Consider the following 57,671-nt stretch of genomic DNA (forward strand, 5'->3'; position numbering starts at 1 on the left):
GGCCGAGGCCGCCGCGGCGGCCGCCCCCGCGGCCCCGGGCGCGGCCGAGGCGTCCGGCACCGCCGACTCCGAGGAGCACGGGGCCGCCAAGTGAGCGCCGCCGACCGCCTCACCGACGGGCTCTACGGCCTCGGCTGGAGCACCGTCAAGCGGCTCCCCGAGCCGGTCGCCGCCCGCCTCGGACGGACCATCGCCGACCTGGCCTGGAAGAGGCGCGGCAAGGGCGTCCTGCGCCTGGAGAGCAACTACGCGCGCGTGGTGCCGGGCGCGAGCCCCGAACGGCTCGCCGAACTCTCCCGCGCGGGCATGCGCTCCTACCTGCGCTACTGGATGGAGTCCTTCCGCCTCCCGGCGTGGAGCCGCGCGCGCGTGGAGAACGGCTTCGAGGTCAAGGACCTGCACCACCTCACCGACGGCCTCGCGGCGGGCAGAGGCGTCATCCTGGCGCTGCCCCACCTCGCCAACTGGGACCTCGCGGGCGCCTGGGTCACCACCCGGCTGAACACTCCGTTCACCACCGTCGCCGAACGCCTCAAGCCCGAGACGCTCTACGACCGCTTCGTCGCCTACCGCGAGGGCCTCGGCATGGAGGTCCTGCCGCACAGCGGCGGCTCCGCCTTCGGCACCCTGGCCCGGCGGCTGCGCGACGGCGGCCTGGTCTGCCTGGTCGCCGACCGCGACCTGTCCGCGTCCGGTGTCCCCGTCGACTTCTTCGGCGCCGCCGCCCGCATGCCCGCCGGACCGGCCCTCCTCGCCCAGCAGACCGGCGCGCTCCTGCTGCCCGTCACCCTCTGGTACGACGACTCGCCCGTCATGCGGGGCCGCGTCCACCCCCCGATCGAGGTGCCGGAGTCAGGCACGCGCGCCGAGAAGGCGTCCGTCATGACACAGGCGCTGGCCGACGCCTTCGCCTCGGGCATCGCCGAGCACCCGGAGGACTGGCACATGCTGCAACGGCTGTGGACCGACGACCTCGACCCCGCGAAGGGGCCCGCGTGAGAATCGGCATCGTCTGCCCCTACTCGTGGGACGTCCCCGGCGGGGTCCAGTTCCACATCCGCGACCTCGCCGAGTACTTCATCCGCCTCGGCCACGACGTCTCCGTCCTCGCCCCCGCCGACGACGACACCCCCCTCCCGCCGTACGTCGTCTCCGCCGGACGCGCCGTCCCCGTGCCGTACAACGGCTCGGTGGCCCGGCTCAACTTCGGCTTCCTGAGCGCCGCGCGCGTCCGCCGCTGGCTGCACGACGGCGCCTTCGACGTGGTCCACATCCACGAGCCGACCTCGCCCTCGCTCGGCCTGCTGACCTGCTGGGCGGCGCAGGGCCCGATCGTGGCGACCTTCCACACGTCCAACCCGCGCTCGCGCGCGATGATCGCCGCGTACTCGATCCTCCAGGCCGCCCTGGAGAAGATCAGCGCGCGCATCGCCGTCAGCGAGTACGCGCGGCGCACCCTCGTCGAGCACCTCGGCGGTGACGCCGTGGTCATCCCCAACGGCGTCGACGTCGACTTCTTCGCCCGTGCCGAGCCCGAACCGAACTGGCAGGGCGGCACGATCGGCTTCGTCGGCCGCATCGACGAACCCCGCAAGGGGCTGCCCGTCCTCATGCGCGCGCTGCCGACGATCTTCGCCGCGCACCCGGAGGCCCGGCTGCTGGTCGCCGGGCGCGGCGACGCCGAGGAGGCCGTCGAGAACCTTCCGAAGGAACTGCGCCCGCGCGTCGAGTTCCTCGGCATGGTCAGCGACGAGGACAAGGCCCGCTTCCTGCGCAGCGTCGACCTCTACGTCGCCCCCAACACCGGCGGCGAGAGCTTCGGCATCATCCTCGTCGAGGCCATGTCCGCGGGGGCGCCCGTGCTCGCCTCCGACCTCGACGCCTTCGCCCAGGTCCTCGACCAGGGCGCGGCGGGCGAACTGTTCGCCAACGAGGACGCGGACGCGCTCGCGGAGGCCGCCGTACGGCTGCTGGGGGACCCGGAGCGGCGGGCCGGGCTGCGGGAGCGGGGCAGCGCGCACGTCCGCCGCTTCGACTGGTCGACCGTCGGCGCGGACATCCTGTCCGTGTACGAGACGGTCACCGCGGGGGCGGCGGCGGTGGCCGCGGACGACCGGGGGTCGCCTGGGCTGCGGGCTCGGTTCGGGCTGGCCCGGGACTAGCACAAGCCTGCGGCGCTGCGGCCGCTGGCTGGGTGGGGGTGCGTGGTGGGTGGGTGCGGGTTGTGGGGGGCTGGTCGCGCAGTTCCCCGCGCCCCTGAGGTGGGTGTGGTGGGGTGGGGTTGTGGGTGTGGACCTTGGGTGGGGCGGAGTGCGCGGTTCCTCGCGCCCCTGGGGGCGGCTGGGCGGCTTGAGGGCGGGGGTGTGGGGGGCCGCGGGTAGCCTTGCCGTCCGTGACCGCAACCCTCATCTGGATTCTTGTCGTCCTCGCCGCGATCGGCCTCTATCTGAGCTGGACGGCGGGGCGGCTGGACCGGCTGCACTCCCGGATCGACGCGGCCCGCGCCGCCCTGGACGCGCAACTCCTGCGCCGTGCCTCCGTGGCCCAGGAACTGGCCACCTCCGGCGTGCTGGACCCGGCCGCCTCGATCGTCCTCTACGAGGCCGCGCACGCCGCCCGGCAGGCCGAGGAGGAGCAGCGCGAGGTCGCCGAGAGCGAGCTGAGCCAGGCGCTGCGCGCGGTCTTCGCCGACCCCCTCCAGGTCGACGCCGTACGCGAGGCCCCCGGCGGTGAGGCGGCCGCCCGCGAGCTGACCGAGGCCGTGCTGCGGGTCCCCATGGCCCGCCGCTTCCACAACGACGCGGTCGGCGCCGCGCGCAGGCTCCGCGAGCACCGCAAGGTCCGCTGGTTCCGGCTCGCCGGGCACGCGCCGTTCCCCATGGCCTTCGAGATGGACGACGAGCCCCCGGCCCCCCTGACGGACCGCTCCCGCACCTGAGCGGCACGGGCACCCGCCCCGCGAAAAGAATCCACGGGCTTGTCATTGGCCCTTGCTGTGGACTGGTCCCCTCGCGTTTCCTCGGGGCTGCACCACCCCCTCTTCCCCTCAGCGAGGTCATCCCGTGTCCAGCACCCAGAACCAGGCTCCCGAGACCGGCACCGCCCGTGTGAAGCGCGGCATGGCCGAGCAGCTGAAGGGCGGCGTCATCATGGATGTCGTCACGCCGGAGCAGGCGAAGATCGCCGAGGACGCGGGCGCCGTCGCCGTCATGGCCCTGGAGCGGGTCCCGGCCGACATCCGCAAGGACGGCGGCGTGGCCCGCATGTCCGACCCGGACATGATCGAGGGCATCATCGAGGCCGTCTCGATCCCCGTCATGGCCAAGTCCCGCATCGGCCACTTCGTCGAGGCCCAGGTCCTCCAGTCCCTGGGCGTCGACTACATCGACGAGTCCGAGGTCCTCACCCCGGCCGACGAGGTCAACCACTCCGACAAGTGGGCCTTCACCACCCCGTTCGTCTGCGGCGCCACCAACCTGGGCGAGGCCCTGCGCCGTATCGCCGAGGGCGCCGCGATGATCCGCTCCAAGGGCGAGGCCGGCACCGGCAACGTCGTCGAGGCGGTCCGCCACCTGCGCCAGATCAAGAACGAGATCGCCCGCCTGCGCGGCTTCGACAACAACGAGCTGTACGCCGCCGCCAAGGACCTGCGCGCCCCGTACGAGCTGGTCAAGGAGGTCGCCGAGCTGGGCAAGCTCCCGGTGGTCCTCTTCTCCGCGGGCGGGGTCGCCACCCCCGCCGACGCCGCCCTGATGCGCCAGCTCGGCGCCGAGGGCGTCTTCGTCGGCTCCGGCATCTTCAAGTCCGGCGACCCGGCCAAGCGCGCCGCCGCCATCGTGAAGGCGACCACCTTCTACGACGACCCGAAGATCATCGCGGACGCGTCCCGCAACCTCGGCGAGGCCATGGTCGGCATCAACTGCGACACCCTCCCCGAGTCCGAGCGCTACGCCAACCGCGGCTGGTAACGCGCCCCATGACCCGTGAAGCCCCTGTCATAGGCGTCCTGGCCCTCCAGGGCGACGTACGGGAGCACCTCATCGCCCTGGCCGCGGCGGACGCCGTGGCCAGGCCGGTGCGGCGCCCAGAGGAACTCGCCGAGGTCGACGGCCTGGTCCTGCCCGGCGGCGAGTCCACCACCATCTCCAAGCTCGCCGTCCTCTTCGGCGTCCTGGAGCCGCTGCGCGCGCGCGTGCGCGACGGCCTCCCCGTCTACGGCACCTGCGCGGGCATGATCCTCCTCGCCGACAAGATCCTCGACCCGCGCTCGGGCCAGGAGACCGTCGGCGGCATCGACATGATCGTGCGCCGCAACGCCTTCGGACGGCAGAACGAGTCCTTCGAGGCGGCCGTCGGCGTCGCGGGCGTCGAGGGCGGCCCCGTAGAGGGCGTCTTCATCCGCGCCCCCTGGGTGGAGTCCGTCGGCGCGCGCGTCGAGGTGCTCGCCGAGCACGAGGGCCACATCGTCGCCGTACGCCAGGGAAACGCGCTGGCCACGTCGTTCCACCCGGAGCTGACCGGCGACCACCGGGTGCACGCGCTCTTCGTCGACATGGTGCACGCCGACCGGGCCGCCCGGTCCTTGTAGGATCTCCGGTGGTCCCCCCGAGTCAGTCACCCCGGGGGCGTTCGTATCGGATGGGTTACGCGAAGGAGACAGGCAGATGTCCGGCCACTCTAAATGGGCCACGACGAAGCACAAGAAGGCCGTGATCGACGCCAAGCGCGGCAAGCTCTTCGCGAAGCTGATCAAGAACATCGAGGTCGCGGCGCGCATGGGCGGCATCGACCTGGACGGCAACCCGACACTGTTCGACGCCGTCCAGAAGGCCAAGAAGCAGTCGGTCCCGAACAAGAACATCGACTCGGCGGTCAAGCGCGGCGGCGGCCTGGAGGCCGGCGGCGCCGACTACGAGACGATCATGTACGAGGGGTACGGCCCCAACGGTGTCGCGGTGCTCATCGAGTGCCTCACCGACAACCGCAACCGCGCCGCCTCCGACGTCCGCGTCGCCATGACCCGCAACGGCGGTTCGATGGCCGACCCCGGCTCGGTGTCGTACCTCTTCCACCGCAAGGGCGTCGTCATCGTGCCCAAGGGCGAGCTGGCCGAGGACGACGTCCTCGGGGCCGTCCTGGACGCGGGCGCCGAGGAGGTCAACGACCTCGGCGAGTCCTTCGAGGTGCTCAGCGAGGCCACCGACCTGGTCGCGGTCCGCACCGCCCTCCAGGAGGCCGGTATCGACTACGACTCCGCCGAGGCCAACTTCGTCCCGACCATGCAGGTCGAGCTGGACGAGGACGGCGCGCGCAAGATCTTCAAGCTGATCGACGCCCTGGAGGACAGCGACGACGTGCAGAACGTCTTCGCCAACTTCGACGTCAGCGACGAGGTCATGGAGAAGGTCGACGCGTAGACCCCGCTCGCGCGGCGCACACACGCGGGCCGACGGGCCGACGGGACACACGCCCCGTCGGCCCGTCGCTTTGTCGGTGGGACCGGATAGCCTGCACGAACTGGCTGTCGAAGAGCCGACGAGCCGACGGACCGCGTACCCGAAGAGGGCCGGCGGGCCGGAGGCCGGGAGGCGAAGGGGGAGAGGCGCGGGTGCGGGTACTCGGGGTGGACCCCGGTCTGACGCGATGCGGTGTCGGGGTGGTCGAGGGCGTCGCTGGACGGCCCCTCACCATGATCGGCGTCGGGGTGGTGCGCACCCCGGCCGACGCGGAGCTGGGCGCGCGCCTGGTCGCGCTGGAGCAGGGCATCGAGGCGTGGCTCGACGAGCACCGGCCCGACTGTGTCGCCGTGGAGCGCGTCTTCAGCCAGCACAACGTCCGCACCGTCATGGGCACCGCCCAGGCCAGCGCCGTCGCCATGCTCTGCGCCGCCCGCCGCGGCCTCCCCGTCGCCCTGCACACGCCCAGTGAGGTCAAGGCCGCCGTCACCGGCTCCGGACGCGCCGACAAGGCCCAGGTCGGCGCGATGGTGACCCGCCTGCTGCGGCTCGCCGCCCCGCCGAAGCCCGCCGACGCGGCCGACGCCCTCGCCCTCGCCATCTGCCACATCTGGCGCGCCCCCGCCCAGAACCGCCTCCAGCGGGCCGTGGCCCAGCACACCTCCCGGGTCACCGCCCGGACCGCCTCCGGGACACCCTCCCCGGCAACGAAAGGCCGTACGGCATGATCGCCTTCGTCAGCGGCACGGTCGCCGCGCTCGCCCCCGACGCCGCCGTGGTCGAGGTGGGCGGCGTCGGCATGGCCGTCCAGTGCAGCCCGGACACCCTGTCCGCGCTCCGGGTCGGACAGGCCGCCAAGCTGCACACCTCGCTGGTCGTCCGCGAGGACTCCCTGACGCTGTACGGCTTCGCCGACGATGACGAGCGGCAGACCTTCGAACTGCTCCAGACCGCCAGCGGCGTCGGGCCCCGCCTCGCCCAGGCCATGCTCGCCGTGCACAGCCCGGACGCGCTGCGCCGGGCCGTCGCCACCGCCGACGAGAAGGCCCTCACCGCCGTCCCCGGCATCGGCAAGAAGGGCGCCCAGAAGCTGCTGCTGGAGCTGAAGGACCGCCTCGGCGCGCCCGTCGGCACCGCCGCGCTCGGCAGCCCCGTCTCCCAGGGCTGGCGCGACCAGCTGCACGCCGCCCTCATCGGCCTCGGGTACGCCACCCGCGAGGCCGACGAGGCCGTCACCGCCGTCACCCCGCAGGCCGAGGCCACCGAGGGCGCCCCGCAGGTCGGCCAGCTCCTCAAGGCCGCCCTCCAGACCCTCAACCGCGCCCGCTGACCCCGAGCGGCCGGACGGACCCGCGCACCGCACCTGTCCGGCCGGAGCGGAGCACCCCCGGCCGCCCGGCCCCGACCCGTACCGCGACGGCCCCGCGACCGGCCCGCCCCGCGAGACGCCCAGGCCCCCGACCCGCAACGCGCAAGCCCCGCACCGCGCAAGCCCCGTACCCCCCGGCCCCCCGACATCCCCGAGGCACACCACATGAACTGGGACGACACCACCGACGAGACCGCGGGCGAGCGGCTGGTGGGCTCCGTCGCCGACCGTGAGGACCAGGCCGTCGAGGCCGCCCTGCGCCCCAAGGACCTGGACGAGTTCATCGGCCAGGAGAAGGTCCGCGAACAGCTCGACCTCGTCCTGCGCGCCGCCCGCGCGCGCGGCGCCACCGCCGACCACGTCCTGCTCTCCGGCGCCCCCGGCCTCGGCAAGACCACCCTCTCGATGATCATCGCCGCCGAGATGGGCGCCCCGATCCGCATCACCTCCGGCCCCGCCATCCAGCACGCGGGCGACCTCGCCGCGATCCTCTCCTCCCTCCAGGAGGGCGAGGTCCTCTTCCTCGACGAGATCCACCGCATGTCGCGGCCCGCCGAGGAGATGCTGTACATGGCGATGGAGGACTTCCGCGTCGACGTCATCGTCGGCAAGGGCCCCGGCGCCACCGCCATCCCCCTCGAACTGCCCCCCTTCACCCTCGTCGGCGCCACCACCCGCGCGGGCCTGCTCCCGCCCCCGCTGCGCGACCGCTTCGGCTTCACCGCCCACATGGAGTTCTACGAGCCCGCCGAACTCCAGCGGGTCATCCACCGCTCCGCCGTCCTCCTCGACGTGGCGATCGACACCGCGGGCGCCGCCGAGATCGCGGGCCGCTCCCGCGGCACCCCCCGCATCGCCAACCGGCTGCTGCGCCGCGTCCGGGACTACGCGCAGGTCAAGGCCGACGGCGCCATCACCCGCGAGATCGCCCACGCGGCCCTCGCCGTCTACGAGGTCGACGGACGCGGACTCGACCGGCTCGACCGCGCCGTGCTGGAGGCGCTGCTCAAGCTGTTCGGCGGCGGCCCTGTCGGCCTGTCCACGCTCGCCGTCGCCGTGGGGGAGGAGCGCGAGACCGTCGAGGAGGTCGCCGAACCGTTCCTGGTCCGTGAGGGCCTTCTCGCCCGCACCCCGCGCGGCCGCGTCGCCACCCCCGCCGCCTGGACCCATCTCGGCCTGACCCCGCCCGGACCGGCCACCGCCGGAAACGGACAACAGGACCTCTTCGGGGCGTGACGGGGCGTCACCCGGCGTGTCCGCGTCGGGGCGGGGAGTGACAGGGGTGGCGGGCCGCGCGTGACCAGGGCCTTTTCCGGGCGGCGGGCGGCGCCCCGGCCGGACGGACGCCGCACGGGTTCGGACCGGACCATGGCCGGACCAGGAACCCTGGTGCCATGCTGAGCGTTGTTCCATGCGCGCGGACTCGCTTAGACTCCGCCGATGCCGCCCCTGTCGGCAGCATCCCTACCCCCAACCATCAGGCCGCTCCCCATCGCGGTCGCGTGAAGGAAGTACCGACCCGTGAGTCTCGTGACCCTCCTCCCGTTCATCGTGCTCATCGGGGCCATGTTCCTGATGACCCGGTCGGCGAAGAAGAAGCAGCAGCAGGCCGTCGACATGCGCAACCAGGTCCAGCCCGGTAGCGGTGTCCGCACCATCGGGGGCATGTACGCGACGGTCAAGGAGGTCAGTGAGGACACCGTCCTCCTCGACGCCGGCCCGGGGGTGGAACTGCTCTTCGCCAAGAACTCGATCGGTGCCGTTCTCACCGACGACGAGTACAACCGCATCGTCCACGGCGTCGAGCACGACCTGAAGTCCGACGCCGACGTCGTCCCCGACGACGCCTCCTCGCTCACCGACGCCCCCGCGGCCGACGGTGCCGCCGCCGACGCCGCCTCCGGCGACCGGCCCGTGGACTTCGGCAAGAAGGACCAGGCCGACCAGGCCGACCAGGCCGACGCGACCGGCGTGGACGGGGAGAAGGCCGCCGGGACCGATGCCGCTCAGGCCGCCGACGCGACCGCCGAGGGGGAGCAGGCCGCCGCGACCGGCGACGCGCCGAAGAAGACCGACGAGGGCGACTCCGACGCGAAGAAGTAGCCACGTCCCCGGTGCGCGCGGCCCGCTACCGCGCGTACGGGGGCGCGCGCGATCTCGCACGTAGGCGATCCCGACACCATGCCATGGCCGTCGCCGCGCTGACCCGGCGCGAGGCGGCCCGAGAGGGAGTACGAGAAGGTGGCAGCACCTAAAAAGGGCCGGAGCGCGAACGCCCAGAGCAAGCCGGGGCGCGCGCTGGCCCTGATCCTGATCGCCATCGTGGCGCTCACCGGAGGCATGTTCCTCTCCGGTCACACGACTCCGCGTCTCGGCATCGACCTTGCCGGCGGTACGAGCATCACGCTCAAGGCGAAGGCCGACCAGGGGTCGGCGATCAACAAGGCCAACATGGACACCGCGGTCGAGATCATGAACCGCCGTGTCAACGGTCTCGGTGTCTCCGAGGCGGAGGTGCAGACCCAGGGCGACAGCAACATCATCGTCAACATCCCCAAGGGCACCAACTCCAAGGAAGCCCGGGACCAGGTCGGCACCACCGCCAAGCTGTACTTCCGTCCGGTCCTGGCCCAGGAGGCCACCGGCGGCCCCGCGGCCGACCCCTCCGCGAGCCCGTCGGCCAGCGGCTCCGGCGCGCCGAGCCCGTCCCCGAGCACGAGCGAGAAGTCTTCGCCGTCGGCGTCCGCCCCCTCCTCGTCCCCGTCGGCGTCCGCCACCTCCCAGGGCCGTCCCGTCACCGACGCCCTGAAGGCGACCACCTCGCCCTCGCCGTCCGCGAAGGCATCCGACGCCCCCACCCCCTCGGCCACCCCGAGCGCCTCCGCCGACGACGCCGCGCTCCAGGCGCAGTACGCCGCCTTGGACTGCACCGACAAGGAGGCGCGGCTCGCCGCCGGTGACGGCGCCAAGCCGGAGAAGTCCACCATCGGCTGCGGCCAGATGCAGGGCGTCTGGTACAAGTACCTGCTCGGCCCCGCGGCCGTGGACGGCACCGAGGTCGACAAGGCCCAGGCCGTCTACGACACGCAGACCGCCGCCGGCTGGCAGGTCACGATGAAGTTCAACAACAAGGGCGCCAAGAAGTTCGCCGACATCACCGGCCAGCTCGCCCAGAACCAGCAGCCGCAGAACGAGTTCGGCATCGTCCTCGACGGCGAGGTCGTCTCCAGCCCCTACGTCAGCTCCGCCATCACCGGCGGCCAGGCGCAGATCTCCGGCAGCTTCACCCAGGACGAGGCCCAGGGCCTCGCCAACATGCTCTCCTACGGCGCCCTGCCCCTCAGCTTCGAGGAGCAGAGCATCACCACCGTCACCGCCGCCCTCGGCGGCGACCAGCTGCACGCCGGTCTGCTCGCCGGTGCCATCGGCCTCGCGCTGGTCATCATCTACCTGGTGGCGTACTACCGCGGTCTGTCGCTCATCGCGATCGCCTCGCTGCTGGTCTCCGCAGCACTGACCTACGTCCTGATGTCGCTGCTCGGCCCGACCATCGGCTTCGCGCTGAACCTCCCGGCCGTCTGCGGCGCCATCGTCGCCATCGGCATCACCGCGGACTCGTTCATCGTGTACTTCGAACGCATCCGGGACGAGATCCGCGAGGGCCGCTCTCTGCGCCCCGCCGTCGAGCGGGCCTGGCCGCGCGCCCGGCGCACCATCCTGGTCTCCGACTTCGTGTCGTTCCTCGCCGCCGCGGTCCTCTTCATCGTCACCGTCGGCAAGGTCCAGGGCTTCGCGTTCACCCTCGGCCTCACCACCGTCCTCGACGTGGTCGTGGTCTTCTTCTTCACCAAGCCGCTGATGACGCTGGCCGCCCGCCGCAAGTTCTTCGCCCAGGGCCACAAGTGGTCCGGCCTCGACCCGAAGAGCCTCGGCGCCCAGCCGCCGCTGCGCCGCACCCGCCGTCCCGCCGGTCCCGCGGGCCCCGTCGAGACCAAGGAGGCGTGAGCGATGTCGAAACTCGGCAACATCGGCGCCCGGCTGCACCGTGGCGAGATCAGCTACGACTTCATCGGTCACCGCAAGCTCTGGTACGGCATCTCGATCCTGATCACCATCACGGCGATCGTGGGCCTCGCGGTGCGCGGCCTGAACATGGGCATCGACTTCCAGGGCGGTGCCGTCTTCACGACCGGCAAGCACATGAGCGTCTCGGTCTCCCAGGCGCAGGAGACCGCCGAGGAGGCGGCCGGTCACGAGGCGCTCGTCCAGAAGCTCGGCGACGGCTCGCTGCGCATCCAGATCGCCGGCATGGACACCAAGCAGTCCGACTCCGTCAAGGAGACCCTGGCCGAGGACTTCAAGGTCAACCCGGAGTCCATCGCCGCCGACCTGGTCGGCCCCAGCTGGGGTGAGCAGATCGCCAACAAGGCCTGGCAGGGCCTGGCGATCTTCATGGTGCTGGTGGTGATCTATCTGGCGATCGCCTTCGAGTGGCGCATGGCCATCGCCGCCCTGATCGCCCTGATCCACGACATCACCATCACCGTCGGCATCTACGCCCTGGTCGGCTTCGAGGTCACACCGGGCACGGTGATCGGTCTGCTGACCATTCTCGGTTACTCGCTGTACGACACGGTCGTCGTCTTCGACTCCCTCAAGGAACAGACGAAGGACCTCACCAAGCAGTCCCGGTTCACCTACAGCGACGTCGCCAACCGGTCGATCAACAGCACCCTGGTGCGGTCGATCAACACCACCGTCGTGGCGCTGCTGCCGGTCGCGGGTCTGCTGTTCATCGGCGGCGGCTTCCTCGGGGCGGGCACGCTCAACGACATCTCGCTGTCGCTGTTCGTCGGTCTCGCGGCCGGTGCGTACTCCTCGATCTTCATCGCCACGCCGCTGGTCGCCGACCTCAAGGAGCTGGAGCCGCAGATGAAGGCCCTGCGCAAGCGGGTCCTCGCCAAGCGCGCCCAGGCCGACGCCGAGGAGGAGAACGCGGCCGCCCGCGGCTACGACCGCCAGGGCGACGCCGACGGGTACGACGGTGACGACGACCCGGACGACGCCGCCGCGGCGGTCGTCGGCCCGCGCAGCCGGTCCGCGTCCCGCAGCCGGGGCCGGGGCCGCCCGTCGGGCAAGCGCCGATGACGGACCGCACCGGCCTCAGGGAGCTGCTGCTCGGCCGTATCCGTGACGTGGCCGACCATCCGGAGCCCGGCGTGACGTTCAAGGACATCACGCCGCTGCTCGCGGACCCGGCGGCGTTCGGCGCGCTCACCGACGCCCTCGCGGAGACGGCGCGGCGCACCGGCGCCACCAAGGTCGTCGGCCTGGAGGCCCGGGGCTTCATCCTGGGCGCCCCGGTCGCCGTCCGCGCGGGCCTCGGCTTCGTCCCCGTACGGAAGGCGGGCAAGCTCCCCGGAGCGACCCTCGCCCAGGCCTACGACCTGGAGTACGGCTCGGCCGAGATCGAGATCCACGCCGAGGACCTCACCGCCGACGACCACGTCCTGGTCGTCGACGACGTCCTCGCCACCGGCGGCACCGCCGAGGCCTCCGTCCAGCTGATCCGGCGGGCGGGCGCCCGCGTCGCGGGCGTCGCCGTCCTGATGGAACTCGGCTTCCTGAACGGCCGCCCCCGTCTGGAGGCGGCCCTCGACGGCGCCCCGCTGGAGGCCCTGCTCACCGTCTGACACCGCCGTCACCGGCACGCGCACGCCCCGGAGGCGGGCACCGGAGGAATCCGGCGCCCGCCTCCGGCGTTGTACCCGGCACCGCGCTCCCCACGGTCCGAAGGGGACCCCGCAGCGCGGGATCGCTACGATGGGTGCTCCGGAACCTGACCGGGGGACCCGGATCGCGCACGAGGAGCCCTCTTGCCAGACGAGGCCCAGCACCTGACCGCCGCCAAGCCCGAGTCCGCCTCGGCGCCCGCGGCCACGCCCGCGTCGCACCCGCAGGACGACACGCACGGGCCGGTCGAGCACGACCGCTCCGCGCCCGCCGACCGCCAGGCCGAGGAACCCCGTCTCAAGCCGGCCCCGCCCGAGCGCCCCGCCGCGGCCACGCCCGCCGCCCGGCCCTCCGCCGCGCCGCAGCAGCCGTCCCGCTCGGGCTCCTCCAACCGCGTCCGGGCCCGGCTCGCCCGTCTCGGTGTGCAGCGCGCCAACCCGTACAACCCGGTCCTGGAGCCGCTGCTGCGGATAGTGCGCAGCAACGACCCGAAGATCGAGACGGCCACTCTGCGCCAGATCGAGAAGGCCTACCAGGTCGCGGAGCGCTGGCACCGCGGCCAGAAGCGCAAGAGCGGCGACCCGTACATCACGCACCCGCTGGCCGTGACGACGATCCTCGCCGAGCTGGGCATGGACCCCGCGACGCTGATGGCGGGCCTGCTGCACGACACCGTCGAGGACACCGAGTACGGCCTCGACGACCTGCGGCGCGACTTCGGCGACGTGGTCGCCCTCCTCGTCGACGGTGTCACCAAGCTGGACAAGGTCAAGTTCGGCGAGGCCGCGCAGGCGGAGACCGTGCGCAAGATGGTCGTCGCCATGGCGAAGGACCCGCGCGTCCTCGTCATCAAGCTCGCCGACCGCCTCCACAACATGCGCACCATGCGCTACCTCAAGCGCGAGAAGCAGGAGAAGAAGGCGCGCGAGACCCTGGAGATCTACGCGCCGCTCGCCCACCGCCTGGGCATGAACACCATCAAGTGGGAACTGGAGGACCTCGCCTTCGCGATCCTCTACCCCAAGATGTACGACGAGATCGTCCGGCTGGTGGCCGAGCGGGCACCGAAGCGTGACGAGTACCTGGCCATAGTGACCGACGAGGTCCAGGCCGACCTGCGGTCCGCCCGCATCAAGGCCACCGTCACCGGCCGCCCCAAGCACTACTACAGCGTCTACCAGAAGATGATCGTCCGCGGCCGGGACTTCGCGGAGATCTACGACCTGGTCGGCATCCGCGTCCTCGTGGACACCGTCCGCGACTGCTACGCGGCGCTCGGCACCGTCCACGCGCGATGGAACCCGGTCCCCGGCCGGTTCAAGGACTACATCGCGATGCCGAAGTTCAACATGTACCAGTCGCTGCACACGACGGTCATCGGCCCCAACGGCAAGCCGGTCGAGCTGCAGATCCGCACCTTCGACATGCACCGCCGCGCCGAGTACGGCATCGCCGCGCACTGGAAGTACAAGCAGGAGGCCGTCGCGGGCGCCTCCAAGGTCCGCACCGACGCCCCGAAGACCACCGGCAAGGGCAAGGACGACCACCTCAACGACATGGCGTGGCTGCGCCAGCTGCTGGACTGGCAGAAGGAGACCGAGGACCCGGGCGAGTTCCTGGAGTCCCTCCGCTTCGACCTGTCCCGCAACGAGGTCTTCGTCTTCACCCCCAAGGGCGACGTCATCGCGCTGCCCGCCGGGGCGACCCCGGTGGACTTCGCGTACGCCGTCCACACCGAGGTCGGCCACCGGACCATAGGAGCCCGCGTCAACGGCAGGCTCGTGCCGCTGGAGTCGACCCTGGACAACGGCGACCTGGTGGAGGTCTTCACCTCCAAGGCGGCCGGCGCGGGTCCCTCCCGTGACTGGCTCGGGTTCGTCAAGTCGCCGCGCGCCCGCAACAAGATCCGCGCCTGGTTCTCCAAGGAGCGCCGCGACGAGGCGATCGAGCACGGCAAGGACGCCATCGCGCGCGCGATGCGCAAGCAGAACCTGCCGATCCAGCGCATTCTGACCGGCGACTCCCTGGTGACGCTGGCGCACGAGATGCGCTATCCGGACATCTCCTCGCTGTACGCGGCGATCGGCGAGGGCCATGTCGCCGCGCAGAACGTCGTGCAGAAGCTGGTGCAGGCGCTCGGCGGCGAGGAGGCCGCGACCGAGGAGATCGACGAGGCGGTCCCGCCGTCGCACGGCCGCGGCCGCAAGCGGCGCTCCAACAACGACCCCGGTGTCGTCGTCAAGGGCGTCGACGACGTGTGGGTGAAGCTGGCCCGCTGCTGCACCCCGGTGCCCGGCGACCCGATCATCGGCTTCGTCACCCGGGGCAGCGGTGTCTCGGTGCACCGCAGCGACTGCGTCAACGTGGACTCCCTGTCCCGCGAGCCGGAGCGCATCCTGGAGGTCGAGTGGGCGCCGACCCAGTCGTCGGTCTTCCTGGTCGCCATCCAGGTCGAGGCGCTGGACCGCTCCCGGCTGCTGTCGGACGTCACACGCGTGCTGTCCGACCAGCACGTCAACATCCTCTCGGCGGCCGTGCAGACCTCCCGCGACCGGGTCGCCACCTCGCGGTTCACCTTCGAGATGGGCGACCCGAAACACCTGGGCCACGTCCTGAAGGCCGTCCGCGGCGTGGAGGGCGTGTACGACGTCTACCGGGTGACCTCGGCCCGCAGGCCGTGACGTCCGGGACACACAGGAGCCGACGGGGGAGCGGGGGAGCGGCATGGGCGGCGGCCCGGCGGGACACGGAGCGCGCGGCGGGGAGCGGGACGGGCCCTGGGACGGCCCGGAGGGTGCCTTAGCCGACGCCGCCGCGCTGGTCGCCGGACGCTACCGCCCGGTCCGGCTGCTCGGCCGGGGCGGCATGGGCGTCGTCCACGAGGCGGAGGACACCCGCCTGGACCGCCGGGTCGCCCTGAAGCTGCTCACCGCCGTCGAGGGCCTCGCTGACGACAGCGAGGCCTGGGACCGCTTCCGCCGCGAGGCGCGCGCCCTGGCCCGCATCGAGCACCCCGGCGTCGTCACCCTGTACGACAGCGGGGTCCACGACGGCGTCCCGTACCTGGTGATGCAGGTCCTCGACGGGATCACCCTCGCCGACCTGGTCGCCGCCGGTCCGCTGCCCACCGAGGTGGTGAGCACCGTGGCCTTCGGCATCGCGGAGGCCCTGGAGGCCGCGCACGCGGCCGGGGTCCTGCACCGGGACGTCAAGCCCACCAACGTCGGCATCACCCGCAGCGGACGCGTCGTCCTCCAGGACTTCGGGCTGGCCCGGCTGGCGGGCGAGGCCGTCATCACCCGGACCGGCGCCCTCGTCGGCACCCCGCAGTTCATGGCCCCCGAGGCGATGCGCGGCGCCCTGCCGGAACGCGCCGCCGACTGGTACGGCCTCGGTGTCTGCATGTACCTGATGATCACCGGCGACCTGCCCTTCGGCCGCACCGTCGACTTCGGCGCGATCATGGAACGCGCCCTCGGCGACGGGGTGCCCCCGCTGGAGGGCGCCCGCTGGGACCACCCCGAGTCGCTGACCCGGCTGGTGGACGCCCTGTGCCGCCAGAACCCCGCCCTGCGCCCCCGCGACGCCGAGACCGTCCGCGAAGCCCTCGTGCCGCTCACCTACGGCGGTACGGAGGCGCTGGCGGCCCTGGTGACCGGACGGGCGCGCGAGGCCGCCGTACGGGGCATGGAGGCGGCGGGCAGCAGGCTGATCCGGCTGACGGGACTGACCGGGCTGACCGGGCCCGCGGACCTGGCCGAACTGGCCAGGCCCCACGGGCTCCCCGAGGCCGCGGAGGCACCGGTGCCCGCGCGTGAGGGGCAGCCGGAGGAGGCCGACGAGGAGGCACCCGAGTACCTCTGGGCCGAGGGCGTGGCGGCCCCCGTGACCGGGGAACTCGGCCAGGACCCGTTCCGGCCCGCCACCCTCAGCGACACCACCCGCCGGATCGTACTGGGCAGCATGACCCCGCAGAGCGCGCTGTCCCGGCAGCGCGAGGCCGTCACCCTGGTCCTGCGCGGCCGCCTCCAGGAGGCGGCGCAGATGCTGTCGGTCGTCGTCCCGGTCTGCCTCTCCGCCCTCGGCCCCGACCATCCGACCACCCTGACCAGCCAGTACTGGCAGGCCGTCTGCCTGGCCCGGCTCGACGCCGGCCGCGACGCGCTCGACCTCTTCTCCCGCGTCAACCGGCGCGTGGCCCGACGATCGGACGGACCCGATGACTGACCCCGGCGCGGCCCTCACCGTGGCCCTGGACGCCGACGGCACCGAGGACGACCTGCGGTCCCTGCTGCGCTGGCTCCGCGAGGACACCACCGTCCCCGCGCGCGCCCACGTCGGCGGCGCCCCGCCCCCGCCCGGCTCCATGGGCACCGGCTTCGACGTGCTCCAGTTCGCCGTCTCCGGCGGGCTGGCCGCCGGGGCGCTGCTGGTCTCCGTCCTCCAGTGGCAGACCTCCCGCCGCCGAGCCCCCGCCGTCACCCTGCGCCGCGGCGGCATCGAGATCCTCCTCACCGCGGACGCGGCCCGCGACGAGGAGTCGGTACGGCGCCTCGTCGCCCTCCTCGACGAGACCGCCGCGCCCGCCCCCGCGGCCCCCGTCGCCCTGCCCGCCCCGCGCACCGAGGGAAGCGGAGGCGATGACGGCACTCCCTGACCCGGCCAGGTCGCGGGCCGTGCTCATCGGCACCGCCTCCTACCGCCACCTGCCGCAGCTGCCCGCCGTCGAGGCCGGTGTCGTGGACCTCGCCGCCGAACTGTGCGACGCGACCGTCTGGGGGCTGCCCGTCCAGCACTGCACGGTGATCACCGACCCGCTCAGCCCGCAGACCATCCTCGACCCCGTGCACCAGGCGGGCGACGAGGCCACCGACACCCTGCTGGTGTATTTCGCCGGGCACGGCATGCGCGACGCCGAGTCCGCCGACCTCTACCTCGCCCTCGGCGACTCCCGCGAACACCTCGGCTACACCGCCGTCGCCTACCAGCACCTGCGCTCCGCCCTGCGCGCCTCGCGGGCCCGCCGCAAGGTCGTCGTCCTCGACTGCTGCTTCAGCGGCCGGGCCGCCCGCGCCCTCTCCGGCGGCGACGTCCTGGCCGCCGAGGCCGCCGTCGACGGCGCGTACGTGCTCACCGCCTCGCCCCGCGACCGGATCGCGCTCGCCCCCGACGGCGAGCGCTACACCGCCTTCACCGGCGAACTCCTCACCGTCCTGCGCCAGGGCGTCCCCGACGCGCCCGAGCTGATCGACCTCGACACGCTCTACCGGGTGCTGCTGGAGCGGCTGCGCGCCAAGAACCGCCCGCTGCCGCAGCACTCCCAGGAGAACGGCGTCGGACGGCTCCCGCTGGCCCGCAACAAGGCGCGCGCCGGACGCCGCTCCCCGGCCGGACCGGTCCTCGCCGCCGACGTGCGCGCCGCGATGGTCGCCACCGGCCTCGCCGTGGCCCGCCTGCTGCGCGCCGAGGGCAACACCCGTGACGCGCTGCCCGTGCTGCGGCTCGCCCTCCAGGAGCAGCAGAACGCGGGCACCGAGGGCGACCTGCTCACCGTCCAGCTCGAACTCTCCGCACTCCTCGCCGAGACCGGCCAGGTCAGGGAGGCCATCGAGGTGCTGGAACTCGCCTTCCAGCAGGTCCACAAGGTGTACGGCCCCGAGGCGGTGCTGGTCTGCCGCCGCCTGGCCGACCTGCTCCAGGAGTCCGGCAACCACCTCCAGGCCTGCGAGGTGCTCAAGCACGCGCTCGACCTCAGCGAACACGGGGCGCCGGGGCGCGGCTGACCGGGGCCCGCCCGCCCCGAGCCCGCCCCAGGACGCGCCCCCCGGACGCGGGACGCCTCCGGACGCGGAACGGCCCGGCACGTGGTCACCCACGGCCGGGCCGTATCCGTACATCGGGACGTCACATCGGGTCATCGGGGCGGCGCGCCGCGGCGCGCCCCCCGCTGCCGCCGGGTGATCAGCCGCCGAACTCCTGGAGCCCCTTGAGCGCTTGGTCCAGCAGCGCCTGACGGCCCTCCAGCTCGCGCTCCAGCTTGTCCGCGCGCGCGGTGTTGCCCTGCGCGCGGGCCGTCTCGATCTGCGAGCGCAGCTTGTCCACGGCCGCCTGGAGCTGACCCGTCAGACCCTCCGCGCGGGCGCGGGCCTCCGGGTTGGTGCGGCGCCACTCGGCCTCCTCGGCCTCCTGGATCGCCCGCTCCACCGCGTGCATCCGGCCCTCCACCTTCGGCCGGGCGTCGCGCGGGACGTGACCGATGGCCTCCCAGCGCTCGTTCACCGCCCGGAACGCGGCACGCGCCGTCCGCAGATCCGTCACCGGGAGGATCTTCTCGGCCTCCTCGGCCAGCTCCTCCTTCAGCTTCAGGTTCTCCGTCTGCTCGGCGTCCCGCTCCGCGAAGACCGAGCTGCGGGCGGCGAAGAACACGTCCTGGGCGCCGCGGAAGCGGTTCCACAGGTCGTCCTCGTGCTCGCGCTGCGCGCGGCCCGCCGCCTTCCAGTCCGACATCAGCTCGCGGTAGCGCGCGGCCGTCGGACCCCAGTCCGTCGAGCCCGACAGGGACTCGGCCTCGGCGACCAGCCGCTCCTTGGCCCGGCGGGCGTCCTCGCGCTGCGCGTCCAGCTGCGCGAAGTGCCCCTTGCGCCGCTTGGAGAACGCCGACCGCGCGTGCGAGAACCGGTGCCACAGCTCGTCGTCCGACTTGCGGTCCAGCCGCGGCAGGCCCTTCCAGGTGTCCACCAGGGCCCGCAGCCGCTCACCGGCCACCCGCCACTGGTCGGACTGGGCCAGCTGCTCCGCCTCCGTGACCAGGTCCTCCTTGGCCTTGCGGGCCTCGTCGGACTGCTTGGCGCGCTGCTGCTTGCGCTCCTCGCGGCGGGCGTCCACCGTCTCCACCAGCTTGTCCAGCCGGGTCTTCAGCGCCGCCAGGTCACCGACGGCGTGATGCGCGTCGACCTGCTCGCGCAGATGACCGATGGCCACCTGGGCGTCCTTGGTCGACAGGTCGGTGGTCTTGACTCGCTTCTCGAGGAGGCCGATCTCCACAACCAGGCCCTCGTACTTGCGTTCGAAGTAGGCCAGCGCCTCCTCGGGGGAGCCCGCCTGCCAGGAACCGACGACCTGCTCGCCGTCGGCCGTACGCACGTACACGGTCCCCGTCTCGTCGACGCGGCCCCACGGGTCGCTGCTCACAGCGCCTCCTCCACATGATGCCGCCGAGGGGCTTCGGCGCCCCCGGGCATCGTCCACAGTTTCGTCACGGCCAACATAGGCGACCGGCGGGCCGCCTGTCCGCATCCAGCGCGAGGCAAATCGGCAGATGACCGCGCTGGTCGCGGCAGGCGCGCCCGCCGACGCGCCCTACGCCTTGGTGACCGTCGCCTTGTCGATCACGACGGTCGCGTTCGGGGCCCCGTCACCGGCGCCCGTGTTCTCGCCCGCGCCCGCGATCTTCTTCAGGACGGCCAGACCGTCCGCCGAGATCGTGCCGAACGGGGTGTAGCTCGGCGGGAGCTGGCTGTCCTGGTAGACCAGGAAGAACTGGCTGCCGCCGCTGCCCGGCTGGCCGGTGTTGGCCATCGCGACGGTGCCCGCCGGGTAGACGTTGTTCTTCAGGGTCGCGTCCTTCAGGTTCTCGTCCGGGATCGTGTAGCCCGGACCGCCGCTGCCGCTGCCCGTCGGGTCGCCGCACTGGAGGACGTAGATGCCGTTGGTGGTGAGCCGGTGGCACTTGGTGTGATCGAAGTAGCCCTTGCCCGCGAGGAAGTCGAACGAGTTCACGGTGTGCGGGGCGGCCGACGCCTTCAGCGCGATGTCTATGTCACCGCACGTCGTCGCCAGGTTCAGCGTGTACTTCGCCTTCTTGTCGATCGTGACCGCGGGCTCCTTCTTGAAGGTCTGCGTCTTCACCTCGCCCGCGGCGGGCTTCGCGCAGGGGTCCTTCACCGGGCTCGGCTTGGGCGTCGGGCTCGACTCGGCGCTCGCGCTCGAATCCTTGCCGTCGTCCTTCAGCACGCCCGTCGTGTAGAGCGCCACGCTGCCCACCAGGATCACGCCCAGGACCGACGCGATCACCGAGTTGCGCACGCGCGCCTTGCGCCGCGCCTCCGTGCGGCGCTGCTGCTGCCGCAAGAACTTCTCCCGGGCGAGCTGACGCTTGCGCTGTTCCTGGGTGACCACCGGGTTCTCTCCTCATGCGTCTCGTATGTCCACCGTTACGCGTGCGTCCTGTGAGCCGAGCGCCTGCGTGTGCCCCGTACCGTATATGGGTTACCTGAGGATTCGGCAGCGCCGGTAGGCTCTGACGGGCGGACGGGGCCCGATCCGTGCCCCCGGACCTCCGCGGTCCGCCCGGACGAATCCGCCCCTGCCGCCCGAACCGCTCCTATCAGCCGTAACAGCTGTATCGGCCGTATCCGCCGTATCCGCCGTATCCGCCGTACCGAGACACACCGAGGACGACCGTGCTCATTGCCGGGTTCCCCGCCGGGGCCTGGGGGACGAACTGCTATCTCGTCGCCCCCGCCCCCGGAGAGGAGTGCGTGATCATCGACCCGGGCCACCAGGCGGCCCCCGGAGTTGAGGACGTGATCAGGAAGCATCGGCTGAAGCCCGTCGCCGTGATCCTCACCCACGGCCACGTCGACCACGTCGCCTCGGTCGTCCCCGTCTGCGGCGCGCACGGCGTCCCCGCGTGGATCCACTCCCGCGACCGGTACATGCTCAGCGACCCCGAGAAGGGCCTCGGCCGCGCCATCGGCATGCCGCTGATGGGCGAGCTGACCGTGGGCGAACCGGACGACCTGCGCGAGCTGACCGACGGCGCCGCGCTGGAACTCGCCGGCCTGGAACTCTCCGTCGCGCACGCGCCAGGTCATACCCAGGGGTCGGTGACCTTCCGGCTGCCCGAGGCGGCGGACATCCCGTCCGTCCTGTTCGCGGGCGACCTGCTGTTCGCCGGCTCCGTGGGACGCACCGACCTGCCCGGCGGCGACCCGGCCGACCTGCTCGACTCGCTGGCCCGGGTCTGCCTGCCGCTCGACGACTCGACCGTGGTGCTGTCCGGCCACGGCCCCCAGACCACCATCGGCCAGGAGCGCGCCACCAACCCGTATCTGCGGCAGGTGGCGGCCGCCGGCCCGGGAGCGCGCCTCGACGCTCCCCGACGAGGAATGTGACGAGAGACCTTCCGTGAGCACCTTCAAGGCCCCCAAGGGCACCTACGACCTGATCCCGCCGGACAGCGCCGCCTACCTGGCCGTCCGCGAGGCGATCGCCGCCCCCCTGCGCACCTCCGGCTACGGCTACGTCGAGACCCCCGGCTTCGAGAACGTCGAACTCTTCGCGCGCGGCGTCGGCGAGTCCACCGACATCGTCACCAAGGAGATGTACGCCTTCGAGACCAAGGGCGGCGACCGCCTCGCCCTGCGCCCCGAAGGCACCGCCTCCGTGCTGCGCGCCGCCCTGGAGGCCAACCTGCACAAGGCGGGCAACCTCCCGGTCAAGCTCTGGTACTCCGGCTCGTACTACCGCTACGAGCGCCCCCAGAAGGGCCGCTACCGCCACTTCTCGCAGGTCGGCGCCGAGGCGATCGGCGCCGAGGACCCGGCCCTGGACGCCGAGCTGATCATCCTGGCCGACCAGGCGTACCGCTCGCTGGGGCTCAGGAACTTCCGCATCCTGCTGAACTCGCTCGGCGACGCCGAGTGCCGTCCCGTCTACCGGGCCGCCCTCCAGGACTTCCTGCGCACCCTCGACCTCGACGAGGAGACGCTGCGCCGGGCCGACATCAACCCGCTGCGCGTCCTCGACGACAAGCGCCCCGACGTGCAGAAGCAGCTCACCGACGCCCCGCTGCTGCGCGACTACCTGTGCGACGCCTGCAAGGCGTACCACGAGGAGGTCCGCGAGCTGATCACGGCGGCCGGGGTCGCCTTCGAGGACGACGCCCGGCTCGTCCGCGGCCTCGACTACTACACCCGCACCACCTTCGAGTTCGTCCACGACGGCCTCGGCTCGCAGTCCGCCGTCGGCGGCGGCGGCCGCTACGACGGCCTCTCCGAGATGATCGGCGGCCCCGCGCTGCCCTCGGTCGGCTGGGCCCTCGGCGTCGACCGGACCGTCCTCGCCCTGGAGGCGGAGGGCGTGCGCCTCTCCCTGCCCGCCGCCACCAGCGTCTACGCCGTCCCGCTCGGCGAGGAGGCCCGTCGCGTCCTGTTCGCCAAGGTCACCGAACTGCGCAAGCTGGGCGTCGCCGCCGACTTCTCGTTCGGCGCCAAGGGCCTCAAGGGCGCCATGAAGAACGCCAATCGCAGCGGCGCCCGCTACACCGTCGTCGCCGGGGAGCGCGACCTCGCCGAGGGCGTCGTCCAGCTCAAGGACATGGAGTCCGGTGAGCAGACCGCGGTCGGCGTCAACGAGATCGTCGCGGAGCTGGAGTCGCGGCTCGGCTGACCGCCCGCCGCTACCACATGTGCGGGCGGGCGCCGGACACCTCCAGGGGGTCCGGCGCCCGCCCGTTCGCCGTACGCCCCCGTCCCGCCCCGGCCCCTGGCCGGAACCGAACACTTGACCTTCCGCTCACCTTCATCCTTATGTGGAGCGAACGGTGCCGTCACAGGTCGGTGCGGCACAATGGCCCGTGCCCGAGGACAATCCAAGTCTCAAGCAACGGATCGGCGTGATGAGCAAGACGACAGTCAAGGACGTCTCCACGGAACCCGACCCCAGGTCCGGGTCCGCGTCCGCCGCCGCGACGGCGGGCCCGGCACGGACGGTCGGCGCGAGCCGCGCCTTCGCCCTGCTGCTGGTGATCACCGGCGCGGCCGGTCTGCTCGCCGCCTGGGTCATCACGATCGACAAGTTCAAGCTGCTGGAGGCGAAGGTCGAGGGCAAGACCTTCACCCCCGGGTGCAGCCTCAACCCGGTCGTCTCCTGCGGCAGCGTCATGGAGAGCGACCAGGCGTCCGCCTTCGGCTTCCCCAACCCGATGCTCGGCCTCGTCGCCTACGGCGTCGTCGTCTTCGTCGGCATCAGCCTGCTGACCCGGGCCCGCTTCCCGCGCTGGTACTGGCTCACCTTCAACGCGGGCACCCTCTTCGGGGTCGGCTTCTGCACCTGGCTGATGATCCAGTCGCTGTACCGCATCAACGCCCTGTGCCTGTGGTGCTGCCTCGTCTGGGTCGCCACCATCGTCATGTTCTGGTACCTGACCTCGTTCAACGTGCGCAACGGCTTCCTGCCCGCCCCGAACTGGCTCAAGGGCTTCTTCGGCGAGTTCACCTGGGTCCTGCCCGTGCTGCACATCGGCATCATCGGCATGCTGATCCTGACCCGCTGGTGGGAGTTCTGGACCAGCTGACCCCCGGCCGCGCGCCGGTGCCGCCCGCACCCGGCGGCACCGCCCCGGCCCCCTCGGGCCGCCGGACCGCCCCCACCGGCCGGACCGACCGGCTCCCGCGTCCGGGCCGGTCCGCCCGCGCCGTCACGGTTGTCAGTGGGCTGTTCTAGGGTTTCAGGGTGGAGCCCGATCTGTTCACCGCCGCAGCCGAAGAACGCCAGGAGAAGGACCCCGCCGGGAGCCCCCTGGCCGTCCGCATGCGCCCGCGCACCCTCGACGAGGTCGTCGGCCAGCAGCACCTGCTGAAGCCCGGCTCCCCGCTGCGCCGCCTGGTCGGCGAGAGCGCCAAGGGCCCTGCCGGAGTCTCCTCGGTCATCCTCTGGGGCCCGCCCGGCACCGGCAAGACCACCCTCGCCTACGTCGTCTCCAAGGCCACCGACGCCCGCTTCGTGGAACTCTCCGCGATCACCGCGGGCGTCAAGGAGGTCCGCGCGGTCATCGACGGCGCCCGCCGCGCCTCCGGCGGGTACGGCAAGGAGACCGTCCTCTTCCTCGACGAGATCCACCGCTTCAGCAAGGCCCAGCAGGACTCCCTGCTGCCCGCCGTCGAGAACCGCTGGGTCACCCTCATCGCGGCCACCACGGAGAACCCGTTCTTCTCCGTCATCTCCCCCCTCCTCTCCCGCTCCCTCCTGCTCACCCTCGAACCGCTCACCGACGACGACCTGCGCGGCCTGCTGCGCCGCGCCCTCACCGACGAGCGCGGCCTCAAGGGCGCCGTCACCCTCGCCGGGGACACCGAGGACCACCTCCTGCGCATCGCGGGCGGCGACGCCCGCCGCGCCCTCACCGCGCTGGAGGCCGCCGCCGGGGCCGCCCTCGACAAGGACGAGACGGAGATCACCCTCGCCACCCTGGAGGAGACGGTCGACCGCGCCGCCGTGAAGTACGACCGCGACGGCGACCAGCACTACGACGTCGCCAGCGCCCTCATCAAGTCGATCCGCGGCTCCGACGTCGACGCCGCCCTGCACTACCTGGCCCGCATGATCGAGGCCGGGGAGGACCCCCGCTTCATCGCCCGCCGCCTCATGATCTGCGCCAGCGAGGACATCGGCCTCGCCGACCCCACCGCGCTGACCACCGCGGTCGCCGCCGCCCAGGCCGTCGCCATGATCGGCTTCCCCGAGGCCTCCCTCACCCTCGGCCACACCGTCATCGCCCTCGCCCTGGCCCCCAAGTCGAACTCCGCCACCACGGCGATCGGCGCCGCCCTGGAGGACGTCCGCAAGGGCCTCGCCGGGTCCGTCCCCCCGCACCTGCGCGACGGCCACTACAAGGGCGCCGCCAAGCTCGGCCACGCCCAGGGGTACGTGTACCCCCACGACCTCCCCGAGGGCATCGCCGCCCAGCAGTACGCCCCGGACGCCCTCAAGGACCGCACGTACTACACCCCCACCCGGCACGGCGCCGAGGCGCGGTACGCGGACGCCGTCGAGTGGACCAGGAAACACCTCGGTCGTAAGCCCTCCTGAGCACCCTGTAGACTCCTGCGAAGTGCTGAGTCCCGTGTCCGGCCCCTCACAGAGCCGGCACCACCAGAACGGGACATCCAGCCGGAGCCCCGGTCCGCCGGGATCTCCAGGAGCGTCGCGCACCCGTCGAACAGGTGTCGCGGGCAGCCCACCACCGTCCGGGATTCCGGAACAGGTCGGTGGGCCACTCGCGTGCTGCACGTATGTGCCCAGACCAGGGAGCGGCTGCCCGCCCCGTCCGCAGGGACGAGGAGGGTTTCCCCGGCTGCGGATGCGACCTCCCTAACCCTGGTGAAGCCGTATTCGCATCAGAGACAGAGGTGTTCGGTTCCATGGCGAACCAGTCCCGCCCCAAGGTCAAGAAGTCGCGTGCCCTCGGCATCGCGCTGACCCCGAAGGCCGTCAAGTACTTCGAGGCCCGCCCCTACCCCCCGGGTGAGCACGGCCGCGGCCGCAAGCAGAACTCGGACTACAAGGTCCGTCTGCTGGAGAAGCAGCGTCTGCGCGCGCAGTACGACGTGTCCGAGCGCCAGCTCGTCCGCGCCTACGAGCGTGCCTCCAAGGTCCAGGGCAAGACCGGTGAGGCCCTGATCATCGAGCTGGAGCGTCGCCTCGACGCCCTGGTCCTGCGTTCGGGCATCGCCCGCACGATCTACCAGGCCCGCCAGATGGTCGTCCACGGCCACATCGAGGTCAACGGCCAGAAGGTCGACAAGCCCTCCTTCCGCGTCCGTCCCGACGACGTCGTGATGGTCCGCGAGCGCAGCCGCGAGAAGACCCTCTTCTCCATCGCCCGTGAGGGCGGCTTCGCCCCCGAGGGCGAGACCCCGCGCTACCTCCAGGTGAACCTCAAGGCCCTGGCGTTCCGCCTGGACCGCGAGCCGAACCGCAAGGAGATCCCGATCATCTGCGACGAGCAGCTGGTCGTCGAGTACTACGCCCGCTGATCCACCGGCGGCCGCAGCGACCTCGCGCCCGAACCCGCCGTCCCTCCCGCCCCTCCGGCGGGCGGGACGGCGGGTTCCCGCGTCTGCGGCCCCGGCCCGCCGCCCGCCTGCCCGCCCGCCCGCCGGGTATTCCGGTACAGAGCGGCAGCCCCGGCGCGATAGGCTCGGGGAACGACTTTTCCGAAGCAGAGGCACGTCTCAGGGAGCGGGTGCGCAGTGTCCGGTGGAGAGGTGGCAGGCCTCCTGGTGGCCGTGTTCTGGGCGATCCTGGTCTCCTTCCTCGCCGTGGCGCTGGTGAGACTGGCCCAGACGCTCAAGGCGACCACCCGGCTCGTCGCGGACGTCACCGAACAGGCCGTCCCGCTCCTCGCGGACGCCTCCGCGACGGTGCGCTCCGCGCAGACCCAGCTCGACCGGGTCGACGCGATCGCCTCCGACGTCCAGGAAGTCACCTCCAACGCCTCCGCCCTCTCCACCACCGTCGCCTCCACCTTCGGCGGCCCCCTGGTGAAGGTCGCCGCCTTCGGCTACGGCGTCCGCCGCGCCCTCGGCGGCCGCGGCGACCGAACCCCGGACCGGGCCCCCCGGCGCACGGTGATCGTGGGCCGGACCGTCCCCGCCCCCCGGTGGGGCAAGCGGAAGAAGGACTGAGACCAGCGATGTTCCGTCGTACGTTCTGGTTCGGCACGGGCGTCGCCGCCGGTGTGTGGGCCACCACCAAGGTCAACCGCAAGCTCCGGCAGCTCACCCCCGAGAGCCTTGCCGCGACCGCGGCCAACAAGGCACTGGAGACGGGCGCGGCCCTCAAGGACCGCGCGGTGGGCTTCGCGCTTGACGTCCGCCACAACATGGCGCGGCGCGAGGCGGAACTGGGCGACGCGCTCGGCCTCCACCACGACCCCGCACTCCCCGCGCCCCGGCGGTTCGCCGCCATCGAGAACCACCGCACGCACCCCGACAGCGAACCCCCCCGCACGTACAACCGGAATGAGGACCACTGATGGAGTCGGCCGAGATCCGCCGCCGCTGGCTGAGCTTCTTCGAGGAGCGCGGGCACACCGTCGTCCCTTCGGCGTCGCTCATCGCGGACGACCCGACTCTGCTCCTCGTCCCGGCCGGCATGGTCCCCTTCAAGCCCTACTTCCTCGGCGAGGTCAAGCCGCCCTTCGCGCGCGCCACCAGCGTGCAGAAGTGCGTGCGCACCCCCGACATCGAAGAGGTCGGCAAGACCACCCGCCACGGCACGTTCTTCCAGATGTGCGGCAACTTCTCCTTCGGCGACTACTTCAAGGAAGGCGCCATCAAGCACGCCTGGGAGCTGCTCACCGGCCCCCAGGACAAGGGCGGTTACGGCCTGGAGCCGGAGAAGCTCTGGATCACCGTCTACCAGGACGACGACGAGGCCGAGCGCATCTGGCACGACGTCGTCGGCGTGCCGAAGGAGCGCATCCAGCGCCTCGGCATGAAGGACAACTACTGGTCCATGGGCGTCCCCGGACCCTGCGGCCCCTGTTCCGAGATCAACTACGACCGCGGCCCCGAGTTCGGCGTCGAGGGCGGCCCCGCCGTCAACGACGAGCGGTACGTGGAGATCTGGAACCTCGTCTTCATGCAGTACGAGCGCGGCGAGGGCATCGGCAAGGACAACTTCGAGATCCTCGGCGAACTCCCCAGCAAGAACATCGACACCGGCCTCGGCCTCGAACGCCTCGCCATGATTCTGCAGGGCGTGCAGAACATGTACGAGATCGACACCTCCATGGCCGTCATCCGCAGGGCCACCGAGCTGACCGGCGTGGCCTACGGCGAGGCCCACGCCTCGGACGTCTCGCTGCGCGTCGTCACCGACCACATGCGCACCTCGGTGATGCTCATCGGCGACGGCGTCACCCCCGGCAACGAGGGCCGCGGCTACGTGCTGCGCCGCATCATGCGCCGCGCCATCCGCAACATGCGCCTCCTCGGCGCCACCGGCCCCGTCGTCAAGGACCTCGTCGACACCGTCATCGCGATGATGGGCCAGCAGTACCCCGAACTGGTCACCGACCGCGAGCGCATCGAGAAGGTCGCCCTGGCCGAGGAGAACGCCTTCCTCAAGACCCTCAAGGCCGGCACCAACATCCTCGACACCGCCGTCACCGAGACCAAGCAGTCCGGCGGCACCGTCCTCGCCGGGGACAAGGCGTTCCTGCTCCACGACACCTGGGGCTTCCCCATCGACCTCACCCTGGAGATGGCCGCCGAACAGGGCCTCTCCGTGGACGAGGACGGCTTCCGCCGTCTGATGAAGGAGCAGCGCGAGCGCGCCAAGGCCGACGCCCAGGCCAAGAAGACCGGCCACGCCGGTGCGGGCGCCTACCGCGAGATCGCCGACCGCGCCGGTGCCACCGACTTCGTCGGCTACACCGACACCGAGACCGAGTCCACCATCCTCGGCCTCCTCGTCGACGGAGTCTCCTCCCCGGCCGCCTCCGAGGGCGACGAGGTCGAGGTCGTCCTGGACCGCACCCCCTTCTACGCCGAGGGCGGCGGCCAGATCGGCGACACCGGCCGCATCCGGGTCGACACCGGCGCCGTCATCGAGATCCGCGACACCCAGAAGCCGGTGCCCGGGGTGTACGTCCACAAGGGCGTCGTCCAGTTCGGCGAGGTCACCGTCGGCGCCACCGCCCACGCCTCGATCGACGGCCGCCGCCGCAAGGCCATCGCCCGCGCCCACTCGGCCACCCACCTCACCCACCAGGCCCTGCGCGACGCGCTCGGCCCGACGGCCGCCCAGGCCGGTTCCGAGAACCAGCCGGGCCGCTTCCGCTTCGACTTCGGTTCGCCGTCCGCCGTCCCGACGGCCGTCATGACCGACGTCGAGCAGCGGATCAACGAGGTCCTCTCCCGCGACCTGGACGTCCAGGCCGAGGTCATGGGCATCGACGAGGCCAAGAAGCAGGGCGCCATCGCCGAGTTCGGCGAGAAGTACGGCGAGCGGGTCCGCGTCGTCACCATCGGCGACTTCTCCAAGGAGCTGTGCGGCGGCACCCACGTCCACAACACCGCCCAGCTGGGCCTGGTGAAGCTGCTCGGCGAGTCGTCGATCGGCTCGGGCGTGCGCCGTATCGAGGCCCTCGTCGGCGTCGACGCCTACAACTTCCTGGCCCGCGAGCACACGGTCGTCGCCCAGCTCCAGGAGCTGGTCAAGGGCCGTCCGGAGGAGCTGCCGGAGAAGGTCTCCGCGATGCTCGGCAAGCTGAAGGACGCCGAGAAGGAGATCGAGAAGTTCCGCGCCGAGAAGGTCCTCCAGGCGGCCGGCGGTCTCGCCGACACCGCCAAGGACGTCCACGGCGTCGCCCTGGTCACCGGCCAGGTCCCGGACGGCACCACCGCCGACGACCTGCGCAAGCTGGTCCTCGACGTGCGCGGCCGCATCCAGGGCGGACGGGCCGCCGTGGTCGCCCTGTTCACCACCGTCAACGGCAAGCCGCTCACGGTCATCGCCACCAACGAGGCCGCCCGCGAGCGCGGCCTCAAGGCCGGTGACCTGGTCCGCGCCGCCGCCAAGACCCTCGGCGGCGGAGGCGGCGGCAAGCCCGACGTCGCCCAGGGCGGCGGCCAGAACCCGGCCGCCGTGGGCGAGGCCATCGACGCCGTCGAGCGCCTCGTGGCGGACACCGCCCGGTGAGCGACGACACGGCCACGACCCGGGGCGACGGCGGCGGTCTGCGCCGCGGCCGTCGCCTCGCGGTCGACGTCGGGGACGCCCGGATCGGGGTCGCCTCCTGCGACCCCGACGGCATCCTCGCCACCCCGGTGGAGACCGTGCCCGGCCGCGACGTCCCGGCCGCCCACCGCCGGCTGCGCCAACTGGTCGAGGAGTACGAACCGATCGAGGTCGTCGTCGGTCTCCCGCGCTCCCTCAAGGGGGGCGAAGGACCGGCGGCGGTCAAGGTCCGCGGCTTCGCCCAGGAGCTGGCCCGGGGCATCGCCCCGGTCCCGGTCCGGCTGCTCGACGAGCGGATGACGACCGTGACGGCCAGTCAGGGACTGCGCGCGGCGGGGGTGAAGGCGAAGAAGGGACGTTCCGTCGTCGACCAGGTCGCCGCTGTGATCATCCTTCAGCAGGCACTGGAATCCGAACGGGTGTCAGGCACCGCACCGGGCGAGGGCGTCGAAGTGGTCATCTGATCGCGATACGGTAACGTTCCGCGCGATGCGGTGGTGTTCGAACAGCTGCCGCACAGCAGAGGCGGGACGGTAGTCGGACCGAGCGGCCGCGCGACCGCCGCGCCTCGCGGCTCTAGGGGATCGATGACTGAGTATGGCCGGGGCCCAGGCTCCGAACCGTGGCATCCCGAGGACCCGTTGTTCGGGGACGGCGGATGGGAAGGGCAGCAGCCCCACGCGGGCCATCAGCCTGCCTACGGCGGCCAGCAGCAGCACTACCCGCAGCAGCCGCAGCACCAGCAGGGCTACGGCGACTGGCAGCACCAGGGCCAGCCCCAGCCCTACGACCAGCAGCACCAGCAGCCCTACGCCCACCAGCAGCAGTCCTACGGCCAGCCGCAGCCGTACGACCCCCAGCACTACGGCGACCAGGGCCAGCAGTACGCCTCCCAGCAGCACCCCCAGTACGCCCACCAGGGCCAGCCCGCCTACCAGGAGGGCGGCTGGGACGGCACCGGCTCGCACGCCCACGTCCCGCACGCCGCCGACCCCGGTGACCCCTATGGCCAGCAGGCCGTGGCGTACGGCGCCGAGCAGCCCGACCTCTACGGCACCCCGGACGCGTACCCGCCGCCCGAACCGCCCGCCCGGCGGCGCGCGGAACCCGAGCCGGAGCCCGGACCCGGGGCCGAGCAGCCGCACCCCGACTGGGACCCCGGCCCCGAGCAGGACCAGGACGGTTTCTTCGCGGGCGGCGCCGACGAGGGCGACGAGGACGAGGCGGAACGCGAGAGCCGCGGGGAGCGGCGCAGCCGGGGCGGCAAAGGGACGAAGGGCGCCAAGAACCGCAAGAGCCGCAACGGCTGTGCCTGCCTGGTCGTCGTGCTGGTGTTCGGCGGCGGTCTCGGCGGCATCACCTATTTCGGCTACCAGTACTACCAGAATCGTTACGGCACGGCGCCGGACTACGCCGGGGACGGGAATTCCCAGACCGTCAGCGTGGAGATCCCCAAAGGCGCGGGCGGCGCCGACATCGGCCGGAAACTGAAAGAGGCCGGGGTCGTCAAGAGCGTCGACGCCTTCATCTCCGCGTTCACCAACAACGACGGCGACAAGATCCAGGCGGGCGCGTACATCCTCAAGAAGGAGATGTCCGCCGCGAGCGCCGTGGACATGATGCTCGACCCGAAGAGCCAGGCGAACGTGATGGTGACGCCCGGTCAGCGCAACGTCGTCGTCTACAAGAACATCGACGACAAGCTCGGCCTCGCCGCCGGGACCACCCGGAGCATCGCCGAGAAGGAGTTCAAGACGCTCGGCCTGCCCGCCTGGGCGAACAGCGACACCGAGATCAAGGACCCGCTGGAGGGCTTCCTCTACCCGGGCACCTACGCGGCGGCCAAGGGCATGAAGCCGACGGCGGTCCTCAAGTCGATGGTGGAGCGGGCCGACGAGGCCTACGCCAAGTACGACCTCGACGCCAAGGCGCGGTCGCTGTCGCTGGAGAACCCGCTCCAGCTGATCACCGTCGCCAGCCTGGTCCAGGCCGAGGGCAAGACGCACGACGACTTCCGCAAGATGGCGGAGGTGGTCTACAACCGGCTCAAGCCGACGAACACCGAGACCAACCAGCTCCTCCAGTTCGACTCGACCTTCAACTACCTGAAGGGCGAGAGTAAGATCCACATCAGCGAGTCCGAGATCAACAGCAATCCGGACCCGTACAACACGTACACGCAGAAGGGCCTTCCGCCGGGGCCGATCGGGAATCCCGGGGCCGAGGCGCTGGCCGCCGCGCTGAAACCGACGAGCGACGGCTGGATCTACTTCGTCGCCACCGACGGACAGAACAAGACGGAATTCGCGAAGACCTACGCGCAGTTCCAGAAGCTCAAGGAAAAGTTCAACCAGAACGCCGGTAACTGAGGTCATGAGCGACGCATCCCGGGCCGCAGAGGCCCGCCCCCGCCGCGCCGCCGTGCTCGGCAGCCCCGTCGGGCACTCCCTCTCCCCGGTGCTGCACCGCGCCGCTTACCAGTCCCTCGGCCTCACCGGGTGGACGTACGACCGTTTCGAGGTGGACGAGGCGGCGCTGCCGGACTTCGTCGCGGGGATGGGCCCCGAGTGGGCCGGGCTCTCCCTGACGATGCCGCTCAAGCGGGCGGTCATCCCGCTGCTCGACGAGATCAGCGACACGGCCGCCTCCGTCGAGGCGGTCAACACCCTCGTCCTCACCGAGGACGGCCGCCGCACCGGCGACAACACCGACATCCCCGGCATGGTCGCCGCGCTGCGCGAGCACGGCGTCGAGCGGGTCGCGACGGCCGCGGTCCTCGGGGCGGGCGCCACCGCCTCCTCGGCGCTCGCCGCCCTCGCGCGGGTCTGCGAGGGCGAGGTCGCCGTGTACGTGCGCAGCTCTGCCCGCGCCGACGAGATGCGCGAGTGGGGCCGCCGCCTCGACGTCGACGTCCGGGTCGAGGACTGGGCGGACGCCGCCGAGGCGCTGCGCTTCCCGCTGGTCGTCGCCACCACGCCCGCGGGCACCACCGACGCGCTCGCCGCCGCCGTACCGGAGCGGCCCGCCACCCTGTTCGACGTGCTCTACGACCCCTGGCCCACCGCGCTCGCCGCCCGCTGGTCGATGTCCGGCGGCGCGGTGGTCAGCGGGCTGGACCTGCTGGTGCACCAGGCGGTGCTCCAGGTCGAGCGGATGACCGGCTGCTCCGCCGCCCCCCTCGGCGCGATGCGAAAAGCGGGAGAGCACGCGCTCGCGGCGCGCTAAGATCCGCTGGGCTCCGCAGGGGGCGGTGCCCGTTCCAGGGGGTGTCAGGTTCATGTCCACTGTGTCCGTCGCGGGGTCCGTCGTCGGGTCCGGGACCGTCGAGTCCGGGGCCGGGGTGCCGCTGGCGTCCGGCAAGAGCGAGATCTTCGAGATCGTCCTGCGGTTCCTGCCCGAGTGGGTGCAGATCGCCGTGCTCGCGCTGATCGTGCTCGCCGTCGTCGCGTCGTGGGTGCTCAAGCTGAAGCGGAAGATCGACCACCGCCGGGCGGTCCGCACCGGCGTCGTCGCGCCCGCCCCGGTCACGCCGGGCGGCCAGGGCTCCGGCGCCGACCACCTCGGCGCGTGGGCCCCGCAGAACCAGCAGCCGCACGCGCAGCAGCCGCAGACCCCGCCCCGGGCCCCGGCGTCCGGCGGACCGCGCGGCGCCGACTTCCTCGGCGCCTACGCCCCGCCCCGCGCGCCCGACGCGTCCCACTGACCCCGCCGCCGGGCCCGGCACCCGTCCGCCAGATGGACCGGCGGCCGGACCGGGCCCGCGGACGTGGGAGGATCGTAGGCGGCGGGCCTGGGTCGCGCACCCGGTCACGCCGTTGCCGTACGCGAGGACGCGCGTACGCGGGGCAGTACCAGGCGCGAGCATTGAGGAGCACCGTTGAGCAGGTTGCGCTGGCTGACCGCGGGGGAGTCCCACGGTCCCGCACTCGTGGCGACGCTGGAGGGCCTTCCCGCCGGCGTCCCGATCACCACGGAGATGGTCGCCGACCATCTGGCGCGGCGCCGCCTCGGTTACGGGCGCGGCGCGCGCATGAAGTTCGAGCGCGACGAGGTCACCTTCCTCGGCGGCGTCCGCCACGGACTCACCCTCGGCTCCCCGGTCGCGATCATGGTGGGCAACACCGAGTGGCCCAAGTGGGATCAGGTCATGGCGGCCGACCCGGTCGACCCCGAGATCCTCGGCGGACTCGCCCGCAACGCGCCCCTGACCCGCCCGCGCCCCGGCCACGCCGACCTCGCCGGCATGCAGAAGTACGGCTTCGACGAGGCCCGCCCGATCCTGGAGCGCGCCTCCGCGCGTGAGACCGCCGCCCGCGTCGCCCTCGGCGCCGTCGCCCGGTCGTACCTCAAGGAGACCGCCGGGATCGAGATCGTCTCGCACGTCGTCGAACTCGCCGCCGCCAAGGCGCCCTACGGCCGCTACCCGACCCCGGCCGACGTCGAGAAGCTCGACGCCGACCCGGTGCGCTGCCTGGACGCCGACGCGTCGAAGGCGATGGTCGCCGAGATCGACCAGGCCCACAAGGACGGCGACACCCTCGGCGGCGTCGTCGAGGTCCTCGCCCACGGCGTCCCCGTCGGCCTCGGCTCGCACGTCCACTGGGACCGCAAGCTGGACGCCCGCCTCGCCGGTGCCCTCATGGGCATCCAGGCCATCAAGGGCGTCGAGATCGGCGACGGCTTCGACCTCGCCCGCGTCCCCGGCTCCCGGGCCCACGACGAGATCGTCGGCACCCCCGAGGGCATCCGCCGCGCCACCGGCCGCGCGGGCGGCACCGAGGGCGGCCTGAGCACCGGCGAACTGCTGCGGGTGCGCGCCGCCATGAAGCCGATCGCCACCGTGCCGCGCGCCCTGCGGACCGTCGACGTCGCCACCGGCGAGGCCACCCAGGCCCACCACCAGCGTTCCGACGTGTGCGCGGTGCCCGCCGCGGGCATCGTCGCCGAGGCCATGGTCGCCCTGGTCCTCGCGGACGCCGTCGCGGAGAAGTTCGGCGGCGACAGCGTGCCGGAGACCCGCCGCAACGTCCGCTCGTACCTCGACAACCTGCCGGTCCGATGAGCGCTCAGGCGACCGGCGGCCCGCTGGTCGTCCTGGTCGGGCCCATGGGCGTCGGCAAGTCCACCGTCGGCGGGCTGCTCGCCGCACGGCTCGGCACCGGCTTCCGGGACACCGACGAGGACATCGTCGCCGAGGCCGGACGGTCCATCGCCGACCTCTTCGTCGAGGAGGGCGAGGCCGCCTTCCGCGCCCTGGAGAAGGCCGCCGTGGCCCGCGCCCTCGCCGAGCACGACGGTGTCCTCGCCCTCGGCGGCGGCGCCGTCCTCGACCCGGACACCCGCGCCCTGCTGGCCGGGCGGCCCGTGGTCTACCTCTCGATGGACGTGGAGGAGGCGGTCCAGCGCACCGGGCTCGGCGTCGCCCGTCCGCTGCTCGCCGTCAACCCGCGCAAGCAGTGGCGCGAGCTGATGGAGGCCCGCCGCCCCCTCTACGAGGAGGTCGCCGCGGCCGTCGTGCCGACCGACGGCCGCACACCCGACGAGGTCACCGAAGTCGCCCTGGACGCGTTGGAGTTGAAGGAAGCATGAGCAGCGAGGCAGTCACCCGGATCGCGGTCGGCGGCAGCGCCGGATCGGCACCGTACGAGGTGCTGGTGGGGCGGCAACTGCTCGGCGAACTCGGTTCGCTGATCGGTGACCGCGCCAAGCGGGTCGCGGTCATCCACCCCGAGGCGCTGGCCGAGACCGGCGACGCGCTCCGCGCCGACCTGGCCGGACAGGGCTACGAGGCCGTCGCCATCCAGGTGCCCAACGCCGAGGAGGCCAAGACCGCCGAGGTCGCCGCCTACTGCTGGAAGGCGCTCGGCCAGTCCGGGTTCACCCGCACCGACGTCGTCGTCGGGGTCGGCGGCGGCGCGACCACCGACCTCGCCGGGTTCGTCGCCGCGACCTGGCTGCGCGGGGTGCGCTGGATCGCCGTCCCCACCACCGTGCTCGCCATGGTCGACGCGGCCGTCGGCGGCAAGACCGGCATCAACACCGCCGAGGGCAAGAACCTCGTCGGCTCCTTCCACCCGCCCGCCGGTGTCCTGTGCGACCTGGCCGCGCTGGACTCGCTCCCGCCCAACGACTACGTCTCCGGGCTCGCCGAGGTCATCAAGGCCGGTTTCATCGCCGACCCGGTCATCCTCGACCTCGTCGAGGCCGACCCCGAGGCCGCCCGCACCCCGGCCGGGCCGCACACCGCCGAGCTGATCGAGCGCTCCATCCGGGTCAAGGCGGACGTCGTCTCCTCCGACCTCAAGGAGTCGGGCCTGCGCGAGATCCTCAACTACGGTCACACGCTCGCCCACGCCATCGAGAAGAACGAGCGCTACAAGTGGCGGCACGGCGCCGCCGTCTCCGTCGGCCTGGTCTTCGCCGCCGAACTGGGCCGCCTGGCCGGACGCCTGGACGACGCCACCGCCGACCGCCACCGCACGGTCCTCGCCTCCGTCGGCCTGCCGCTGACCTACCGGCACGACCAGTGGCCCCGGCTGCTGGAGAACATGAAGGTCGACAAGAAGTCCCGCGGCGACCTGCTCCGCTTCATCGTCCTGGACGGCCTGGCCAAGCCGACCGTCCTGGAGGGCCCCGATCCGGCCGTTCTGCTCGCCGCGTACGGCGAGGTGGGGGAGTAGCCACCGGCGCTTTCGCCGGTTCGGGTCCGGGAGATCCGCATACGTCCGGTCGGCTCCGGCCGTCGGGCACTCCGGGCCGCCCCCGGCCGTTCACCGAACGGCGGCAGGGGGCGGTACCGTTCGGTAGGTGACCGAGCGGGGGCCGGTGTCCCTCGCCGCCGCCGGTGTCGATCGCCTCTGACGACACGGCCCGAGCAGGCCCGAGACGGCCCGTACGAGACGGAGTGGCACCGGATGCAGCACGCAGGGGGTTCGCCGCTGCCGCCGCCCCACCAGCGCGGGCAGGGGCAGGGCGCGGGCTGGTCCCCGGCCGCGCACCACCCGGGCCCGCCCCCGCGGGGGCAGCAGCGGCCCGGCGGCCCTCCGCCGCCCGGTTACACCGCACCGCCTCCCTCCGGCCCGGTGCCCCCCGCGCCCCGGCCCACGGCCCCGCCGGTACCGCATCCGCCGGCCCCGCCCCAGGCACCCCCGCCGCCCGCCCCCGGCCCGCACGCCTCCGCGCCCCGGCCCGGCGACGTCACCGGACACGTCCCGCTGCCGCCCGGCGGACCCGTCGGCATGCCCACGGCGCCGCCCAGCCCGACCGGGCCGGACCCGTCGGGCACCCTCCTCGCCGTGCTGCTCATCGGACCGGCGGGCGCGGGCAAGACGAGCGTCGCCAAGTTCTGGGCCGACCACCGCCGGGTGCCCACCGCCCACATCAGCCTCGACGACGTCCGCGAGTGGGTCCGCTCCGGCTTCGCCGACCCCCAGTCCGGCTGGAACGACCACTCCGAGGCGCAGTACCGCCTCGCCCGCCGCACCTGCGGCTTCGCCGCCCGCAACTTCCTCGCCAACGGCATCTCGTGCGTCCTCGACGACGCGATCTTCCCCGACCGCCCGGCCGTCGGCCTCGGCGGCTGGAAGCGGCACGTCGGCCCCGGCCTGCTCCCGGTCGTCCTCCTCCCCGGCCTGGAGGTCGTCCTGGAACGCAACGCCGAACGCTCCGGCAACCGCCGCCTCCCCGACGAGGAGGTCGCCCGCATCCACGGCCGCATGGCGGGGTGGTACGGCTCGGGCCTCCCCATCATCGACAACTCCCAACTGGACGTCCCCACCACGGCCCGCGTCCTGGACGACGTCCTCTCCCGCGCGATCGCCAGCCCGCCCAAGTGGTAGGGGCGACCGCCCCTCCACCGCCCGTTCCCCCCTGGTTCTGCCCGTCCGCGTTCCGCCCGCCCCCACTCGGCCCTCCCGACCGGCGGGATCAGGGCCGCGCTCCTAGGCTCGACTCATGGCAGCAGAGGTCTACGCGTCCCGGCGGCAGCGGCTGAGGGAACGGTGCGGGGCGGGCGGCGACGCCACCGCGCTGGTCTCCCGTCCCGCCAACGTGCGGTATCTCGCGGGCGCCGCGCCCCGCGGCGCCGTCCTGCTGCTCGGGCCCGGCGAGGACGTCCTCGTCTGCACGGTGCCGCCCGACGAACGCCCGCACGAGGGCCGACCCGACGAGGCGCTGACCGTACGCACCCTCCCGCACGCCGGGGGCGACCCCGCCGTGGCCGCCGCCGACATCCTGCTCGACCAGGGCGGCGCCGAGTCCCTCGCCGTGGAGGAGCACCACCTCACCGTCGCCCGGCACCGCGCCCTGCGCTCGGTCGCCCCCCGGCTGCGCCTGGCCGATCTCGGCGCGGCGGTCGAGCAGTTGCGCGTGATCAAGGACGAGGAGGAGATCTCCTGCCTGCGCACCGGCGCCGAGATCGCCGACCAGGCCCTCGGCGAACTGCTGGAGTCGATCCTCGTCGGCCGTACCGAACGCCACCTCGCCCTCGAACTGGAGCGCCGCCTCGTCGACCACGGTGCCGACGGACCCGCGTTCCCCACCTCCGTCGGCACCGGCCCGCACTCCGGCCGCCGCGGTCACCGGCCCACCGACCGCCGCGTGGAGGAGGGCGACTTCCTCACCGTCTGCCTGGGCGCGACGTACCGCGGCTACCGCTGCGAGATCGGCCGTACGTTCGTCATCGGCACCTCGCCCGCGGAGTGGCAGATCGAGCTGTACGACCTCGTCTTCGCCGCTCAGCGCGCCGGACGGGAGAGCCTGGTGCCCGGCGCGGCCTGCCGGGACGTGGACCACGCGGTCCGCCAGGTGATCGACTCCGCGGGGTACGCGGACGGGCTGCCGGACCTCACCGGTCACGGGGTCGGACTCGAAATCGACGAGGACCCGCAGTTGGCCCCCGCGGCCATGGGTAAACTGGACGCTTGCGTGCCGGTCACCGTCGAACCGGGGGTCCACCTCCCGGGCCGGGGCGGTGTCCGGATCGATGACACGCTCGTCGTCCGCCCCGAGGCGGACGGCGGACCCGAGCTACTCACCATCACGACCAAGGAGCTGCTCGCGCTGTAGGAGTGCGTGCGCCGGGGTCGTCCACGTCAGTCCAGGAGATTCCGCAACCGTGGCTTCCACGAACGACCTCAAGAACGGCCTGGTGCTCAAGCTCGAAGGCGGCCAGCTCTGGTCCGTCGTCGAGTTCCAGCACGTCAAGCCCGGCAAGGGCCCGGCCTTCGTGCGCACCAAGCTCAAGAACGTGCTCTCCGGCAAGGTCGTCGACAAGACGTTCAACGCCGGCGTCAAGGTCGAGACGGCCACTGTCGACAAGCGCGACATGCAGTTCTCGTACATGGACGGCGAGTACTTCGTCTTCATGGACATGGACACGTACGACCAGCTGATGATCGACCGCAAGACGGTCGGCGACTCCGCCAACTTCCTGATCGAGGGCTTCACCGCCACCGTCGCCCAGCACGAGGGCGAGGTGCTCTTCGTCGAGCTGCCCGCCGCCGTCGAACTGGTCGTGCAGGAGACCGAGCCGGGCCTCCAGGGCGACCGCTCCACCGGTGGCACCAAGCCCGCCACCCTGGAGACCGGCCACCAGATCCAGGTCCCCCTCTTCATCACCACCGGTGAGAAGATCAAGGTCGACACGCGCACCAGCGACTACCTCGGCCGGGTGAACAGCTAACCGTGGCTGCCCGCAACACGGCCCGCAAGCGCGCCTTCCAGATCCTCTTCGAGGGCGACCAGCGCGGCGCCGATGTCCTCACGGTCCTCGCGGACTGGATCAGGCTCTCCCGGTCCGACACCCGGCAGCCCCCGGTGAGCGAGTACACGATGCAGCTCGTCGAGGGCTACGCGCAGCACGCGCGGCGCATCGACGACCTGATCGCGCAGTACGCGGTCGGCTGGACGCTGGACCGGATGCCGGTCGTCGACCGCAACCTGCTGCGGCTCGGCGCCTACGAGCTGATCTGGGTCGACGAGACCCCGGACGCCGTCGTCCTCGACGAGATGGTGCAGCTGGCGAAGGAGTTCTCCACGGACGAGTCGCCCTCGTTCGTCAACGGCCTGCTCGGCCGGTTGAAGGAGCTGAAGCCCTCGCTGCGCCGCGAGGCGTGAGCGGCACCACCCGTGCACCGGCAGCCGGAGGGCCCGCGGACATCCCGTCCGCGGGCCCTCCGACGTGTCACCGGCCTGCCCCGCCGGCCTGTCCCCGGCTTGTTCCCGGCTCGTCCGCCCGCCCTCCCGCGTCTCCGCGCCCTCCGACGGGCCTCCGCACCCCCCCGACCGGCCTACGCGCTCTCCCGCGCCCCCTAGACGTCCCGCACGCCCCCGCGACTCCGTGCGCCTCTCCCGGCGCCCCAGTGCCCCGCGCTGCCCGTCCAGACGCCCCTGGCCCGCCCCGGCAGCCTCACGGGCCTCACGAGCCCCACAGACCCCACCAGGGCGCAGAAAACCGCCGGGGCGGCCGGAGACCCTCAGGTCCCGGCCGCCCCGGCGGCACGTTTCTCCTCAGTCGCCGCAGCGCCTCAGTTGTCCTCGTGGGTGACCGCGCGGCGCGCGTCCGCGTCCAGCACGCCCCAGCTGATCAGCTGCTCGGTGAGGACCGAGGGGGACTGGTCGTAGATCACGGCGAGGGTGCGCAGGTCGTCCTGGCGGATCGACAGCACCTTGCCGTTGTAGTCGCCGCGCTGGGACTGGATCGTCGCCGCGTACCGCTGGAGGGGGCCGGCCTTCTCGACCGGCACGTGGGCCAGCCGCTCCAGGTCCAGCACCAGCTTCGGCGGCGGTTCGGCGGCGCCGCCCGGAGTCGTGCCCGGCAGGAGTTCCTGCACGGGAACGCCGTAGAAGTCGGCCAGCTCCGCGAGGCGCTGGACGGTCACGGCACGGTCGCCGCGCTCGTACGAACCGACCACGACCGCCTTCCAGCGTCCCTGGGACTTCTCCTCGACTCCGTGGAGGGAAAGGCCCTGCTGGGTGCGGATGGCCCGGAGCTTGGCCCCGAGCTGTTTGGCGTATTCGCTGGACATATAGCTCCCCGGCACTGGGTCGACGCGGCTGACGTGGGTGATCCGCCGCGCGGCTGGTAACTCACTGTGAGGTTACGCAGCGTGATTCTCCTGCGTCAAGCCGAATGGTCCACACCGACTCTTCCGTGCTCGTCGGCGCCCGTTGGGCCAGGGGGGTGATCCGGGCCGCCCTTCCGGCCTGCTACCGTGGACGGCGCAAATCCGACGTCCTTTAAGGTCCGTCCCGTGAGGCGGAGAAGGGGGTCCGTTTCGTATGGACAAGCAAGACCAGCAGGACCAGACCGGCCAGCAAGACCAGACCGCGCAGCCCGTCCGGCTCGACGGCGACGCCGACACCGCCGCGGGTGATCCCGGCGAGGCGCGCCCCGTCCTGGAGGCGCCCGACATCGCGCGGGTCCTGACCCGCATCGCCCACGAGATCGTCGAACGCGCCAAGGGCGCCGACGACGTGGTCCTCCTCGGCATCCCTACCCGCGGTGTCTTCCTCGGGCGGCGGCTCGCCGACAAGCTCGCCGAGATCACCGGCCGCACCATCCCGGTCGGCTCCCTCGACATCACGATGTACCGCGACGACCTGCGGATGCACCCCCCGCGCGCGCTCGCCCGCACCGAGATCCCCGGCGACGGCATCGACGGCCGGCTCGTCGTCCTCGTCGACGACGTGCTCTTCTCCGGCCGCACCATCCGCGCCGCCCTCGACGCCCTGAACGACATCGGGCGCCCGCGCGCCGTGCAGCTCGCGGTCCTCGTCGACCGCGGCCACCGCGAACTCCCCATCCGCGCCGACTACGTCGGCAAGAACCTCCCCACGTCGTTGCGGGAGACGGTCAAGGTCCAGCTCGCCGAGGAGGACGGTCGCGACACCGTGCTGCTCGGCGCCAAGCGGCCCGCCCCGGGCGCGCAGCGCTAGCCGCCCCGCGTACGCCCCCCCGCGTGCGTGATGCCACGCGCCCGCATGCCCGAAAACTCCCGAATGCCTTACGGAGCCTGACAGATGCAGCGTCATCTCATCTCGGCCGCCGACCTCACCCGCGACGACGCGGTCCTCATCCTCGACACCGCCGAGGAGATGGCCCGGGTGGCCGACCGCCCCATCAAGAAGCTGCCGACCCTGCGCGGCCGCACCGTCGTCAACCTCTTCTTCGAGGACTCCACCCGGACCCGGATCTCCTTCGAGGCCGCCGAGAAGCGGCTCTCCGCCGACGTCATCAACTTCTCCGCCAAGGGCTCCAGCGTCTCCAAGGGCGAGTCCCTCAAGGACACCGCGCAGACCCTGGAGGCCATGGGCGTCGACGCCGTCGTCATCCGGCACGGCGCCTCCGGTGCCCCGTACCGGCTCGCCACCTCCGGGTGGATCGACGCCGCCGTCATCAACGCCGGGGACGGCACCCACCAGCACCCCACCCAGGCCCTGCTGGACGCGTTCACCATGCGGCGGCGGCTCGTCGGCCGGGACGCCGGGCTCGGACAGGACCTGTCCGGCAAGCGGATCACCCTGGTCGGCGACGTCCTGCACAGCCGGGTCGCCCGCTCCAACGTCGACCTGCTGCACACCCTCGGCGCCGAAGTCACCCTCGTCGCCCCGCCCACCCTGGTCCCGGTCGGCGTGGAGCACTGGCCCTGCGAGGTGTCGTACGACCTCGACAGCACGCTGCCCAAGACCGACGCGGTGATGATGCTGCGGGTGCAGCGCGAGCGGATGAACGCCGCGTTCTTCCCGACCGAGCGCGAGTACTCGCGCCGCTACGGCCTCGACGGGGAGCGGATGGCGCGGATGCCCGAGCACGCCATCGTGATGCACCCCGGCCCGATGGTCCGCGGCATGGAGATCACCGCCGAGGTCGCCGACTCCGACCGCTGCACCGTCGTCGAGCAGGTCGCCAACGGCGTGTCGATCCGGATGGCCGTCCTCTACCTGCTTCTCGGCGGCAACGAGCCCGCCGTCAGCCACCCCCGTACCGAGGAGAAGTAAGACCATGAGCAAGATCCTGATCCGTGGTGCGCGGGTGCTCGGCGGCGAGCCGCAGGACGTCCTCGTCGACGGCGAGACGATCGCCGCCGTCGGCACCGGCCTCACCGCCGAGGGCGCCGAGATCGTCGAGGCCGACGGCAAGGTGCTCCTGCCGGGCCTGGTCGACCTGCACACCCATCTGCGCGAGCCCGGCCGCGAGGACTCCGAGACCGTCCTCACCGGCACCCGCGCCGCCGCGAGCGGCGGCTACACCGCCGTCTTCGCCATGGCCAACACCTTCCCCGTCGCCGACACCGCCGGGGTGGTCGAGCAGGTCTACCGGCTCGGCCGGGAACACGGCTACTGCGACGTGCAACCCATCGGCGCCGTCACCGTCGGCCTGGAAGGACGCAAGCTCGCCGAACTCGGCGCCATGCACGAGTCCGCCGCCGGGGTCACCGTCTTCTCCGACGACGGCAAGTGCGTCGACGACGCGGTGATCATGCGCCGCGCCCTGGAGTACGTGAAGGCCTTCGGCGGCGTCGTCGCCCAGCACGCCCAGGAGCCCCGCCTCACCGAGGGCGCCCAGATGAACGAGGGCGTCGTCTCCGCGCAGCTCGGCCTCGGCGGCTGGCCCGCGGTCGCCGAGGAGTCGATCATCGCCCGCGACGTCCTGCTCGCCGAGCACGTCGGCTCCCGCGTCCACATCTGCCACCTCTCCACCGCCGGGTCCGTCGAGATCGTCCGCTGGGCCAAGTCCCGCGGCATCGACGTCACCGCCGAGGTCACCCCGCACCACCTCCTCCTCACCGACGAACTGGTGCGCAGCTACAACCCGGTCTACAAGGTCAACCCGCCGCTGCGCACCGAACGCGACGTGCGCGCGCTGCGCGAGGCGCTCGCCGACGGCACCATCGACATCGTCGCCACCGACCACGCCCCCCACCCGCACGAGGACAAGGACTGCGAGTGGGCCGCCGCCGCCATGGGCATGGTCGGCCTGGAGACCGCGCTGTCGGTGGTGCAGGAGACCATGGTCGAGACGGGCCTGCTGGACTGGGCCGGGGTCGCCGACCGCATGGCCCACGCACCCGCGCGCATCGGGCGGGCCACGGGCCACGGACGCCCCGTCTCGGCAGGTGAGCCCGCCAACCTCACGCTCGTCGACACGGCATACCGTGGGTCGGTGGACCCCGCGGGCTTCGCCTCGCGCAGCCGGAACACCCCGTACGAGGGGCGTGAGCTGCCGGGCCGTGTGACGCACACCTGGCTGCGGGGCAAGGCCACGCTCGTCGACGGGAAGCTCACGTGACATCTCTCCTCCTGCTGGCGGCCGAGAAGGAATCGGCCGAAGTGACCGACTGGGCGGCCCGGATCGGCTGGGTCGTCGGACTCGGCCTGTTCGTCGCGCTCGTCTACTGGCTGATGCGCGAGGGCTGGAAGTGGCGCGGCACGCTCCAGGGCGACCTGCCCGAGCTGCCCGCCGCGCCGTCCGAGCCCGGTCCGGCGAGACTGACCCTGAGCGGCCGCTACCACGGCTCCACCACCGCCGGGCAGTGGCTGGACCGGATCGTCGCGCACGGTCTGGGCACCCGCAGCCGGGTCGAGCTGACCCTGACCGACGCGGGCCTCGTCGTCGTACGGCCCGGCGCGAACGACTTCTTCGTCCCGGCCGCCGCGCTGCGCGAGGCGGTGCTCGGCAAGGGCATCGCGGGCAAGGTCCTCACCGAGGGCGGACTGCTCCTGGTCACCTGGGAGCACGGCGGCAAGCTGATCGACTCCGGCTTCCGCTCGGACCACGCGGCCGAGCACACCACCTGGGTCGACGCCGTCACCACCATGATCAACACGAGGGAAACGGAAGGCGCACGATGACGACCTCCACCAAGGGAACCGCCAGGGTTCCCGCCGTACTCGTCCTGGAGGACGGCCGGATCTTCCGCGGCCGGGCCTTCGGGGCCGTGGGGGAGACCTTCGGCGAAGCGGTGTTCTCCACCGGCATGACCGGCTACCAGGAGACCCTGACCGACCCCTCCTACGACCGCCAGATCGTCGTGGCGACCGCCCCCCAGATCGGCAACACCGGCTGGAACGACGAGGACGACGAGTCCGCCCGCATCTGGGTCTCCGGCTACGTGGTCCGCGACCCCGCGCGCGTGCCGTCCAACTGGCGCGCCAAGCGCTCCCTGGACGACGAACTGGTCGCCCAGTCGGTCGTCGGCATCGCCGGGATCGACACCCGCGCCCTCACCCGCCACCTCCGCGAACGCGGCTCCATGCGCGCGGGCATCTTCTCCGGCGCGTCCGTCGCCGCCGAGCCCGACCTCGTCGCGCGGGTGCAGGCCCAGCCGCAGATGAAGGGCGCGAGCCTCTACGAGGAGGTCGCCACCCAGGAGGCGTACGTCGTCCCCGCGGTCGGCGAGAAGCGCTTCACCGTCGCCGCGATCGACCTCGGCATCAAGGGCATGACCCCGCACCGCATGGCCGAACGCGGCATCGAGGTGCACGTCCTGCCCGCCACCGCCACCGCCGACGAGGTCTACGCCCTCGCCCCCGACGGCGTCTTCTTCTCCAACGGCCCCGGCGACCCCGCCACCGCCGACGGACCCGTCGCCCTCATGACCGAGGTGCTGCGCCGCCAGACCCCCCTCTTCGGCATCTGCTTCGGCAACCAGATCCTCGGCCGCGCCCTCGGCTTCGGCACCTACAAGCTGAAGTACGGCCACCGCGGCATCAACCAGCCCGTCCAGGACCGGACCACCGGCAAGGTCGAGGTCACCGCGCACAACCACGGGTTCGCCGTGGACGCCCCCCTGGACCGGGTCAGCGACACCCCCTTCGGCCGCGCCGAGGTCTCCCACGTCTGCCTCAACGACGACGTGGTGGAAGGCCTGCGGCTGCTCGACCAGCCCGCCTTCTCCGTGCAGTACCACCCCGAAGCGGCCGCCGGACCGCACGACGCCGCCTACCTGTTCGACCGCTTCGTCTCCCTGTTGGAGGGCCAGCGTGCCTAAGCGCACCGATATCCAGTCCGTCCTGGTCATCGGCTCCGGCCCGATCGTCATCGGTCAGGCCGCCGAGTTCGACTACTCCGGCACCCAGGCCTGCCGCGTCCTGCGCGCCGAGGGCCTGCGGGTCATCCTGGTCAACTCCAACCCGGCCACGATCATGACCGACCCGGAGATCGCCGACGCCACCTACGTCGAGCCGATCACCCCCGAGTTCGTCGAGAAGATCATCGCCAAGGAGCGCCCGGACGCCCTGCTGCCCACCCTGGGCGGCCAGACCGCGCTCAACACCGCCATCGCGCTCGACGAGAACGGCGTCCTGGAGAAGTACGGCGTCGAACTCATCGGCGCCAACGTCGCCGCCATCCACAAGGGCGAGGACCGCGACCAGTTCAAGGACGTCGTCGCCGAGGTCCACCGCAAGATCGGCCACGGCGAGTCCGCCCGCTCGGTCATCTGCCACACCATGGACGAGGTCGTCGCGGGCGTCGACGAACTGGGCGGCTACCCGGTCGTCGTCCGCCCCTCCTTCACCATGGGCGGCGCCGGTTCCGGCTTCGCCCACGACGAGGAGGAGCTGCGCCGCATCGCGGGCCAGGGCCTCACGCTCTCCCCGACCACCGAGGTCCTCCTGGAGGAGTCCATCCTCGGCTGGAAGGAGTACGAGCTGGAGCTGATGCGCGACAAGCACGACAACGTCGTGGTCGTCTGCTCCATCGAGAACTTCGACCCCATGGGCGTGCACACCGGCGACTCGATCACCGTCGCGCCGTCCATGACGCTCACCGACCGCGAGTACCAGATCCTGCGGGACATCGGCATCGCCGTGATCCGCGAGGTCGGCGTCGACACCGGCGGCTGCAACATCCAGTTCGCGGTCAACCCCGAGGACGGCCGGGTCATCGTCATCGAGATGAACCCGCGCGTCTCGCGTTCCTCGGCGCTCGCCTCCAAGGCCACCGGCTTCCCGATCGCCAAGATCGCCGCCAAGCTCGCCGTCGGCTACACGCTGGACGAGATCCCCAACGACATCACGCGGGAGACCCCGGCCTCCTTCGAGCCCACCCTCGACTACGTGGTCGTCAAGGCCCCCCGCTTCGCCTTCGAGAAGTTCCCGTCGGCGGACTCGACCCTGACCACCACCATGAAGTCGGTCGGTGAGGCCATGGCCATCGGCCGCAACTTCACCGAGGCCTTCCAGAAGGCGCTGCGCTCCCTGGAGAAGAAGGGCAGCCAGTTCACCTTCACCGGCGACCCCGGCGACAAGGACGAGCTGCTGGCCGCGTCCGTCCGCCCCACCGACGGCCGCATCAACACCGTCATGGGGGCCATCCGCGCGGGCGCCACCCCCGAGGAGATCTTCGAGTACACCAAGATCGACCCCTGGTTCGTCGACCAGCTCTTCCTCATCAAGGAGCTGGCCGACGACCTCGCCGCCGCCCCCGAGCTGACCCCCGACCTGCTCGCCGAGGCCAAGCGGCACGGCTTCTCCGACGTGCAGATCGCCGAGATCCGCGGCCTGCGCGAGGACGTCGTCCGCGAGGTGCGGCACGCGCTCGGCGTCCGCCCGGTCTACAAGACGGTCGACACCTGCGCCGCCGAGTTCGCCGCGAGGACGCCGTACTTCTACTCCTCCTACGACGAGGAGAGCGAGGTCGCGCCCCGCGAGAAGCCCGCGGTGATCATCCTGGGCTCCGGCCCCAACCGCATCGGCCAGGGCATCGAGTTCGACTACTCCTGCGTCCACGCCTCCTTCGCGCTCTCCGACGCCGGGTTCGAGACCGTCATGGTCAACTGCAACCCGGAGACCGTCTCCACCGACTACGACACCTCCGACCGGCTCTACTTCGAGCCGCTCACCCTGGAGGACGTCCTGGAGATCGTCCACGCCGAGAGCCAGGCCGGACCGATCGCCGGTGTCGTCGTCCAGCTCGGCGGCCAGACCCCGCTCGGCCTCGCCCAGGCCCTCAAGGACAACGGCGTGCCCATCGTCGGCACCTCCCCCGAGGCCATCCACGCGGCCGAGGACCGGGGCGCCTTCGGACAGGTCCTCGCCGAGGCGGGCCTGCCCGCCCCCAAGCACGGCACCGCGACCACCTTCGCCGAGGCCAAGGCCATCGCCGACGAGATCGGCTACCCGGTCCTGGTCCGCCCGTCGTACGTCCTGGGCGGCCGCGGCATGGAGATCGTCTACGACGAGACCCGCCTCGCCTCCTACATCGCCGAGTCGACCGAGATCAGCCCCACCCGGCCGGTCCTCGTCGACCGCTTCCTCGACGACGCCATCGAGATCGACGTAGACGCCCTCTACGACGGCCACGAGCTGTACCTCGGCGGCGTCATGGAGCACATCGAGGAGGCCGGCATCCACTCCGGCGACTCGGCGTGCGCGCTGCCCCCGATCACCCTCGGCGGCTTCGACATCAAGCGGCTGCGCACCTCCACCGAGGCCATCGCCAAGGGCGTCGGCGTCCGCGGCCTGATCAACATCCAGTTCGCCATGGCGGGCGACATCCTCTACGTCCTGGAGGCCAACCCGCGCGCCTCGCGCACCGTCCCCTTCACCTCGAAGGCGACCGCGGTGCCGCTGGCCAAGGCGGCGGCCCGGATCTCCCTCGGCGCCACCGTCGCCGAACTCCGCGCCGAGGGCCTTCTCCCGGCCACCGGCGACGGCGGCGAACTGCCCTTCGACGCGCCGATCTCCGTCAAGGAGGCCGTGATGCCGTGGACCCGCTTCCGCGACACCTCCGGCCGCGGCGTCGACACCATCCTCGGCCCGGAGATGCGCTCCACCGGCGAGGTCATGGGCATCGACTCCGTCTTCGGCACCGCGTACGCCAAGTCGCAGGCGGGCGCCTACGGCCCGCTGCCCACCAAGGGCCGCGCCTTCATCTCGGTCGCCAACCGGGACAAGCGCTCGATGATCTTCCCGGCGCGCGAGCTGGTCGCCCACGGCTTCGAGCTGTTCGCCACCTCCGGCACCGCCGAGGTCCTCAAGCGCAACGGCATCAACGCCACCATCGTCCGCAAGCAGTCCGAGGGCCCCGGCCCCGACGGCGAGAAGACCATCGTCCAGCTCATCCACGACGGCGAGGTCGACCTCATCGTCAACACCCCGTACGGCACGGGCGGCCGCCTCGACGGCTATGACATCCGTACGGCGGCCGTGGCCCGCTCGGTGCCCTGCCTGACGACGGTCCAGGCGCTCGCCGCCGCCGTCCAGGGCATCGACGCCCTCAACCACGGCGGTGTCGGCGTCCGATCGCTCCAGGAACACGCCCGCCATCTGACCGCGGCCCGCGACTAGCGGCCCACGAGGGGGACACCGGAAACGGTGTCCCCCTCTTCATGAGGCCCCCTGACGCTCCCCGCGGCCCCGCCGGCGTCCCACGCGCACACCGGCGGACCTCCGCGGACACCTGAGGACACGGAGACATGTACAAGCTCTTCTTCCGGCTGGCCTTCACCCGGATGGACCCCGAACGCGCCCACCACCTCGCCTTCGGCTGGATCCGCCTCGCGGCCCGCGTGCCCGTCCTGCGCACCTTCCTCGCCGCCGTCCTGGCCCCCCGCCACGAGGAACTGCGCACCGAGGCCCTCGGCCTGCGCATGCACGGCCCGTTCGGCCTCGCCGCGGGCTTCGACAAGAACGCCGTCGCCATCGACGGCATGACCATGCTCGGCTTCGACCACGTCGAGATCGGCACCGTCACCGGCGAGGCCCAGCCCGGCAGCCCCAGGCAGCGGCTCTTCCGCCTGGTCGCCGACCGCGCCCTGATCAACCGCATGGGCTTCAACAACGACGGCTCGCTCACCGTCGCCGCCCGCCTCGCCTCCCGCGAACCGGTCTTCCGGACCGTCGTCGGCGTCAACATCGGCAAGACCAAGACCGTCCCCGAGGCCGACGCGGTCGCCGACTACGTCAAGTCCGCCGAACGCCTCGCCCCCTACGCCGACTACCTCGTCGTCAACGTCTCCTCGCCCAACACCCCCGGCCTGCGCAACCTCCAGGCCACCGAGGCGCTGCGCCCGCTGCTCGGCGCGGTCCGTGAGGCCGCCGACCGCGCCTGCGCCCACCGCCGGGTGCCGCTCCTGGTGAAGATCGCCCCGGACCTCGCCGACGAGGACGTCGACGCGGTCGCCGACCTCGCCGTCGACCTCGGCCTGGACGGCATCATCGCCACCAACACCACCATCGCCCGCGACGGCCTCGGCCTCCGCTCCCCGGACCGGCTCACCGGCGAGACCGGCGGACTCTCCGGCGCCCCCCTGAAGGCCCGCTCGCTGGAGGTGCTGCGGCGCCTCTACGCGCGCGTGGGCGACCGCGTCACCCTCGTCGGCGTCGGCGGCGTCGAGAACGCCGAGGACGCCTGGCAGCGCATCCTGGCGGGCGCCACCCTGGTCCAGGGCTACAGCGCGTTCGTCTACGAGGGCCCCTTCTGGGCGCGCTCGATCCACAAGGGGCTCGCCGCCCGCCTGCGCACCAGCCCGTACGCCACCCTCGCCGACGCGGTCGGCGCCGACGTGAGGAAGCCCGTATGACCCTCGAACCCTTCGGCGCCCGGCTGCGCCGCGCCATGGACGAGCGCGGCCCGCTCTGCGTCGGCATCGACCCGCACGCCTCCCTGCTCGCCGAGTGGGGCCTCGACGACACCGTCGCGGGCCTGGAGCGCTTCAGCCGCACCGTCGTCGAGGCCACCGCCGACCGGGTCGCGGTGCTCAAGCCGCAGAGCGCCTTCTTCGAGCGGTTCGGCTCGCGCGGCGTCGCGGTCCTGGAGCGCACCGTCGAGGAGGCGCGCGCGGCGGGCGCCCTGGTCGTGACGGACGCCAAGCGCGGCGACATCGGCTCCACCATGGCCGCCTACGCCGAGGCGTTCCTGCGCAAGGACGCGCCCCTCTTCTCGGACGCGCTCACCGTCTCGCCGTACCTCGGCTACGGGTCGCTCGCCCCGGCGGTGGCCCTCGCGCGCGAGAGCGGCGCCGGGCTCTTCGTGCTGGCGCTCACCTCCAACCCGGAGGGCGGCGAGGTGCAGCACGCGGTCCGCGCGGACGGGCGGAGCGTCGGCGCGACGATGCTGGCGCACCTGGCCGCCGAGAACACCGGCGAGGAACCGCTCGGCTCGTTCGGCGCGGTCGTCGGCGCCACCCTGGGCGACCTGTCGGTGTACGACCTCGCCATCAACGGGCCGCTCCTCGCGCCCGGGATCGGCGCGCAGGGGGCGACGCCCGCGGATCTGCCGCGCGTCTTCGGCGCCGCGGTGCGCAACGTCGTGCCGAACGTCAGCCGCGCGGTGTTGCGCCACGGTCCCGACGTGGTCGCGCTGCGTGACGCCGCGTCCCGGTTCGCGGACCAGGTACGAACCGCCGTCGACGCCGTTTAAACCTCTCCGGCCGTCCGACCGGGGGTTCGGTCGGACGGCCGGGGGCCCGCTTGAGCCTGGATACATCCTCAAATCCGGGGTGTTACGTCCTAAATGTCCGGTCCCACAGAGGCTGACCAGGACTTTTCCGCTGTTCTCGCTGACTCCGGCGGAGTTGGCCGCTAGTCTCCGACGGAGAGTGAACGGGCGAGCGTGTTGCTCGTTGCTCCAGGTGTGGGGCGACTAGGTTCCTCACCGGTCCGTATCCGACAGTTCGACATCCGAGGTGACGTAGGCGTGGCTCTTCCGCCCCTTACCCCCGAACAGCGCGCAGCCGCGCTCGAAAAGGCCGCCGCGGCTCGCCGGGAGCGGGCCGAGGTCAAGAATCGACTCAAGCACTCCGGCGCCTCCCTCCACGAGGTCATCAAGCAGGGTCAGGAAAACGACGTCATCGGCAAGATGAAGGTCTCCGCCCTGCTGGAGTCCCTCCCGGGCGTGGGCAAGGTCCGCGCCAAGCAGATCATGGAGCGGCTCGGCATCTCCGAGAGCCGTCGGGTGCGGGGCCTCGGCTCCAACCAGATCGCCTCCCTGGAGCGTGAGTTCGGCGACACCGCCAAGTGAGTCCCAGGTGCTCCGGACCGACCGTGCCGGGCACCGCGGGACAACTGGAATAATCGCTGCATGAGTGAACGTCCGCGGCTGACCGTGCTCTCCGGCCCCTCCGGGGTCGGCAAGAGCACGGTCGTCGCCCATATGCGCAAGGAACACCCCGAGGTCTGGCTCTCGGTGTCGGCCACGACCCGCAGGCCCCGCCCCGGTGAGAAGCACGGGGTCCACTACTTCTTCGTCTCCGACGACGAGATGGACAAGCTGATCGCCAACGGCGAGCTGCTGGAGTGGGCCGAGTTCGCGGGCAACCGCTACGGCACACCCCGCGCCGCCGTGCTGGAACGCCTGGAGTCGGGCGAGCCCGTGCTGCTGGAGATCGACCTCCAGGGCGCGCGCCAGGTCCGCGACTCCATGCCCGAGGCCCAGCTGGTGTTCCTCGCTCCCCCCTCCTGGGAGGAGCTGGTGCGCAGGCTCACCGGACGCGGCACCGAGTCGGCCGAGGTGATCGAGCGCCGTCTCGACGCCGCGAAGGTCGAGCTGGCGGCCGAGCCGGAATTCCACGAGACCCTGGTCAACACCTCCGTCGAGGACGTGGCGCGCGAGCTGCTAGCCTTGATGGATGTTGTGTGATCACTCCCGTCCGAACCGCCCCTGACGGGGCACATCCGGACATCGTGATCATGACCCGTCTTTTCCCATCCATCGGAAGGTAGAGCGTGTCCTCTTCCATCTCCGCGCCCGAGGGCATCATCAACCCGCCGATCGACGAGCTCCTCGAGGCCACCGACTCGAAGTACAGCCTCGTGATCTACGCGGCCAAGCGGGCCCGCCAGATCAACGCGTACTACTCGCAGCTCGGCGAGGGCCTCCTCGAGTACGTCGGTCCGCTCGTCGACACCCACGTCCACGAGAAGCCGCTCTCGATCGCCCTCCGCGAGATCAACGCGGGTCTGCTGACCTCCGAGGCCATCGAGGGCCCGGTCCAGTAGTCCTCCCGCGGACCGGTCGTACCGCTCGGCGGTAGTACCGCAGCTCGGTCGTACGGTCAGACCGCAGCAGTTCTTTCCACAGGCCCGGCAGTCACCCTGCCGGGCCTGTGGTGTGTGATGGAGTCGTACGCCGGGAGCCGCGGCGGACGACGGAACGACCCGCGTGCCCTGCCGGGCGCCGGGTCCGAGGTGCGGGGAGAGACGGTGGACAAGCCCAGGGTCGTGCTCGGGGTCAGCGGTGGCATCGCCGCCTACAAGGCCTGCGAGCTGCTGCGCAGACTGACCGAGTCGGGCCATGACGTGCGGGTCGTGCCCACGGCCTCCGCCCTGCACTTCGTCGGCGCCGCCACCTGGTCCGCGCTCTCCGGCCACCCCGTCTCCACCGAGGTCTGGGACGACGTCCACGAGGTGCCGCACGTCCGCATCGGCCAGCACGCCGATCTCGTCGTCATCGCCCCCGCCACGGCCGACCTCCTCGCCAAGGCCGCCCACGGCCTCGCCGACGACCTGCTGACCAACACCCTCCTCACCGCCCGCTGTCCCGTGGTCTTCGCCCCCGCCATGCACACCGAGATGTGGGAGCACCCGGCCACCCGGGAGAACGTGGCGACTCTGCGCCGCCGGGGCGCCGTCGTCGTCGAACCCGCCGTCGGCCGCCTCACCGGCGTCGACACCGGCAAGGGCCGGCTGCCCGACCCGGCCGAGATCTTCGAGGTCTGCCGCCGCGTCCTCGCCCGCGGCGTCCGCGAGCCCGACCTCACCGGCCGGCACGTCGTCGTCAGCGCGGGCGGCACCCGCGAACCCCTCGACCCGGTCCGCTTCCTCGGCAACCGCTCCTCCGGCAAGCAGGGGTACGCGCTCGCCCGCACCGCGGCCGCCCGGGGGGCCCGCGTCACCCTTCTGGCCGCCAACACCGGACTTTCCGATCCGGCGGGCGTCGACGTGGTCCACGTGGGCACCGCCGTGCAGCTCAGGGAGGCCGTCCTGAAGGCCGCCGCCGACGCCGACGCGGTCGTCATGGCCGCCGCCGTCGCCGACTTCCGCCCCGCCCACTACGCCGCGGGGAAGATCAAGAAGAAGGACGGCCAGGACCCCGAGCCCATCGTCCTGCTGCGAAATCCGGACATCCTCGCCGAGGTCTCCGCCGACCGCGCCCGCCCCGGCCAGGTGGTCGTCGGCTTCGCCGCCGAGACCGACGACGTACTCGCCAACGGCCGTACCAAGCTGGCCCGCAAGGGCTGCGATCTCCTTGTGGTGAACGAGGTCGGGGAGAACAGAACCTTCGGTTCCGAGGAGAACGAGGCGGTCGTCCTCGGCGCCGACGGCAGCGAGACACCCGTCCCGCACGGCCCCAAGGAAGCCCTGGCCGAAACCGTGTGGGACCTGGTGGCGCAGCGCCTGGGGTGAATGTTTCATGCGTCCCACGGCTCCCTGAACCTTCCCGATTCGGGCGTGGCGCCCCTGGCCAACCGCACCGGGCATTCGGCAGAATGCCCGTGCCGCAGGTCACAGCGCTCCCGAGAGGCGAGACAGGTGGGCCGGTGGTGAAGCGCGACCGATAAACTGTTCTCGGACGACGCCGGGCGCAGCTCCCGTCGCGTCCGCCCATGATCAGCCAGCAGCCGCTGCAACCCCAGGGAGCGTTGTGTCCCGTCGCCTGTTCACCTCGGAGTCCGTGACCGAGGGTCACCCGGACAAGATCGCAGACCAGATCAGTGACACCATCCTCGACGCGCTTCTGCGCCAGGACCCGACCTCCCGGGTCGCCGTCGAGACCCTGATCACCACCGGCCTGGTGCACGTGGCCGGAGAGGTCACCACCAAGGCCTACGCGCCGATCCCGCAGCTCGTGCGCGAGAAGATCCTGGAGATCGGCTACGACTCCTCGAAGAAGGGCTTCGACGGCGCCTCCTGCGGTGTCTCGGTCTCCATCGGCGCGCAGTCCCCGGACATCGCGCAGGGCGTCGACACCGCCTACGAGAACCGCGTCGAGGGCGACGAGGACGAGCTGGACCGCCAGGGCGCCGGTGACCAGGGCCTGATGTTCGGCTACGCCTCCGACGAGACGCCCACCCTGATGCCGCTGCCGATCTTCCTCGCGCACCGGCTGTCCAAGCGCCTCTCGGACGTCCGCAAGAACGGCACCATCCCCTACCTGCGCCCCGACGGCAAGACCCAGGTCACCATCGAGTACGACGGCGACAAGGCGGTCCGCCTGGACACCGTCGTCGTCTCCTCGCAGCACGCCTCGGACATCGACCTCGAATCGCTGCTCGCGCCCGACATCCGCGAGTTCGTCGTCGAGCCCGAGCTGAAGGCGCTCCTCGACGAGGGCATCAAGCTCGACACCGAGAACTACCGCCTGCTGGTCAACCCGACCGGCCGCTTCGAGATCGGCGGCCCGATGGGCGACGCCGGCCTCACCGGCCGCAAGATCATCATCGACACCTACGGCGGCTTCGCCCGCCACGGCGGCGGCGCCTTCTCCGGCAAGGACCCGTCCAAGGTCGACCGCTCCGCCGCGTACGCCATGCGCTGGGTCGCGAAGAACGTCGTGGCCGCCGGGCTCGCCGCCCGCTGCGAGGTCCAGGTCGCCTACGCGATCGGCAAGGCCGAGCCGGTCGGTCTCTTCGTGGAGACCTTCGGCACCCACAAGGTCGACCCGGAGAAGATCGAGAAGGCCATCGACGAGGTCTTCGACCTCCGTCCGGCCGCGATCATCCGCGACCTCGACCTGCTCCGCCCGATCTACGCCCAGACCGCCGCGTACGGTCACTTCGGCCGTGAGCTGGCCGACTTCACCTGGGAGCGCACCGACCGGGTGGACGCCCTGCGCGAGGCGGCGGGCCTGTAAGGCCCCCGCACCCCGTCACACCGGGCCCGGTCTCCTCACGGAGGCCGGGCCTTCGGCGTCCCCCGGCGGGTGAGCGGTGACCGTCTGTCAGTCGCGTTTGGTATCAATGCAAGCGTGAGCAGCGAGAACGGGCAGGAGGGCGGGAGCGGCGCGACCGGTGAGGGCGCGCCGCCGGAGCAGCTCGCGCTGATCCGGGAGAGCGTCCGCCGTGCCAAGGCGCCCCGCGCGAAGCCGCGCACCTGGCGCGGTGCCGAGCTGGCCGCCGAGAACCCCGTCGCCCGTGTCCTCGTCGACAAGGGCGTCCTCCACCTCGACCGCTACTTCGACTACGCCGTCCCCGCCGAACTCGACGCCGAAGCCCGGCCCGGCGTGCGGGTCCGGGTCCGGTTCGGCGCCGGGCGCGGGCGGGTGCGCGACGGGCGGCGCGAGGGCGGCGGACTCATCGACGGGTTCCTCGTCGAGCGGCTCCCCGAGTCCGACTACTCCGGCCCGCTCGCCGCTCTCGCGCAGGTCGTCTCGCCCGAACCGGTGCTCGGCCCGGAACTGCTCGCGCTCGCCCGCTCGGTCGCCGACCGGTACGCGGGCAGCCTCGCCGACGTCCTCCAGCTCGCCGTGCCCCCGCGCAGCGCCCGCGCCGAGCAGCGCCCCTCGCCCGCCCCCCTGCCCCCGCCTCCCGCGCCCGCCCCCGGCTCCTGGGAGCGGTACGAGCACGGGGCCGCGTTCCTGTCCGCGCTGGCCTCCGGCGGTTCCCCGCGCGCCGTGTGGAACGCCCTGCCCGGACCGCACTGGAGCGCCGAGATCGCGCGCGCCGTCGCCGCCACCCTCGCCTCCGGGCGCGGGGCCCTCGTCGTCGTCCCGGACGGCCGGGCCGCCGCGCGCGTCGACGCCGCCCTCACCGAGGTCCTGGGCGAGGGGCGGCACGCGCTGCTCACCGCCGACGCCGGACCCGAGAAGCGGTACCGGGAGTGGCTGGCCGTGCGCCGGGGGAGCGTCCACGCGGTGGTCGGCACGCGCGCGGCGATGTTCGCGCCCGTACGGGACCTCGGACTGGTCGCCGTCTGGGACGACGGCGACGACAGCCTCAGCGAACTCCACGCCCCCCAGCCGCACGCCCGCGACGTCCTGCTGCTGCGGGCCGCGCAGGACGGCTGCGGCTTCCTCATGGGCGGCTGGAGCTGCACCGTGGAGGGCGCCCAGCTCGTCGCCAACGGCTGGGCCCGGCCTCTGGCCGCCGCCCGCGAGCAGGTCCGGCGGGCCGTGCCGCTGGTGCGGACCGTCGGCGACCAGGACCTGGCCCGCGACGAGGCCGCCCGCGCCGCCCGCCTGCCCACCCTCGCCTGGCAGGCCGTCCGCGAGGGCCTGCGCCAGGGCCCGGTCCTCGTCCAGGTCCCCCGGCGCGGCTACGTCCCCCGTACGGCCTGCGCGGCCTGCCGTGCCCCCGCCCGCTGCCGCCACTGCGCGGGCCCGCTGGAGGCGCGGGACGGCGGGGCGCTGTCCTGCGGCTGGTGCGGGCGCGACGAGACCGCGTGGAGCTGCCCCGAGTGCGGGGGCGTCCGGCTGCGCGCCCAGGTGGTCGGCGCGCGGCGCACCGCCGAGGAGCTGGGGCGGGCCTTCCCCGCGGTCCCGGTGCGGACCTCGGGCCGCGAGCACGTCCTCGACACCGTGCCGGGCACCCCCGCCCTCGTGGTGAGCACCCCGGGCGCCGAACCGGTCGCCGAGGGCGGGTACGCGGCGGCGCTCCTCCTCGACGGCTGGGCGATGCTGGGGCGGCCGGACCTGCGGG

The 57,671-nt window shown here is 72.4% G+C and carries 54 protein-coding genes (2 of these 54 running past the window's edge); 51 read left to right on the forward strand and 3 right to left on the reverse strand.

What is annotated here, in order from left to right; all coding sequences use genetic code 11:
* From pgsA to ACIQPQ_RS18530, 18 genes are all read left to right on the forward strand, one after another.
* Positions 1–94: the end of a phosphatidylinositol phosphate synthase gene (gene pgsA, locus ACIQPQ_RS18445; protein ID WP_401305025.1), read on the forward strand. The gene continues 620 nt to the left of window position 1, outside the view; the window shows 94 of its 714 coding nt (coding positions 621–714); the start codon falls outside the window, past its left edge; its stop codon occupies positions 92–94.
* A complete protein-coding gene (locus tag ACIQPQ_RS18450; RefSeq protein ID WP_401305027.1) occupies positions 91–999 on the forward strand; it encodes a phosphatidylinositol mannoside acyltransferase in 909 nt (302 codons plus the stop codon). The genes pgsA and ACIQPQ_RS18450 overlap by 4 nt, the downstream gene beginning before the upstream one ends.
* A complete protein-coding gene (locus tag ACIQPQ_RS18455) occupies positions 996–2,162 on the forward strand; it encodes a glycosyltransferase family 4 protein (RefSeq protein WP_401305028.1) in 1,167 nt (388 codons plus the stop codon). Before ACIQPQ_RS18450 ends, ACIQPQ_RS18455 begins: the two co-directional genes overlap by 4 nt.
* Before the next feature lie 230 nt (positions 2,163–2,392).
* The gene (locus ACIQPQ_RS18460) at positions 2,393–2,938 is read left to right on the forward strand and encodes a hypothetical protein (RefSeq protein ID WP_401305030.1); all 546 of its coding nucleotides are present in this window, start codon (positions 2,393–2,395) and stop codon (positions 2,936–2,938) included.
* A gap of 124 nt (positions 2,939–3,062) precedes the next feature.
* Positions 3,063–3,968 (forward strand): pyridoxal 5'-phosphate synthase lyase subunit PdxS, encoded by a 906-nt coding sequence (gene pdxS / locus ACIQPQ_RS18465; RefSeq protein WP_383772532.1) that lies wholly within the window; start codon positions 3,063–3,065, stop codon positions 3,966–3,968.
* Positions 3,969–3,976: 8 nt separating this feature from the next.
* Positions 3,977–4,588, forward strand: a complete 612-nt coding sequence (gene pdxT / locus ACIQPQ_RS18470; protein ID WP_401305032.1) for a pyridoxal 5'-phosphate synthase glutaminase subunit PdxT — start codon at positions 3,977–3,979, stop codon at positions 4,586–4,588.
* A gap of 76 nt (positions 4,589–4,664) precedes the next feature.
* Positions 4,665–5,417 carry a YebC/PmpR family DNA-binding transcriptional regulator gene (locus tag ACIQPQ_RS18475; protein ID WP_401305033.1) on the forward strand — a complete coding sequence of 251 codons (753 nt, stop codon included), beginning with the start codon at positions 4,665–4,667 and terminating at the stop codon, positions 5,415–5,417.
* A 191-nt stretch (positions 5,418–5,608) separates the two neighbouring features.
* On the forward strand, positions 5,609–6,184 hold the full coding sequence (gene ruvC, locus ACIQPQ_RS18480; protein WP_401305034.1) for a crossover junction endodeoxyribonuclease RuvC: 576 nt from the start codon (positions 5,609–5,611) through the stop codon (positions 6,182–6,184).
* A complete protein-coding gene (ruvA, locus tag ACIQPQ_RS18485; RefSeq protein ID WP_401305036.1) occupies positions 6,181–6,786 on the forward strand; it encodes a Holliday junction branch migration protein RuvA in 606 nt (201 codons plus the stop codon). Before ruvC ends, ruvA begins: the two co-directional genes overlap by 4 nt.
* A 204-nt stretch (positions 6,787–6,990) precedes the next feature.
* The gene (gene ruvB / locus ACIQPQ_RS18490; RefSeq protein ID WP_383772542.1) at positions 6,991–8,061 is read left to right on the forward strand and encodes a Holliday junction branch migration DNA helicase RuvB; all 1,071 of its coding nucleotides are present in this window, start codon (positions 6,991–6,993) and stop codon (positions 8,059–8,061) included.
* A 285-nt stretch (positions 8,062–8,346) separates the two neighbouring features.
* Positions 8,347–8,928: a preprotein translocase subunit YajC gene (yajC, locus tag ACIQPQ_RS18495; protein ID WP_401305037.1), complete on the forward strand. Its 582-nt coding sequence runs from the start codon at positions 8,347–8,349 to the stop codon at positions 8,926–8,928.
* Positions 8,929–9,066: 138 nt separating this feature from the next.
* The gene (secD, locus tag ACIQPQ_RS18500; protein WP_401305039.1) at positions 9,067–10,830 is read left to right on the forward strand and encodes a protein translocase subunit SecD; all 1,764 of its coding nucleotides are present in this window, start codon (positions 9,067–9,069) and stop codon (positions 10,828–10,830) included.
* Positions 10,831–10,833: 3 nt separating this feature from the next.
* Positions 10,834–11,973 (forward strand): protein translocase subunit SecF, encoded by a 1,140-nt coding sequence (gene secF, locus ACIQPQ_RS18505; RefSeq protein ID WP_401305042.1) that lies wholly within the window; start codon positions 10,834–10,836, stop codon positions 11,971–11,973.
* Positions 11,970–12,518: an adenine phosphoribosyltransferase gene (locus tag ACIQPQ_RS18510; protein ID WP_401305044.1), complete on the forward strand. Its 549-nt coding sequence runs from the start codon at positions 11,970–11,972 to the stop codon at positions 12,516–12,518. The genes secF and ACIQPQ_RS18510 overlap by 4 nt, the downstream gene beginning before the upstream one ends.
* 183 nt (positions 12,519–12,701) lie before the next feature.
* On the forward strand, positions 12,702–15,239 hold the full coding sequence (locus tag ACIQPQ_RS18515) for a RelA/SpoT family protein (protein WP_401305046.1): 2,538 nt from the start codon (positions 12,702–12,704) through the stop codon (positions 15,237–15,239).
* A 43-nt stretch (positions 15,240–15,282) separates the two neighbouring features.
* Positions 15,283–16,785, forward strand: coding sequence for a protein kinase (locus ACIQPQ_RS18520; protein WP_401305048.1), 1,503 nt, complete (start codon positions 15,283–15,285; stop codon positions 16,783–16,785).
* Complete coding sequence (locus ACIQPQ_RS18525; protein WP_401305049.1) at positions 16,778–17,215, forward strand: hypothetical protein; 438 nt, start codon at positions 16,778–16,780, stop codon at positions 17,213–17,215. Before ACIQPQ_RS18520 ends, ACIQPQ_RS18525 begins: the two co-directional genes overlap by 8 nt.
* The gene (locus ACIQPQ_RS18530) at positions 17,199–18,341 is read left to right on the forward strand and encodes a caspase family protein (RefSeq protein ID WP_401305051.1); all 1,143 of its coding nucleotides are present in this window, start codon (positions 17,199–17,201) and stop codon (positions 18,339–18,341) included. The genes ACIQPQ_RS18525 and ACIQPQ_RS18530 overlap by 17 nt, the downstream gene beginning before the upstream one ends.
* 178 nt (positions 18,342–18,519) lie before the next feature.
* Here the strand turns inward: ACIQPQ_RS18530 and ACIQPQ_RS18535 are convergent, their stop codons facing one another.
* Entirely contained in the window at positions 18,520–19,749 is a 1,230-nt protein-coding gene (locus tag ACIQPQ_RS18535) for a DUF349 domain-containing protein (RefSeq protein ID WP_401305053.1), read from the reverse strand.
* Between the two features lie 168 nt (positions 19,750–19,917).
* Entirely contained in the window at positions 19,918–20,736 is an 819-nt protein-coding gene (locus ACIQPQ_RS18540; RefSeq protein ID WP_401305054.1) for a peptidylprolyl isomerase, read from the reverse strand.
* Between the two features lie 284 nt (positions 20,737–21,020).
* Between ACIQPQ_RS18540 and ACIQPQ_RS18545 the strand changes: the two genes are divergently transcribed.
* The 19 genes from ACIQPQ_RS18545 to nusB all read left to right on the forward strand — a co-directional run bounded on the left by ACIQPQ_RS18545 (position 21,021) and on the right by nusB (position 40,206).
* Positions 21,021–21,734, forward strand: a complete 714-nt coding sequence (locus tag ACIQPQ_RS18545; RefSeq protein WP_401305056.1) for an MBL fold metallo-hydrolase — start codon at positions 21,021–21,023, stop codon at positions 21,732–21,734.
* A 13-nt stretch (positions 21,735–21,747) separates the two neighbouring features.
* Entirely contained in the window at positions 21,748–23,010 is a 1,263-nt protein-coding gene (gene hisS / locus ACIQPQ_RS18550; RefSeq protein WP_401305058.1) for a histidine--tRNA ligase, read from the forward strand.
* Positions 23,011–23,239: 229 nt separating this feature from the next.
* Positions 23,240–23,917 (forward strand): vitamin K epoxide reductase family protein, encoded by a 678-nt coding sequence (locus ACIQPQ_RS18555; protein ID WP_401305060.1) that lies wholly within the window; start codon positions 23,240–23,242, stop codon positions 23,915–23,917.
* 158 nt (positions 23,918–24,075) lie between these two features.
* A complete protein-coding gene (locus ACIQPQ_RS18560) occupies positions 24,076–25,431 on the forward strand; it encodes a replication-associated recombination protein A (RefSeq protein WP_401305062.1) in 1,356 nt (451 codons plus the stop codon).
* Between the two features lie 332 nt (positions 25,432–25,763).
* The gene (gene rpsD / locus ACIQPQ_RS18565; protein WP_383772571.1) at positions 25,764–26,378 is read left to right on the forward strand and encodes a 30S ribosomal protein S4; all 615 of its coding nucleotides are present in this window, start codon (positions 25,764–25,766) and stop codon (positions 26,376–26,378) included.
* Positions 26,379–26,594: 216 nt separating this feature from the next.
* A complete protein-coding gene (locus tag ACIQPQ_RS18570) occupies positions 26,595–27,029 on the forward strand; it encodes a DUF948 domain-containing protein (protein ID WP_401305064.1) in 435 nt (144 codons plus the stop codon).
* Positions 27,030–27,037: 8 nt separating this feature from the next.
* Positions 27,038–27,379: a hypothetical protein gene (locus tag ACIQPQ_RS18575; protein WP_401305066.1), complete on the forward strand. Its 342-nt coding sequence runs from the start codon at positions 27,038–27,040 to the stop codon at positions 27,377–27,379.
* Positions 27,379–30,051 carry an alanine--tRNA ligase gene (gene alaS, locus ACIQPQ_RS18580; RefSeq protein WP_401305067.1) on the forward strand — a complete coding sequence of 891 codons (2,673 nt, stop codon included), beginning with the start codon at positions 27,379–27,381 and terminating at the stop codon, positions 30,049–30,051. The genes ACIQPQ_RS18575 and alaS overlap by 1 nt, the downstream gene beginning before the upstream one ends.
* A gap of 38 nt (positions 30,052–30,089) precedes the next feature.
* Positions 30,090–30,554, forward strand: coding sequence for a Holliday junction resolvase RuvX (ruvX, locus tag ACIQPQ_RS18585; protein WP_401305248.1), 465 nt, complete (start codon positions 30,090–30,092; stop codon positions 30,552–30,554).
* A 123-nt stretch (positions 30,555–30,677) separates the two neighbouring features.
* Positions 30,678–32,459, forward strand: coding sequence for an endolytic transglycosylase MltG (gene mltG / locus ACIQPQ_RS18590; RefSeq protein WP_401305068.1), 1,782 nt, complete (start codon positions 30,678–30,680; stop codon positions 32,457–32,459).
* A gap of 4 nt (positions 32,460–32,463) precedes the next feature.
* Entirely contained in the window at positions 32,464–33,315 is an 852-nt protein-coding gene (locus tag ACIQPQ_RS18595) for a shikimate dehydrogenase (protein WP_401305069.1), read from the forward strand.
* Positions 33,316–33,367: 52 nt separating this feature from the next.
* The gene (locus ACIQPQ_RS18600) at positions 33,368–33,793 is read left to right on the forward strand and encodes a hypothetical protein (RefSeq protein ID WP_401305070.1); all 426 of its coding nucleotides are present in this window, start codon (positions 33,368–33,370) and stop codon (positions 33,791–33,793) included.
* Positions 33,794–33,967: 174 nt separating this feature from the next.
* On the forward strand, positions 33,968–35,152 hold the full coding sequence (gene aroC / locus ACIQPQ_RS18605) for a chorismate synthase (protein WP_401305071.1): 1,185 nt from the start codon (positions 33,968–33,970) through the stop codon (positions 35,150–35,152).
* The gene (locus tag ACIQPQ_RS18610; RefSeq protein ID WP_383772589.1) at positions 35,149–35,679 is read left to right on the forward strand and encodes a shikimate kinase; all 531 of its coding nucleotides are present in this window, start codon (positions 35,149–35,151) and stop codon (positions 35,677–35,679) included. Before aroC ends, ACIQPQ_RS18610 begins: the two co-directional genes overlap by 4 nt.
* Positions 35,676–36,770 carry a 3-dehydroquinate synthase gene (aroB, locus tag ACIQPQ_RS18615; RefSeq protein WP_383772591.1) on the forward strand — a complete coding sequence of 365 codons (1,095 nt, stop codon included), beginning with the start codon at positions 35,676–35,678 and terminating at the stop codon, positions 36,768–36,770. Before ACIQPQ_RS18610 ends, aroB begins: the two co-directional genes overlap by 4 nt.
* A 234-nt stretch (positions 36,771–37,004) precedes the next feature.
* Positions 37,005–37,928, forward strand: a complete 924-nt coding sequence (locus ACIQPQ_RS18620; protein ID WP_401305072.1) for a Pro-rich N-terminal domain-containing protein — start codon at positions 37,005–37,007, stop codon at positions 37,926–37,928.
* Between the two features lie 115 nt (positions 37,929–38,043).
* The gene (locus ACIQPQ_RS18625) at positions 38,044–39,156 is read left to right on the forward strand and encodes an aminopeptidase P family protein (RefSeq protein ID WP_401305074.1); all 1,113 of its coding nucleotides are present in this window, start codon (positions 38,044–38,046) and stop codon (positions 39,154–39,156) included.
* 49 nt (positions 39,157–39,205) lie between these two features.
* On the forward strand, positions 39,206–39,772 hold the full coding sequence (gene efp / locus ACIQPQ_RS18630; RefSeq protein ID WP_383772598.1) for an elongation factor P: 567 nt from the start codon (positions 39,206–39,208) through the stop codon (positions 39,770–39,772).
* A gap of 2 nt (positions 39,773–39,774) precedes the next feature.
* Entirely contained in the window at positions 39,775–40,206 is a 432-nt protein-coding gene (gene nusB / locus ACIQPQ_RS18635; RefSeq protein WP_401305076.1) for a transcription antitermination factor NusB, read from the forward strand.
* 410 nt (positions 40,207–40,616) lie between these two features.
* Here nusB and bldD read toward each other — a convergent pair whose 3' ends face one another.
* The gene (bldD, locus tag ACIQPQ_RS18640) at positions 40,617–41,117 is read right to left on the reverse strand and encodes a transcriptional regulator BldD (protein ID WP_383772601.1); all 501 of its coding nucleotides are present in this window, start codon (positions 41,115–41,117) and stop codon (positions 40,617–40,619) included.
* Between the two features lie 253 nt (positions 41,118–41,370).
* Between bldD and pyrR the strand changes: the two genes are divergently transcribed.
* The 14 genes from pyrR to ACIQPQ_RS18710 all read left to right on the forward strand — a co-directional run.
* The gene (gene pyrR / locus ACIQPQ_RS18645) at positions 41,371–42,027 is read left to right on the forward strand and encodes a bifunctional pyr operon transcriptional regulator/uracil phosphoribosyltransferase PyrR (RefSeq protein ID WP_401305078.1); all 657 of its coding nucleotides are present in this window, start codon (positions 41,371–41,373) and stop codon (positions 42,025–42,027) included.
* A gap of 84 nt (positions 42,028–42,111) precedes the next feature.
* Complete coding sequence (locus ACIQPQ_RS18650) at positions 42,112–43,089, forward strand: aspartate carbamoyltransferase catalytic subunit (protein WP_401305080.1); 978 nt, start codon at positions 42,112–42,114, stop codon at positions 43,087–43,089.
* A gap of 4 nt (positions 43,090–43,093) precedes the next feature.
* On the forward strand, positions 43,094–44,380 hold the full coding sequence (locus tag ACIQPQ_RS18655) for a dihydroorotase (RefSeq protein WP_401305082.1): 1,287 nt from the start codon (positions 43,094–43,096) through the stop codon (positions 44,378–44,380).
* Positions 44,377–44,943 (forward strand): hypothetical protein, encoded by a 567-nt coding sequence (locus ACIQPQ_RS18660; RefSeq protein ID WP_383772609.1) that lies wholly within the window; start codon positions 44,377–44,379, stop codon positions 44,941–44,943. The genes ACIQPQ_RS18655 and ACIQPQ_RS18660 overlap by 4 nt, the downstream gene beginning before the upstream one ends.
* Complete coding sequence (gene carA, locus ACIQPQ_RS18665; protein ID WP_401305084.1) at positions 44,940–46,082, forward strand: glutamine-hydrolyzing carbamoyl-phosphate synthase small subunit; 1,143 nt, start codon at positions 44,940–44,942, stop codon at positions 46,080–46,082. The genes ACIQPQ_RS18660 and carA overlap by 4 nt, the downstream gene beginning before the upstream one ends.
* Entirely contained in the window at positions 46,075–49,383 is a 3,309-nt protein-coding gene (carB, locus tag ACIQPQ_RS18670) for a carbamoyl-phosphate synthase large subunit (RefSeq protein ID WP_401305086.1), read from the forward strand. The genes carA and carB overlap by 8 nt, the downstream gene beginning before the upstream one ends.
* 128 nt (positions 49,384–49,511) lie before the next feature.
* Positions 49,512–50,618, forward strand: coding sequence for a quinone-dependent dihydroorotate dehydrogenase (locus ACIQPQ_RS18675; protein WP_401305088.1), 1,107 nt, complete (start codon positions 49,512–49,514; stop codon positions 50,616–50,618).
* Entirely contained in the window at positions 50,615–51,457 is an 843-nt protein-coding gene (pyrF, locus tag ACIQPQ_RS18680) for an orotidine-5'-phosphate decarboxylase (protein ID WP_401305090.1), read from the forward strand. Before ACIQPQ_RS18675 ends, pyrF begins: the two co-directional genes overlap by 4 nt.
* A 276-nt stretch (positions 51,458–51,733) precedes the next feature.
* Positions 51,734–52,057 carry an integration host factor gene (locus ACIQPQ_RS18685; RefSeq protein WP_189936491.1) on the forward strand — a complete coding sequence of 108 codons (324 nt, stop codon included), beginning with the start codon at positions 51,734–51,736 and terminating at the stop codon, positions 52,055–52,057.
* A 60-nt stretch (positions 52,058–52,117) separates the two neighbouring features.
* Complete coding sequence (gene gmk, locus ACIQPQ_RS18690) at positions 52,118–52,675, forward strand: guanylate kinase (protein WP_383772619.1); 558 nt, start codon at positions 52,118–52,120, stop codon at positions 52,673–52,675.
* Between the two features lie 86 nt (positions 52,676–52,761).
* On the forward strand, positions 52,762–53,034 hold the full coding sequence (gene rpoZ / locus ACIQPQ_RS18695) for a DNA-directed RNA polymerase subunit omega (RefSeq protein WP_009187588.1): 273 nt from the start codon (positions 52,762–52,764) through the stop codon (positions 53,032–53,034).
* A 204-nt stretch (positions 53,035–53,238) separates the two neighbouring features.
* On the forward strand, positions 53,239–54,441 hold the full coding sequence (gene coaBC, locus ACIQPQ_RS18700; protein WP_401305093.1) for a bifunctional phosphopantothenoylcysteine decarboxylase/phosphopantothenate--cysteine ligase CoaBC: 1,203 nt from the start codon (positions 53,239–53,241) through the stop codon (positions 54,439–54,441).
* 238 nt (positions 54,442–54,679) lie between these two features.
* Entirely contained in the window at positions 54,680–55,888 is a 1,209-nt protein-coding gene (metK, locus tag ACIQPQ_RS18705) for a methionine adenosyltransferase (protein WP_383772623.1), read from the forward strand.
* Positions 55,889–56,002: 114 nt separating this feature from the next.
* Positions 56,003–57,671, forward strand: partial view of a primosomal protein N' gene (locus ACIQPQ_RS18710; RefSeq protein WP_401305095.1) — the 5' portion only. 560 nt of this gene lie beyond the right edge of the window; 1,669 of the gene's 2,229 nt are visible here — the first part of the coding sequence; the start codon lies at positions 56,003–56,005; its stop codon lies beyond the right edge, outside the window.

The organism is Streptomyces sp. NPDC091281 (genome assembly GCF_044757425.1).
Classification (GTDB): domain Bacteria; phylum Actinomycetota; class Actinomycetes; order Streptomycetales; family Streptomycetaceae; genus Streptomyces.

Excerpts from the sequence above, each read along its gene's own strand:
- aroB (WP_383772591.1), top strand. The coding sequence starts at position 35,676 with ATGAGCAGCGAGGCAGTCACCCGGATCGCGGTCGGCGGCAGCGCCGGA.
- ACIQPQ_RS18675 (WP_401305088.1), top strand. The coding sequence starts at position 49,512 with ATGTACAAGCTCTTCTTCCGGCTGGCCTTCACCCGGATGGACCCCGAA.
- alaS (WP_401305067.1), top strand. The coding sequence starts at position 27,379 with ATGGAGTCGGCCGAGATCCGCCGCCGCTGGCTGAGCTTCTTCGAGGAG.
- carA (WP_401305084.1), top strand. The coding sequence starts at position 44,940 with ATGACGACCTCCACCAAGGGAACCGCCAGGGTTCCCGCCGTACTCGTC.
- ACIQPQ_RS18525 (WP_401305049.1), top strand. The coding sequence starts at position 16,778 with ATGACTGACCCCGGCGCGGCCCTCACCGTGGCCCTGGACGCCGACGGC.
- ACIQPQ_RS18655 (WP_401305082.1), top strand. The coding sequence starts at position 43,094 with ATGAGCAAGATCCTGATCCGTGGTGCGCGGGTGCTCGGCGGCGAGCCG.
- ACIQPQ_RS18520 (WP_401305048.1), top strand. The coding sequence starts at position 15,283 with ATGGGCGGCGGCCCGGCGGGACACGGAGCGCGCGGCGGGGAGCGGGAC.
- ACIQPQ_RS18475 (WP_401305033.1), top strand. The coding sequence starts at position 4,665 with ATGTCCGGCCACTCTAAATGGGCCACGACGAAGCACAAGAAGGCCGTG.
- ACIQPQ_RS18510 (WP_401305044.1), top strand. The coding sequence starts at position 11,970 with ATGACGGACCGCACCGGCCTCAGGGAGCTGCTGCTCGGCCGTATCCGT.
- ACIQPQ_RS18555 (WP_401305060.1), top strand. The coding sequence starts at position 23,240 with ATGAGCAAGACGACAGTCAAGGACGTCTCCACGGAACCCGACCCCAGG.
- ACIQPQ_RS18595 (WP_401305069.1), top strand. The coding sequence starts at position 32,464 with ATGAGCGACGCATCCCGGGCCGCAGAGGCCCGCCCCCGCCGCGCCGCC.
- pdxT (WP_401305032.1), top strand. The coding sequence starts at position 3,977 with ATGACCCGTGAAGCCCCTGTCATAGGCGTCCTGGCCCTCCAGGGCGAC.
- bldD (WP_383772601.1), bottom strand. The coding sequence starts at position 41,117 with ATGTCCAGCGAATACGCCAAACAGCTCGGGGCCAAGCTCCGGGCCATC.
- secF (WP_401305042.1), top strand. The coding sequence starts at position 10,834 with ATGTCGAAACTCGGCAACATCGGCGCCCGGCTGCACCGTGGCGAGATC.
- ruvB (WP_383772542.1), top strand. The coding sequence starts at position 6,991 with ATGAACTGGGACGACACCACCGACGAGACCGCGGGCGAGCGGCTGGTG.
- gmk (WP_383772619.1), top strand. The coding sequence starts at position 52,118 with ATGAGTGAACGTCCGCGGCTGACCGTGCTCTCCGGCCCCTCCGGGGTC.
- ACIQPQ_RS18620 (WP_401305072.1), top strand. The coding sequence starts at position 37,005 with ATGCAGCACGCAGGGGGTTCGCCGCTGCCGCCGCCCCACCAGCGCGGG.
- ACIQPQ_RS18610 (WP_383772589.1), top strand. The coding sequence starts at position 35,149 with ATGAGCGCTCAGGCGACCGGCGGCCCGCTGGTCGTCCTGGTCGGGCCC.
- ACIQPQ_RS18600 (WP_401305070.1), top strand. The coding sequence starts at position 33,368 with ATGTCCACTGTGTCCGTCGCGGGGTCCGTCGTCGGGTCCGGGACCGTC.
- ruvA (WP_401305036.1), top strand. The coding sequence starts at position 6,181 with ATGATCGCCTTCGTCAGCGGCACGGTCGCCGCGCTCGCCCCCGACGCC.
- ACIQPQ_RS18530 (WP_401305051.1), top strand. The coding sequence starts at position 17,199 with ATGACGGCACTCCCTGACCCGGCCAGGTCGCGGGCCGTGCTCATCGGC.
- mltG (WP_401305068.1), top strand. The coding sequence starts at position 30,678 with ATGACTGAGTATGGCCGGGGCCCAGGCTCCGAACCGTGGCATCCCGAG.
- ACIQPQ_RS18575 (WP_401305066.1), top strand. The coding sequence starts at position 27,038 with ATGTTCCGTCGTACGTTCTGGTTCGGCACGGGCGTCGCCGCCGGTGTG.
- pyrF (WP_401305090.1), top strand. The coding sequence starts at position 50,615 with ATGACCCTCGAACCCTTCGGCGCCCGGCTGCGCCGCGCCATGGACGAG.
- rpsD (WP_383772571.1), top strand. The coding sequence starts at position 25,764 with ATGGCGAACCAGTCCCGCCCCAAGGTCAAGAAGTCGCGTGCCCTCGGC.
- ACIQPQ_RS18625 (WP_401305074.1), top strand. The coding sequence starts at position 38,044 with ATGGCAGCAGAGGTCTACGCGTCCCGGCGGCAGCGGCTGAGGGAACGG.
- ACIQPQ_RS18650 (WP_401305080.1), top strand. The coding sequence starts at position 42,112 with ATGCAGCGTCATCTCATCTCGGCCGCCGACCTCACCCGCGACGACGCG.
- pyrR (WP_401305078.1), top strand. The coding sequence starts at position 41,371 with ATGGACAAGCAAGACCAGCAGGACCAGACCGGCCAGCAAGACCAGACC.